The following is a 57,671-nucleotide window of genomic DNA, read 5'->3' as shown; positions in this document are numbered from 1 at the left end:
CCTGTACCCGCAAAATCGCACCTACTTGCTGCGCAACCTGCGCTCCAGCTGGCGCAACCTGCAAGGTCTGACCGCGATGCCCGAAGGGCTGCTGACCCGAAGCCTGATCAATGTCTGCACCCCGGAGGTTCAATGAGTTCGCCCGCCACTGCTGAACTGCTCGCCCGCCGCGAACGCGCACTGGGCGCCAGCTATCGATTGTTTTACGAGGAACCTTTCGCACCCGTTCGGGGTGAAGGTGTGTGGCTGTATGACAAAGACAACACGCCCTACCTGGATGCCTACAACAATGTGGCGTCCATTGGGCATTGCCACCCTGCGGTGGTTGCGGCCATTGCAGAGCAAAGCGCCCAGCTCAATACCCACACGCGCTACCTGCACCCCTCGATCGTGGACTACGCCGAAGACCTGCTGAGCGAGTTTCCCGAACCGCTCGACAACATGACCATGACCTGTACCGGCAGCGAGGCCAACGATCTGGCACTGCGCATCGCGCGCTGTCACAGCGGCGGAACAGGCATCATCGTCACCCGCTGGGCCTACCATGGCGTGACGAGCGCATTGGCCGAAGTATCACCATCACTGGCCACCGGGCTGCCCACTGCCAGCCACGTGCGCTTGGTCGATGCCCCGGATTCCTACCGCAAAACGGGCGATTTTGTCGCCAGCGTGAAAGCCGCGTTGCAGGATATGCAGGCCCAAGGAATCAAGCCCGCCGCGCTGCTGGTAGACAGCATCTTTTCCAGCGACGGCGTGTTCAGCCCGGCGAACGGCGAGTTGGCCGCCGCCGCGCAGTGCGTGCGCGATGCGGGCGGGCTGTACATCGCCGATGAAGTGCAACCGGGCTTTGGCCGTACAGGCGGGCAACGCTGGGGTTTTGCCCGTGACAACGTCATCCCGGACCTGGTCACGCTGGGTAAACCCATGGGTAACGGTCACCCGGTGGCTGCCGTGGTCGGGCGTTCGGCGCTCTTCGATCAGTTCGGTCGTCAGCAGCGTTACTTCAATACGTACGGCGGAAACCCGGTGTCCTGTCGGGCGGCCCACGCCGTGCTGCGGGTGCTGCGCGAAGAAGACCTGCAAACCAATGCCAGGCAGGTCGGCGACTACCTCAAACAAGGGCTGCAAGAACTGGCGGAGCGCCACCCGCTCATCGGCGATATACGGGGCGAAGGCCTGTTCATCGGCGTCGAGCTGGTGACTGATCGACACACCCAAACCCCAGCCACGGCCTGCGCTGCGGCCATCGTCAATGGTTTGCGTCGCCGTCAGGTATTGATCAGTGCCACGGGGCCCAAGGCCAATGTCCTGAAAATCCGCCCGCCTCTGGTGTTTGCCAAAGAACATGCCGACCTGTTGCTTGAACGCCTGGATCAAACCCTGAACGATTTGGGCTGAGCACCACGTTTAGCCAAGGCAGGCTTGGCAGTGCCTGCTTTGACACGGGCTAAAAAAGGCCGATCCGGGGGCAACCGACAACAAATTCGGACACCCAGGCACCCGGATGGTGCATGGCCCAAAGGGCTTTCATCCAAATCCCCTTGAAACAGACAGTCATCGCTCAGTGGCACAGAATCTGCTTAGTAAAAATACATGATGCATCATGTTTTGTTTTTAAACCGCAATCGGAGGGTTTGAGATGACAAGTAACAGTGCAAGCACTTTCGTCCGCTTCAAAGGGGTGGAGAAAAGTTACGACGGTCTGAAGACCGTGGTTAAGCGATTGGACTTAGATGTCTTTCGGGGCGAGTTCCTGACCCTCCTCGGTCCTTCCGGTTCCGGCAAAACCACCAGCCTGATGATGCTGGCCGGTTTCGAAACGCCGACCCAAGGCCACATATTTCTCGACGGCAATGCCATCGAAAACGTCCCGGCCCATCGTCGCGGCATCGGGATGGTGTTTCAGAACTACGCCCTGTTCCCGCACATGAGCGTGACCGAAAACATGGCGTTCCCCCTGCAAGTACGGGGCATGGGTCGCCATGAGATAGAGGCTCGCGTCAAAAAAGCCCTGGAAATGGTGCGGCTTGGCGACCTTGCTAAACGCTTCCCCGCACAGCTCTCAGGGGGTCAACAACAGAGGATTGCGCTGGCCCGAGCGTTGATTTTCGAACCCAAGCTGGTGCTGATGGATGAGCCGTTGGGAGCGCTGGACAAACAGCTGCGCGAACAGATGCAACTGGAAATTCGGCGTTTACATCGCGAACTCGGCCTGACGGTTGTGTTCGTCACGCATGACCAGGCAGAAGCCTTGACCCTGTCGGACCGCATCGCGATTTTCAACGACGGCGTCATCCAGCAAATAGACACCCCGCAAGCACTTTACGAGCGCCCGGCCAATGCCTTTGTGGCCACCTTCATGGGTGACACCAACGTCCTGCCAGGCGTGTTGACCTCGCTCAACACCCAGCAATGCCAAGTCCGGCTTGATCTGGGCGAACAAATGTTTGCCCGCGCAACACCGGGGCTCACCAGCGGCAATCGCACCTCGCTGTCCATTCGCTCCGAACGGGTGATCCTCGATGGCGACGAGCGTTATGACAGTCGCCTGCCCGGTTTTATCGAGGAATGCATCTATCTGGGCGACCACGTGCGCATACGCCTGAATGTTTCAGGCAATAACGACTTCAACGTCAAAGTACCCATCGCCCAGATGCAACCTCACTGGCGTGAAGGCCATCGCCTTCCCGTCTGTTGGCACAGCGCGGACGCTTCGGCGCTCGACGCTATGTCTGCTTGAACCCTCCCCTTCCTTGTTGATGACATCAGGATATTTGCCATGCTCAAGCGTCTATCTGCACTGATTGTTCTGGCTGCCTTCGGTAGCCACGTAAATGCGCAACCGCTGACGGTTGTGTCGTTCGGCGGCCTGAACAAGGATGCCCAGGAGAAAGCGTTCTACAAGCCCTTCACCGAAGCGGGCAACGGCCCGGTACAGGCCGGGGAATACAACGGGGAAATGGCCAAGATCCGGGCCATGGTCGAAACCGGAAACGTCAGCTGGGACGTGGTTGAAGTCGAAAGCCCTGACTTGATCCGAGGCTGCGCCGAAGGTTTATTCGAGCCTCTGGACTGGAGCAAGCTGGGCGACCCAAGCAAGTTTGTCAGCGGCGCGGTCAATGAATGCGGCGCGGGGATTTTCCTCTGGTCGACCAACCTGACGTACAACAGCGCCAAGCTCAAGACCGCGCCTAAGGGCTGGGAAGCCTTCTGGGACACCAAAACCTTCCCCGGTAAACGCGGCCTGCGCAAAAGCGCCAAGTTCACCCTGGAAATCGCCCTGCTGGCCGATGGCGTCAAACCTGCCGAGCTGTATGAAGTTTTGGGCACGCCCGAAGGTGTCGACCGCGCGTTCAAAAAACTCGACCAGATCAAACCCGATATTCAATGGTGGGAAGCCGGTGCCCAGCCGCTGCAATGGTTGGTCGCAGGCGATGTGGTCATGACGTCCGCCTACAACGGTCGAGTCTCTGCGGCACAGGCCGAAGGCCATGACTTTAAGATGGTCTGGGATCAGAGCCTGTATGACATCGACAGCTGGGCCATCGTTAAAGGCTCAACCAACAAGGCCCTTGGCGAGAAATTCATCGCCTTCGCCAACGAGCCGCAACACCAGAAAGTCTTCGCCGAAAACATCCCTTACGGCCCGACCAACAAAGAAACCCTGGCCCTGATTGACGTTAAAACGCGCGAACAACTGCCCACTGCTCCGGCCAACCTGGAGCACGCCCTTCAGGTGAACACCAGCTTCTGGATCGATCACGGCGAAGAACTCGAACAACGCTTTAACGCTTGGGCCGCGCGCTGATCGATAGCCCCACAGACTGCCCGGACCGTTTCAGCCTGTATGGCCGCCGTGTCCGGGCCCTGTTGACGAAAGGAGACTCCCTCATGTCCGAAGCGCTAGCCTTAGAATCGGCGCCGTCAGTGGTTCAGACGCAACGATTACAGCAACGACTACAGGCCAACAAACGTGCTTACACGCGACGTTCGATGCTGCTCATCCTGCCTCTGCTGGTATTGCTGGTCGCAGGTTTTATAACCCCCATCGGCTCGCTGCTGACCAAGAGCGTAGAAAACCCGGAGGTCGTCAACGCCCTGCCAAACACCTTGAAATTACTGGACAGCTGGGACGGTACAACACTGCCTCCAGAGGCTGTCTTCAGTACGTTCGGCCAAGACCTGCGCACGGCGCGTGCCCAAGGTCAGCTGTTTGCACTCAATCGTCGGCTGGGCTACGAAAGTGCCAGCTTGCGGAGCCTGCCGACCGCGGTATTGAGCCGGTTACCGGCCGACGCAAGCCCGGTTCGCGAGACCTTGATAAACGGCGTGCCAGCGCTGGGCGACATCAAGACCTGGTCAACCCTCAAGCAACTCGGCAAACCCTATACCAGTCTGTATTGGCTGGCAGCCTTCGACCTGAAGATGGACGCAGGTCAAATCCGCGCCGTAGCGCCGGATAAAGCGCTGTATGTGGATGTACTCAAACGTTCGCTGACCATAGCCGCCCTGGTGACGGTGCTCTGTGTCCTGTTGGGTTACCCACTGGCCTACTGGCTTTCGCGCCAACCCGCCCGCCGCGCCAATCTGTTGCTGATATTGGTACTGCTGCCGTTCTGGACATCGCTGATCGTACGCACGGCAAGCTGGATTGTGCTCTTGCAATCGGGCGGCCTGATCAACAACTCGCTGATTGACCTGGGCATCCTCGACAAGCCGCTGCAACTGGTCTTCAACCGGGCGGGGGTACTGATTTCGATGACCCACATTTTGCTGCCCTTTCTCATCCTGCCGCTGTATGCCGTGATGAAAGGCATCGACTCACGCTACGAGCGCGCAGCGATCTCACTGGGCGCCCACCCGTACACGGCATTTCGGCGGGTCTACCTGCCGCAGACCTATGCCGGTGTCACCGCTGGCGCGTTGCTGGTGTTCATCATGGCGATTGGTTACTACATCACCCCGGCACTGCTGGGTGGGCCGGGCGACCAAATGCTTAGCTACTTCGTCGCGTACTACACCAACACCACCATCAACTGGGGCATGGCCACCGCGCTGGGCGGCCAGTTGCTGATTATCGTGCTGTTGTTGTACTGGGTGTACGCGAGGATCTCGCGCCCTGCTAATCGCGCTGCCTGAGGAGACTGCAATGAAGCATGTCGAACCGCTTGAGATCCGTGTGCTGCGCCCGCTGTTAAGCGTCTACAGCCTGGCTCTGCTGATGTTCCTGATCATTCCCATCTTGGTCATCGTGCCGCTGTCATTCAATGCGGGCTCCTTTCTGAGCTACCCGCTGAGCGGATTTTCGTTGCGTTGGTATCGCGAGTTTTTCAGCTCCAACGACTGGATGCCAGCCCTGCTGAACAGCTTGAAAATTGCCCCGGCCGCCACCCTGCTGGCCACGGTATTGGGTACCTTGGCGTCGGTCGGACTTTCTCGGGGAGAATTTCGCGGCAAAGCGCTGGTCATGGCGATCATGATTTCACCGATGGTGGCGCCCGTGGTCATCGTGGCGGTCGGGATGTACTTCTTTTTTGCCAGCTGGGGGCTGCTTAACAGCTACCTGGGCCTGGTGATCGCCCACGCCGTGTTGGGTGTGCCTTTTGTGGTCATCACCGTCAACGCCACCCTTGAAGGCTACGACCGCAACTACACGCGCGCGGCTGCCAGCCTTGGCGCGACGCCCTGGTATGGCTTCAAACGCGTGACCCTGCCCCTCATTGCCCCCGGAGTATTGAGCGGTGCGCTGTTCGCCTTCGCCACCTCGTTTGACGAAGTCGTGGTGACGTTGTTTCTGGCCAGCCCAACGCAACGCACCCTGCCGATGCAAATGTTTGCGGGCATCAAGGAAAACCTCAACCCGACCATCGCAGCGGCGGCAACCATGATGGTGCTCTGTGCATTGCTGTTACTGCTGGCCATGGAAGTGTTGCGACGCAGAACCGAGCGCCTTCGTGGTGCCAGGACTGAATAACACACGCCTGCCAATACACCCCCTGTAGGAGCGAGCTTGCCTCGCGATCTTTTGATTTTTAAAAGATCGCGAGCAAGCTCGCTCCTACAGTCGCCTTATACGCAACCATCCCCGCCAAGCCTGATAAACAAACGATACCGACCGCATAAGCAACCGTTCGCCAAGGCTGCCAACCCGCCAAATAAAGAACCGTATGCAGCACCCGGGCCACCGTGAATAGGCAAAACAACCCAATTGCGGGGACACTCCACGTCGCCAACACACAACACAACCCGCCCAGCACAAAGAACAAGGGAATGTTCTCCAGATCATTTGCCCAGGCTTTTGCCGCGCGACAGACTTGCGGCAGCTCGTGGTGATGAACAGGACGATTGAAGTAGCGCGCATCTTCACTGTTGGTGAATGCAAGGGAGCTGATGCGATAGAACCCCTGATAGCACGAGATCGCCACCATCTTCACACACAGCACCACCACGCAAAGCGCATAAACAGACAGCATGCTGTTCATGCTTCGCGCCTTGAGCCAGAGAACCCATTGACCACGATGTACAACAGCGGGCCTATGCAGACGAAAACTGCCGTAAGCACTGCGTAAGGCAGTACCGAGATGAGCGATCTGCCTTTGGAACGCGCATCCCGGTACATCCAGAGGCAGGCCAAGGCAGCCATCAGATACAGGTCAATAACGACCTGCGCGGTATCCGGACTCGACATCAGTCCGAGGCCAAACTCAATAAGCGACTGGTCGGCCAGCAACATCGTATAACCCGTGTACACAGAGAAGCTCAGCAAGGCGGCGAGTGCTAAATAAGGTTTGGTCATGTCTTCATCCTGGAAAACTGAAGCGGGTGATCGGTACGCCACGTTAGTGGTACTTTTGGCGCGTCAGCAATGACCTCAGAGGTCATGGACTCAGCCCACCCGCACTGCCAGAGTTAACGCATGAGCACTCGACCTTTCCCTCTCGTTACCACCCCGACCAACGCTGGCCCGCTGCTGCGTCAGCTCCGTCGCCAAGCCAGGTTGAGCCAGTTGGACCTGGCCCTGATCACGGGGGTGTCCCAACGCCATTTGAGTTGCATCGAGACAGGCCGCGCCAAGCCAAGCCCCGGCACGCTGCATAACCTGCTGATGGCCCTGGAAGCCCCTCTTGAGCAATGCAACAGCGTGTTTCTGGCGTCCGGGTATGCGCCGCGCTACGAAACGACGCCACTCGCGTCTCCCGCCATGGACGCCGTGCGTGACGCTATCACCCATGTGCTGCACGCCAATAACCCGGCCCCGGCGATTGTGTTGGGCAGCGACTGGGAAGTCCTGGCCGCCAACGCCAGCACTCGCGTGCTGTTCGAGCTGCTAGGGCTGCCCGCAGATTCGGCGCAGCCCTTGAATTTGCTGGTCACGCTGTTACAGCCGGGCGGTCTGGGCGACCATTTGCTCAACGCAGAGGAAATCAGAAGCCTGGCATGGCAAAGGGCAACACGAGAAGCCTTGGACAACCCAGCCCTGGCGAATCTGCTGGCAAGCCTCGACACCCCAGCCTCCCCCGCCCTGGTCGCCAATGAGTTGCCGCCACTGGTGCTGACCCGCATCAACTCCCCGCACGGCGATTTGAATTTTATGTCGACCTTTACCACGTTCGGCATGCCGCTTGACATCACCGTCACGTCTTTGCGCATCGAGCACTTGATCCCTGCTGATGCGAATACCTGGCAGATCATGACCGAGGCTTACGAACGCTCACTGACTGATCAAGACGTTCCGCCATCAAGCCGACTTTGCGTAGCCAGCAAGATCGAACGCCGAGACGCCAGCGCCACGCAACAGACCACAAGCATTGCCAGGGACAAGCCCGCCAGCATGCCCACGTAGCCGCTATGGTCAAGCAGCACGCCAGCGGCAATCGGCACGGTCATACGCGTGATGACGAAAAGGCTGGCTTGCAACCCGTAGTCAGCCGCCTGGCGATGTTCACGCGAATAAAACATCATCAGCGCAAACACCAGGGTCGACACCGCCCCCATGGCCGTCGCGAGCAGGAACGCCGACACCACCCACCAGCCCACGCCCGCCTGCAAACCTGCCGCGGCGGTCATCGCCAGCAGGGCGAACAAGGCCCACAGCATAAACAGCGGGATGGCGCGTCCTGGTCCAATACGCCGCACCACTGCGCCACCCAGCACGCTGGCAAGTGCGCCCACTACGCCACCGCCGATGCCCGCGACCAGCGCAACGTTGGGTGCGGCCATACCCAGGTCAAGCAGCAACGGCTTGAGATAGAGCCACGCGGCACCGACGAAGGGAAAACTGCTCAGCAGCACCCAGGTCCATATGCGGGCACCGGGCTGGCGAAAGTAGCCAGACCAGTCAGCCATGACAGGCTTCACAGGCTCGATTGCCACGCTTGTCTGCGGCTCTTCTCGCAGCAGAGCCAGCGGCAACAGGGTCAGCAGTAAACCGGCCGCCATCAACAGAAAAGGCGCCTGCCACCCCCAGCGACTCTGTACCAGCAGCATCACTCCGGCGCCGACAATCGCCCCCAGAAACAGCGCCGCCGAACGGATGCTCCCGGCACGAATCTGCTGCGACGGAGCCAGTAGCTTGATCGCCAGCGCGTTCACCGGGATGTCGGCCCAGGTCGCCAACCCGGCGCAAGAAAATGCCAGCCCGAACAGGTACCAGCGATTAGCGGTAATGGCCTGCTGGCTGGCCAGTACCAACAACACGGCCAGCAGCCAGCACAGTGCCAGCGCCCAGAGCCGATAGTGGCTGCGCGCCGTACGGTAGCGCTGCACAGGCAAGGCCAGGAGAAACTTGAACACCGCTGGCAGCCCGGCCAACTGAAACAAGCCGATATCGGTGCCGGACCAGCCGTGCTCGCGCATGACCAGAGGCAAGCCCAGCATCAGGTAGATGCTGGGCACGACCAATACAAAATTCAGCCAGCCGAACAACAGTTGCAGACGCCAGGTTGCAGCTCCCGGCAATTGGCTCATGAGGCGCTCCGACGCGCTACCAGCACCGACACCGGGGTCACGGCAAAGGCCACCTCGGGGTAGTGCTCGATATGCACAAAACCGGCTTGACGCAACGCCTCGCCCAAATCACCGGCGCGGGTCACGTGACGGCTGAGCATTTGCATTGACAGGTAGTACGGCATCACCCGTTGAGCGTGCTCTGCCGCTGCCGGTATCTCGGCATGAGCACAGACCAAGACCCCACCGGGGCGCAGCGCCGCATGCATCTTGGCCAAGGTTGCGGCCATGTCCGGCACAAAATGCAGCACCGATGAACACCAGATCAGGTCATAGTCCTCACCGATCGTATCGCTGGCCACGTCACCACCCCGCACCTGAAGCCGCTGTTCCAGCCCGGCGAGCCGGATATTTTCCGCCGCCACGGCGACGGTCTGGGGAAAGTCGAACACCTCCCCCCTCAGCATCTGATTGGCCTCAGCCAGGGCGATGGCCACCAGCCCCGGCCCTCCTCCCAGATCCAGCAAGCGTCGCGCGCTTTGAAATTCTGGCACTTGAGCCATCAGGCGCAACGCGACGCCCACGGTCACTGCTCGTTGTTCCTGTGCGATCTGCACGCGCGCGGCCAGCGTCCAGTTGTCAATGTTGGTCGCGACCTTCGGTGCCTGACCGCAGGGTGTGCCGTTGCGCACCTGATCGCCCAGTTGACCGCCAAAATGCCGCAAACCCTGCAGACGAAAGCCCCAGGCATCGCCGCAATAGTGCGGCGCATCAGCGCGCAGGTACTCGCTGGCCAGCGCCGAATTGAGGTACTGGGCGGGCAGGTACTCATCGCGCACCAGCAAGCCCATACTCCATAACAATTCCAGCCAGTAGCCGGTGTTGTCCGGGTCGAGTTGCAACTGGCGGGCAACGGCTTGGGCCGTGTTCGGCGTGTGCAACAGGTTGAATAACTGCCAGTCCAGCGCAATGCGCAGGGCATCGGCGCGTACCGCCGCCAAGGTCAGGTCCCAGTACGGTTGCAACGCATGCGGCGTGGCCAGGTTGATCGCGTTCATGGTGTTCATCCCTCACATTTCGTAGCTGAGTCGCAGGCCGATTTCCCGTGGCGGGCTGTAAACCCGCGCGGTGCCGCTGAGGTAGCCGACCGCGTCATAGCGCTTGTCAGCCGCGTTTTTCACGTAGACGGATAGGCCGTAGTGGCTGAAGTCGTAACCGGCACTCAGGTCGATCAGGCCGTAGCCACCCCGGCTGTACTGGTTGGCCGAGTCCAGGTAGGTTTTGCCAATGGCGCTGACACCGCCCTGGGTGTACCAACCCGCAGGGGCGTCGTAACGCAGACTGACGTGAGCCGTGAAGTCTGGGGCGAAGGGGTTGCGATTACCCTTGTAATCATTGCTGCCTTCGCTGAAGCGCTCGAAACGGGTGCGGTTCAAACCGACTGAGCTGACCACCCGCCAGTTATCGTCGAACAGGTATTCAGCTTCTAAATCGAGCCCGGTGGAGCGAGCCGATGCGGCGTTGGTGATGTACACCAAGCCGGGCTGGATGATCTGTTGCACCTGCATGTCGCTGATGTCCATCCAGTACAGCGCCGCCGAATAACGCAAGCGCTTGTCGTCGAGCCAGCCCTTGGCGCCGACCTCGTAGGTCTTGACCTTCTCGGGGTCGTACCCGGGATAGTTGGCGGCACTGGAGAACGCATTAAAACCACCGGCACGGAAGCCTTCAGCATAACTGCCATAGAGATATGCATCAGGTTGCCATTCGTATTGCAGCGCCAGCTTGGGGGTGAAGCGTTGCCATTTAGCGCTCTGGCTGCTGCCGATGGCCGGGTCGATCTGCACCTTGTCCTGCTCGACGCGGGCACCCAGGGTCAAGGTCCAGCGATCCGTCAGCGGCGCCAGCCACTGGCCAAACAATGCCGTGGTGTTACCACCCAGCGTGACATCGGTTTGAGTCAGGCTAGCAGGCAGTTTTTGCTGGTACGACAGGTCGTGGTCATCGCGGTCGGCATAGGTACCGAGCAGCCATTGGTTATCGCCCCACTGCCCTTCCAGACGAAACTCTTGGGACAGGGTATTCATGTGGTAATTGCGCCGTAGGTGGAACAGGTCAGCCGGCATGAAGTCGGTGTCCTGCTGGACCCGGTCATAAAAGTCGTTGCGCGCCGTGATGGAGCGCAGCTTGAGCCCCGAATCAAACTCATGCAGCACATCCAGCGACAAGCTTCGGCCACTGGAATGGTTCCAGCTGGGTGTGCCCGAACGCACGTCACGATGACTCTCATTGACTGCGCCCCAGAGCGAGGCGCCATCGCGATAATCCTGACGGCTGTAGCGCAGGTTAATGTCAGTCGCCAGGCTTGGGGTCCAACGCAGCATCATCCGCGCGCTATGGCGCTCGCGGTCATCGGCTTTGCCGCCCAGGTAGCGGTTATCAATAAAGCCGTCTTGTTCAAGCCACTGACCCGAGACACCGGCGTACAAGGTATCGGGAATCAGTGCAGTGCTCGCCTCTGCGCTCAGGGTGCGCTGGTCGCGACTGCCGATGCCGGCTTCGATACGTGCATACGGTTGTGCGCCGGGCTGGCGGGTATGAATGCTCAACACCCCGGCTTCGGCGTTACGCCCGTAAAGGGTCGACTGCGGCCCGCGAAGTATCTCTATGCGCTCCACACCCAACAAGTTGTGGTCGAACCCTTGAGCCATCAGCGTGGGGACACCGTCCACCAGCATCAACATGGACGACGAGAACGCCGTAGGGCTGGAGGTCAGGCCACGCACCACCGGCAAGTTGGTGCCTGACTGGCCAAACGGCTGGAAAGTGAACCCCGGCGTGACCTGGGCCAGACGTGCCAAATCATCAATCGCCCCTTTGCGCAGATCGTCACCGCTGATCACAGACAGACTGGCCGGAACCTGCTCCTGTTCCTGCTCGATCTTATTGGCCGTGACCATGACCGGCTGCAATTCAGTCTGGGCGGCGAATGTCACCGCACTTCCCAACCAGCCACCGATACATAGGGTGTAGGCGCTGGCTTTAACGACATAGCTGTTCATCATGCTCCCCCTCATTAATCACGCCATTGCCGGGTGCTGGCGATGGCTGTTGCGTGGGAAACATGCTATTAGCTAATGAGAATACTTATCATGTAGCGACGTATTAATTGCGGATCAATACGTATGCGCGCTGGAGCCAAATCAAGGGAGGGCAGTAAACATGGCGGCCTTGCAGAAGATTTCTCAGTCTTACCGAGTGGCAACCACGCAATCGCGGCGGGTCAGTCACGATGAATCCGGCTGGATGCGCCAGCAATTGCCTGAAGCGTTGGGGGAGTGCTATTGCGAACGCCTGACCCTGGACAACGACCTGATGGTGTTGCGTTCGCGCTATCACGCCACGCGCAACCTGATCGAAGAAACCGCCAACCCGCACAATCGCCCGATGCTGGTGATCACATTCGGCATGCAGGGTGACTCCGGCTACAAAGGCGCTGACGGCTCGGCAGTGGCATTTCGCTCGGGTTACACCACCATCACCGCGTTTCAGCAGAGCCTGGGCGAACGCTATTACGAGGCAGGGGCAACAGTCTCCCAGCTGCGTGTGCTGATCGGTGAGCGCATGCTCAACACCTACCTAGGCGAACAACGTACACATCAATTACTCGGCAACGGCCACGTTCGCCAACTGGCCTTCCAGAAAACCTCGGCCGCCAGTGCCAGCCATGCCACCGCCCTGACCCGCTACCTCAATCAAGGCGTGACCGCAAAGCTGGACATGCACATTCACACCCTCAGCCTGTTGTCCGAACAGCTGAAACTGCTGAGCCCGCCAGCCAGCGATAAAAGCCTGCCCATGAGCGCAGTCGACATCGAAAAGCTCGACCGCGCCCGAGACATCATGGTCGAGCACATGGACCAGCCACTGACCATCCCCTACCTGTGCGCTGCCGTGGGGCTCAATGAGTTCAAACTGAAGGAAGGCATGCACTACCGCTTCAACTCTACCCCGCACCGCATGCTGCACGAACTGCGTATGCGCAAGGCTTACACCCTGCTGGAAAGTGGTTGCCAGGTGGCGCAGGCGGCCTATCAAGTGGGCTACAAATTCCCGAACAACTTCAGCGCGGCCTTTAGCCGTTTTTTTGGCAAGTCGCCGAAGTCGGTGTTTGGTAAACGTCGTTGAGCAATCAACAATCACAGTCTTCATCGTTCGTCAGCGATTACCAGACTGCGCGCCACTAAAGAGCCATTCCAGCACTGGATTGACGACTGGCGAATACCTCCCCCAACCACTCCACAAACACCCGTACCCGTGGCGACATATGGCGGTTATGCGGGTACAACACTGAAACCGGCATTGGTGGTGGTGGGGTGTCGATGAGCACTTCCTTTACCACCCCTTGAGCAATCAGCGTTTCCATTCGGTAATGCGGGCACTGGATCAAGCCCAGCCCGGCAATCGCTGATGCCGAATAAATCTCGGCGCCAAATACCGATAGCGCGCTGTCGATGGCAACTTCTTCACATTGACCATCGACCATGAATTCAAACGGAAATTGCTTGGCGGTGGTGCGCGAGACGTAGTTCACCGCTTTGTGGTGTTTCAGGTCTTCGAGGCTTTTCGGTTCGCCGTACTTGCGCAGGTAAGCGGGACTGGCACAGGTGATTTGTCGCAAGCTGGCAACACGTTTGCCGATCAACGTGGAGTCAACCAGGGCCCCGGCACGCAATACGCAGTCAATGCCTTCGGCAATCAGGTCGACAAAACGGTCGGACTCGCTGATAGACAGCTCTATGTCCGGGTAACGCGCCATGAACTGCGGCAAAGCAGGAATCACGAAATGTTTGGCCAGGGTGCCATGCAAGTCCACGCGCAATCGCCCTTTGGGCGCCACACTGCGAAAGGCCAACTCAGCCTCTTCCAGTTCCGCCAGCAACTGTACACAGCGCAGGTAGTAGGCCTCGCCGTCGAGTGTCGGCCGTACTTTGCGTGTGCTTCGCTCCAGTAAACGCGTGCCCAGCCAAGCCTCGAACTGGTTCAGCGTGTGGGTCAGCGTGGCCCTGGGCAAATTCAGGTCCTCGGCGGCTACAGTAAAGCTGCTGCGCTCGTAAATCCGCACGAAAACCTTCATTGCCTTGACCTGATCCACATTGCCCTCCGCACGCTAATTGTTGGTGATTATTGAACAGTCAAGGCAACTCTCGTGCATTTATCGACCAGAGTAAACATGTGAATCTAGCTTCATCCAACACCACCCCCTGCAAAGGATCCATCGCCATGACCCGCCAAACATCGAAAGTTGCCATCATCACTGGCGCCTCCCGCGGCATCGGGGCTGTCATTGCCAAGCAACTGGCCAGTGAAGGCTTTGCCGTCGCCATCAACTACGCCAACAGCGCCACTGAAGCCTCAAAGCTGGTCGTTGAGTTGCGCCAGGCAGGCCATCAAGCCATAGCGATCAAGGCGGACGTGGCCAACGCCAGTGAAGTGCGCGAGATGTTCGAAAAAACCGAAACACAACTGGGCAAGGTTGATGTGCTGATCAACAACGCCGGTATCCTCAAGGTCATGCCGCTGGCACAACACACAGACGAACTGTTCGAGCAGAACTTCAACATTCACGCCCGCGGCACCTTCAACACCCTGCGCGAGGCCGCCACTCGCATGAACGCGGGTGGACGAATCATCAACTTCTCCAGCAGCACTGTGGGCATGAATCTGCCGGGGTACGCGGTGTACATCGCCAGCAAAGCGGCCGTGGAATCGTTGACCCAAGTGTTCGCCAAAGAAATGCGCGGTCGCAATATCACCGTCAACGCCGTAGCCCCGGGCCCTGTCGCCACGGAACTGTTCTTGCACGGCAAGAGCGAAGAACAGATCCAGGCGTTCGCCAAGATGCCCCCACTGGAACGCCTAGGGCAGCCAGAAGACATTGCCCGCATCGTGAGCTTCCTGGTCGGCCCAGACTCGGCCTGGGTAAACGGGCAAATCCTGCGGGCTAACGGCGGTCTCGTTTAAGCCGGCCAGCACGCAGCGTCGCAACCCAGCTCCCGCGCGGGTATTGCCCAAGACGCGGGGCAGCCATTGATCTGGATCGGCCAGCGAATGCGTTTCGCCTCCCCCCACGATGTCAGTTCAAGGGTGCCCGAGAGGTCCGCATCGGTTTGCAGAGCGAATGCCTGGGCGCTGGCATCGCTCCGGTAGTCGAGCAACAACTGCGCAGTCCGTGCCAACGACAGCCTGGCTTGCAGCACCTTGCTTGATTGCAGGCGATCAGTGATGCCCACGATGGCGGCAGCGGCCATCAGGTAGCCCGTTGCCTGGTCCAGTGCTTGAACAGGCATTGGTACGGGCTTGTCGGCTTCAACATGCTGCATGCCCGCATCGGCAATGCCGCAACTCATCTGCACCAGACTGTCAAAACCGCGGCGCTCGCGCCATGGCCCGGTCCAGCCGTAGGCATTCAGGCTGACATCGATCAAAGCCGGGTTGAGTCGCTGCCTGACGGTTCTGCCGAGACCAAGATGCTCCAGGGCGTCGGGCCGGTATCCATGCAGGATGACATCGGCTGAAGCGATCAGCACCTTGACCCTTGCCAATACGCCTGGATCACGCAAGTCCAGTCTGGCCAAGCGTTTGCCAAGGGTGACTTCAGGCACAAGGCCTGGTTCATTCCAGTCCGGCGGGTCAATGCGCAGAACCTTTGCACCGTAGGCGGCCAGGCAACGGGTAGCGACTGGCCCGGCCAGGACCCGGGTCAGATCCAGCACGTTGATACCCGCCAGCGGGCGAGCCGGATCAACAGGCTGCGCAGGCATATTGGCCAGTTGCTTTCTGTCCATGTGAATCAACGGTTCCTGCGCGACGGCGCGCCCCTGCGGATGCTGTGACCATTCGAGTGACGAACGCATCTCTGCGGCACACCCGCCCTCCTCTACGATGGCAGTTTCGAGTTCAGCCTTATCCCAAAGCGCCACAGTCTTGGCCATGCCCGCTTTATCGCTATGGGCTCCCAGAATGCGTTCTGCCGCCAGACGGTGGTGAGGCGCATTGGTGTGCAAGCGAATCCAGCCGTCCCGGGTCTTGTAATCACCGGCAATCGGGTCCCATGCGCTGGGCACTTGCCAGCCAATCGGGCGCAATGAGCTGGCAAACCAGATAGAGGCCAGGCGCCGGTCGACATGCACGTCTTCGACGGGTTTGCCGCCGGCCTGTGCGCGTAGCCGAGCAATCGACAAGGCAACGGCAGCCATTGATGCACTGGCCAGGTCAGTCACCGGATAAACCGAGGGCAGCGCACCCTCAGTCGTCAATATGACCCGATTGCAATCATCGGCATGACCGCCAAGGGCCGCCCAAATGTTATGCAACATAGCTGGCTTGGTCATCGCACTCTCCTCAGTCACGTTGATGAGAGCGACTATAGGCGGGCTAAGACTGACGTCAATCTTGATGTAAATGCTCGCGCCTACAGCAGGCTTTGCTGCCCCAGACATCCATCACCTGATTCATGGGGCTCCCTCACAATGCAATGCGCCGAAAATCCGCCAACAGCGCAGCCAGATGCTGGAGGAAGCGCGCAGCAGCAGCGCCATCCACAACACGGTGATCCCATGACAGTGCCAAGGGCAGAATCAGCCGCGGGACAAACGCATTGCCGTCCCAAACCGGTCTGATTTGCGCTCGGGTAACGCCGAGAATCGCCACCTCTGGTGCATTGATGATCGGCGTAAAACCGGTACCTCCGATGCCACCCAGGCTTGAAACAGTAAAGGTTCCCCCGGTCATGTCGGCTGGTCCCAACTTGCCATCCCGGGCTTTTCTCGCCAATTCGGCACATTCAGTGGCGAGCTGGCCGATACCTTTTTGATCAGCGTCGCGAATGACCGGTACCACCAGCCCGTTCGGTGTGTCTGCGGCAAAACCGATATGGAAGTACTGCTTGAGGATCAGGATCGGCTCGCCGTCTTCGTTGCCCAGCGAGCTGTTGAACGACGGGAAGGCTTGCAAAGTGGCGACCGCTGCCTTGATCAGGAAGGCGAGCATCGTGTACTTGATTGCATCCTTGCCTCCTTCCTGGTTGAGTTGAACCCGAAACGCTTCAAGCTCGGTAATGTCCACTTCTTCGTGGTTGGTGACGTGCGGAATCATCACCCAGTTACGCGACAGGTTAGCGCCCGAGATTTTCTTGATTCGCGACAGCGCGACCTTCTCGATCGTGCCAAATCGGGTGAAATCAACGTCCGGCCAAGGCAGCAGGTTGAGGCCTGCGCCGTGCTCGGCACGTTGCCCAGGAGTATCAAGGCGAACCAGAGCGTTCTTGACGTAGCCCTCGATGTCTTCACGAAGGATGCGCCCGCCCTTTGCGCTGCCCTTCACCCTTGCGATGTCTATACCCAAGGTACGGGCATAACGACGAATCGAAGGGCTGGCACGCGGTTTCACATCCGATACGCTCACCTCAGGCACTGCTGGCGGCTGAAAAGCGCCTGATGGAGCGGCTGAATCCTTGGCACTTGCCACCGTCTCGGCAACCGCATCGCTCTTGACGGGCGGTTCAGCCGCAGGCACATCATCAACGGCCATTTGCAAGGTGAGGATCAAACTGCCCTTGGAAACCCGATCCCCCTCCTTGATGGCCACCGCAACCACGATGCCTGCGCCAGGGCTTGGTACATCCATCGATGCCTTGTCCGACTCCAGGGTCAGCAAAGGCTCATCGAACGCAACGCTATCCCCCGGTTTGACCAATACCTCAATCACCGGAAGGTCTTTGAAGTCCCCAATGTCCGGGACTTGAATCTCTCTGATTTCACTCATGACTTACCGACGCCAAAAAATAGAGCTGTTCCGCGTTCACGGAACGGATGGAGCGCTCATCGAGCGCTTGCGAAGAGAATCCGTCAGCACGTCCATGGCGCTGGGCGATCGCCTGCCAGGCCGTAGCGCTCGATGGCTTCGGCCAGCACCTGACGCGGCAACAGGCCGTCACGCACCAAACCGTCCAGAGCGGCCAGAACCACCTGATGACGATCAACTTCAAAGAAGCTGCGCAAGGCTGCTCGGGTGTCACTGCGCCCAAATCCGTCGGTGCCCAGCGCAATAAAACGGACGTCAACGTAGCTGGCGATGAGCTGCGGCCAGGCGCGAACATAGTCAGAAGCGGCAATGACCGGGGCATCTCCAGCAAGGGAGGCGCAGAGATGGCTGACCTGCTGCGGCTCGACAGGATTCAGGCGGTTGTGGCGCTCGACCTCCCGCGCTTCACGAGCCAGTTCGCTGAAACTGGTGACACTCCAGACCTCGCTCGATACCTGCCAGTCAGCCGCCAGCAATTGGGACGCCGCAATCACTTCTCGCAAGAGGGTCCCGCTGCCCAGCAACCGGACCGAACCCTGTGACGCGGGCGCATCGGTCACGGCATAGCGATACATGCCGCGAATGATTTGATCCTCAACGCCGGATGGCAATGAAGGCTGGGCGTAGTTCTCATTCATCACTGTGATGTAGTAAAACTCATCGACATTGCGCTCCATCATCTGGCGCATGCCATGGTCGATAATCACCGCGAGTTCGCCCGCAAACGCCGGGTCATAGGCACGGCAATTGGGCACAGTGGCGGCCATCACATGGCTGCTGCCGTCCTGATGCTGCAACCCTTCTCCACCCAAGGTGGTGCGCCCTGCCGTGGCGCCCAGCAAAAAGCCGCGTGCACGCTGGTCAGCGGCCGCCCAGATCAAGTCCCCAACGCGCTGAAAACCGAACATCGAGTAGTAGATGTAGAACGGCAACATCGGTTTGCCGTGAACGCTGTAAGACGTCGCCGCAGCGACCCAAGAAGAAAGGGCACCCGCTTCCGTAATGCCCTCCTCCAACAGCTGGCCATCACGGGCTTCGCGGTAATACAGCATGGAGCCCGCATCTTCTGGCTCGTAGAGTTGGCCCAGCGGCGAGTAAATGCCGATCTGGCGGAACAGGTTGGCCATGCCAAATGTCCGCGCTTCGTCCGCGACAATAGGCACCACCCGTGGCCCCAGTTCTTTATCTTTGAGCAAGCCCCCCAGCATCCGGACTGCGGCCATGGTGGTGGACATTTCTTTGCCGTCGGCTTCGAATGCAAAACGCGCATAGTCGGCCATCGCAGGCACCACGACGTGTTCGCTGCCTTTCTGTCGCGCAGGCATGTAGCCGCCCAACGCAGCTCTGCGCTCATGCAAATAGCGCATCTCCTGACTGTCTTCGGCCGGGCGATAGAAGCGCAATTGCGCGACGTCGTCGTCTGAAAGTGGCAACGCGAAACGATCACGAAACGCTTTGAGTGCATCGACATCCAGTTTTTTGGCCTGGTGCGAAGTCATCCGAGACTCGCCGGCACCGCCCATGCCGTAACCTTTTTTGGTTTTGGCCAGGATGACGGTCGGACGCCCTTTGTGCGCCTTGGCTGCGGCGAACGCTGCATGGAGTTTGCGTAAGTCATGGCCGCCGCGCTTCAGGGCATCAATGTCGGCATCGGACATATGCGAGACCAACGCTTTGATCTCTGGATCTTGCTGGAAAAAGTGCAGCAAGTTATAGGCACCGTCCTTGGACCCGAGCGTCTGGTATTGACCATCGACAGTCTGCGCAAAGCGTTGTAACAGCGCATGGTTGGCGTCACGCGCAAACAACATGTCCCAATCCGAGCCCCAAATGACCTTGATCACATTCCAGCCAGCCCCTGTAAACAGTGCCTCAAGCTCTTGAATGACCTGGCCATTGCCACGTACCGGCCCATCCAGGCGTTGCAAGTTGCAATTGACGATAAAGGTCAGGTTGTCGAGCTTTTCTCGCGCCGCAAGCGTGAGCCCCGCAATCGACTCAGGCTCATCCATTTCACCGTCACCGAACACGCCCCAGACATGACGGTCGCAGGTTTCGGCCAGGTTGCGGTGTTCGAGATAGCGCATGTAGCGCGCCTGATAGACCGCGCTGATAGGGCCAATGCCCATCGATCCGGTCGGGAACTGCCAAAAATCAGGCATCAGCCAAGGGTGCGGATAAGAACTCAATCCATTGCCGCCGACTTCCTGCCGATAGTTGGCCAGTTGTGCTTCAGACAGCCTTCCTTCAAGGAACGCGCGGGCGTAAACCCCGGGTGCAGAATGCGGCTGATAAAACACCAAATCGCCGCCATGATGTTCATCACGGGCGCGAAAAAAGTGATTGAAGCCCACCTCAAATATTTCGGCGGCAGACGCATAGCTTGCGATATGCCCTCCCAGCTCTCCGTAGGCCAGGTTTGCGCGCACCACCATAGCCAATGCATTCCAGCGAATGATCGACGTAATCCGTTCCTCGACAGCAAGGTCTCCTGGATAGGCTCCCTGCCGTTCAATCGAAATTGTGTTCCGATAAGCCGAGTACGGATGCACATGCGAGGTGATGCCCAGTGCTCTTGCGTGTTGCTCTAATTGTTTAAGCAGAAACTGGCCGCGCTCAGAGCCGGCATCTCGTACAACGGCCTCGAGCGACGCCAGCCACTCTTGCGTTTCATCGCGATCACTGTCCATCGGCGTAATTGATCCAGTGGCCGAACTTTCATGTAGCGCACTCATCTCTGCTTCCTTACTTATTATCATTAACGTAGCGATGAACTGGCAGGACGTACTGTTTCTTATGCAACTTCCATTACATTACTGGCTTATGACTTAGCCCCTGATTAATACAATCGGAAGTTGCGCAAAGTACTCATCCACAGCACGTTGAACAGTGGTTCAACGAGGCGTTTGTTCGAACGTTTCTCTATAGGCGTATAGGCCGGGCGTGCCGCCCGTCATGATGAACAGCACGTTGACACCGGAGCGGTAGCGCCCTTGTTGAAGATCGTCCAGCAACCCGGCGAAGGCTTTGCCGCCATACACCGGATCGACCAGCAAGCCCTCACAACGCGCCATGAGCCGAACCGCGTCCAGCATGGCTTGAGTGGGCAGCCCGTAACCTTCTCCCAATTGGCTGCCATCCACATGGATCGCGTCCGCCTGGAGCGGTGTTGAAGACCCCAGCAGTGCCAGCGTCTCTTGGGCCAATTGCAAGGTTCTGCTGGCAGAGGTTGCCTGATCGGCCAGGACCGACCAGGACTTGACGGTTGAAGCGCCACGCCCCAGCAATTCAAACCCTGCGGCCAGCCCGGCATGCGTACCGGCGCTGCCGTTGGGGACGACCACCTGAGTGAATCGCACGTCAAGCGCGACCTCTTGTTGCACGATTTCTGCTGCACAACGGGCGTAACCCAGGCTGCCAAGCGGCGTAGAGCCTCCGGTCGGTATGACCAGTACCTCACGCCCAGCCGCACGCAATTGCGTTGCTCGACGTTCGGCCATCGCCAGCGAATCAACCCCTTGGGCCAGAACGTGCAACTCGGCACCAAACAGCTGGTCCAGCAGCACGTTGCCATTGAGTTCGTAATCCACATCCTCTTTGGGCACCGACCGCGTCAGAAACAATTCGCAGGCCATACCCAGTCGAGCGCACACCGCAGCCGTCAACCGGGCATGGTTGGATTGAATGCCACCGACAGTAATGAGGGTATCAACCCCGCTTTTCAGAGCAGCCCCAACATGAAACTCGAGTTTACGCAGCTTGTTGCCACCGCCTCCGATCAGCATGTGATCATCGCGCTTGAGATAAAGGCTGATGCCTTGCGCGGACAGGCCCAAGTGTTTCTCAAGACGTTCGGCGCGCTGAATAGCGGTTGCGCCTTGCAATAGCTCGGCTCGACCGATGGCATTGAGTGCCGTGTCCAGTACGGTTTGCATGTAATGAGACCCCATCGCTAATGTTTATTCAGAATGAATATATGAATAAAGTGGCCCGCAATAAACGCACTAAAAGTTCGCACTTGTAGAACCTGAGGTTCGTAATTAATACCGATTGCATATTTCATCGTATTTGGCATTCTGCCCCCAGAACGCAACGTATCGTCCCGAACTCGTCTCAGAGGGCAGCAATACCGCGTTCCTCAGTTTTATCTGTGAGGCCAGAAGGCGTTTTTTTATGAGTAAGCTCAGGCAAATGGAAGTTTTTGTGGCCGTGGTAGAGGCAGGCAGTTTTGCCGATGCGGCGCTGCACGTGGGGATGTCGGCGGTGATGGTGGGACGGCACATTCAGAGCCTTGAAAAAGCACTGAGCACCACACTTATTCAAAGGACCACACGCCGGCAATCTGTAACGGGTGAAGGCAGGCTGTTTTATGAAGAGTCAAAAATAGCCCTTGAACAAATCCAGTACGCCTATAGCCGGGTAGAAGCATTCACCGGAACACCCAGCGGCCTGTTGCGTGTAACCGCCCCCATGACCTTCGGCGCAGCGTTGGTAGGCCCGCTCGTCACCGAGTTCATGCAGCTGTACCCAGAAATACAGATAGAGCTGATCTTGAGTAACAAGGTGGTGGACTTGTACGAAAGCGCCTTTGACCTGGGCTTCAGAATCTCTGAACTCATTGAAGTCAATCTTGTTTCAAAGCCGTTGCCGCCGTATCGGATGCTGATCTGTGCGGCGCCAACATACCTGGACAAGTGGCAAGAACCGAAAACCCCGGAAGATCTCTATAAACACCGAATTCTGACCCATACGTCCTGGAATAATCGATTTGCCTGGCCCTTGAAAAATGGCAATAAAGAGGTGCCCTGGCCCGAGCGGGCGGTCTTGAAAAGTAACGACGGCCAAGTGCTTCTTGAAGCCGCCATCTCCGGCGTCGGGATATTAATGCAACCCGATTTTCTAGTGGCGTCGGCAGTGTCAAGTGGTCAACTGGTGACGATCATGAATACCTATGTGCCCGAACCCAAGCCTGTACAAATGGTGTACCTGCGGTCAAAGAAGTCATTGCCCAAGTTGAACGCATTTGTCTCATTTGTCATGGAACGGCTTGGATCGGCCGGAGGTGACTGACAGGCTGTTCAGTCGATGTCAGTTGTAGAAGATTACGTCTGAGCTTCTACAACTAAAACGTCGCCGCGTAATCACACCGGGCGACAAAGGGAGTCTGCAAGCCCTTATCGTCGGTGATCCGGCGATGAATGGAGAGGCTGATTTCGATGGTTTTTCCCGCATCTACAATCAGTACTTCGGAACCCAGGCCCAGCCGAACGTGCCAGCGCGTACGCGAGCACAAGTCATTCGGTTAGTACCACCGGGCTGGTTGGTCGAGAGAACCGTCACCGCGATCAAGGCGAAGTAACGACGTGGTTTGTGCCGAATAAAAAGCTCCTCGCTCAACGCCTCGCACAGCTGGCCAGTGCCGACGACAAGGCGGCATCCATGCTGGAGCGCCGGGACGGTGCTTGGGTGAGCAGCACGATTTCCCGGTCGTAGGTGTTATCCCCGACAGGCGTCATCACGCAGCCATGGGCGAAATGCTCAAGGCCATTCCATCGAGGTACAAGGCTGACACCAACGCCCTGTGCCACCAGCATGGCAATGGCCTCCAAGCCGTCGAGCTCCAGCAACGAGTTCAGACCCAGGCCCCGATCCTTCAGGTATTGCTCCCCGCGCATGCCTCCCCAGGACAGCGGGTCGTAACGTATATAAGGATGAGTCAGCAGGCATTCCTCAACGCCCTGTGCAGGTTCGTCCCTGGAGAGCAGGACCAGCTCTTCCTTGAACAAGGAATGGCTTCGTACTGTTTTCGGAAGCGCAAATGAAGGTGCCACCAAGATGACTGCGTCCAGCTCATCGGCCAACAACTGTTGAAACACGTCGCTGGAAGTTCCAGGACGAATAATCGGTGTGATGCGTGGCGCCTCTTGGGTCAGCAAGCGCAACACCGGTGGCAGGGTCCCCGTGAGCACCGTGGAAATGGCCCCGATACGATAGGCGCCGGTCAGCCCTGATGCATCGGCATCCCCCGCCAGCGCGCTGACCTCTCCCAGAATTCTTTTCGCCCGTGGCAGCAATGCCAGACACGCCTCAGTGGGCGTTGCCGTATTGCCCATGCGCAATAACAAGTCCACACCCAACAGGCGCTCCAGTGCTTTGATTCGCTGGCTGACCGCTGCTGCCGTCAAGCCCTCAGCCCGCGCGGCATCAACGATAGAGCCCCGTTCAACAACGGTAACCAGGCTTTTAAGGTAGCGACTGTCCATAAAAATCTCTTTCGCACTGAGCAAAAACTATAGGTTTTAACGGGTGTGGGCGTCTGCATCATCATGGTGTTTTCTAGAAAGGAGCACCGTATGCAATCGCTATTTCACTTGGCATTTCATGTTCGCGACCTGGAGCAGGCAAAGTCATTTTACTGCGGGACGCTGCAGTGCACCGAAGGCCGGAGTACCGACACCTGGCTGGACGTCAGCCTGTACGGGCACCAACTGTCGTTGCACCTTGGCGAGCCCTTCCCCGTGACCAACACAGGCCGAGTGGGCGAGCACATGGTGCCCATGCCCCATATGGGAATCATCCTGCAGATGGAAGACTGGAAAGCCCTTGCAGATCGGCTGAAGACCCTCGACTTGCAGTTTGTGATTGAGCCTACTGTACGTTTTGCCGGAGAACCGGGTGAGCAGGCAACTATGTTCTTCGTCGACCCTTTCGGCAATCCTATCGAGGTCAAGGGCTTTGCTGACTGGGCCAGCGTCTACGCGAAATAGTGCGCAATTGTGGGAGCGGGCTTGCCCGCGAAGGTGTCGACGCGGTTTAGCTGATAAACCGCATCGCCTGCATCGCTGGCAAGCCAGGCTCCCACAGGTTTCACGCCGAACGAGCCGATTACCACACCGCAATATGGGAATCCGCTCGCGGCTCGGTTCCGCCGCACAGCACCCCGCTGACGGGGTCACGCAGGATGATCTGCCCGCGCCCGTAGTCGGTGAGGTCACTGGCGATCTGCACCTGATGGCCGCGCCGGGCCAACGCATTGGCCAGATCGCGGGAAGCGCCCTGTTCGATGCCGACGTTCATATCGCCCAGCCATTGCCAGCGTGGCGCATCCAATGCCGCCTGCGGATTCAGGCCGAAATCCACCAGGTTCATGACCATCTGCACATGACCCTGTGGCTGCATGTAGCCGCCCATTACGCCAAAGGGCCCGAGGGCTTGGCCGTCTTTAGTGAGAAAGCCCGGAATGATGGTGTGAAAGGTTTTTTTGCCGCCTGCCAGACAGTTGGCGTGGGCCGGGTCGAGGCTGAATTCCTGCCCGCGATTCTGCAAGGCGATACCGCTGTCGGGTAGCACCACACCCGAACCGAAACCGTGGTAGTTGCTCTGGATGAACGAAACCATATTGCCCTCGGCGTCCGCTGTGGCCAGGTACACCGTGCCGCTGGCGTGGGGATCTCCCGGCTTGGGCATCTGCGCCTGCTCGCCAATTTGGTCACGGCGTCGGGTGCTGTAGTCGTCGCTCAGCAGATCCGCCACGGCTACGCGCATATGCTGAGGGTCAGTGATGTAGTGCAGGCCGTCGCTGTAGGCAAGTTTCATCGCCTCAAGCTGGCGATGCCAGGTCTGCTGGCTATCTCGGTGATCGAAGCTGAAACCTTCGAGGATTTTCAGTGCCATCAGTGCCACCAGGCCCTGACCGCTGGGCGGGATTTCCCAGACGTCCACGCCGCGATAGTTGATATGAATCGGCGCCACCCACTGCGCGCGGTAATCCTTGAGATCACTGGCATGCAGATAGCCACCGCTGGCCCGAGAATGGGCATCCAGGCGCTCGGCCAGGTCGCCGCGATACAGGCTTTCGCACTCGGTGGCCGCCAGCTCTTCCAAGGTGCGGGCCTGAGCCGGATTACAGAATATTTCCCCCGCCCGTGGCGCACGTCCGTCAATCAGAAAGGTATCGAACCAGGCATCAAGCACCGAGTCGCGATATGGGCTGAATTCGTCCAGTGCTTGCTGCCATTGATAGGCAACCACCGGCGACACTGGAAAACCGTCGCGCGCCAGGCTAATGGCCGGTTGCAGCAGGTCGGCAAAGGGCAACTTGCCGAAGCGTTTGGACAGTTCCGCCCAGGCCGATGGGCAGCCGGGCACCGTGACCGGGGTCCAACCGTACAACGGCATCTGGTCATGCCCTGCCGCCTTGACCGCCTCGATACTCAAGGCCGCCGGCGCATGGCCATTGCCGTTAAGCCCATGCAACTGACCTTTGCACCACACCAAGGCAAAGGCATCGCCCCCCAGGCCGCAGCCGGTAGGTTCTACCACGGTAAGGGCTGCCGCCGTAGCAATGGCGGCGTCGATGGCATTGCCGCCTTTTTGCATCATTTCGATACCCGCCTGGGCGGCCAGGGGCTGCGATGCCGCGACCATGCCACGACGGGCAAACACGCTCTGGCGTTGCGACGGATAGGGGTACTCGTGAGCAGAGAATTTCAACATGGCAAAGGCTCTTCGATTCATTGACCGGATTTAACGCGATTCCACTCTCGGGTCATCAGGCGCTGGATGGGTTCTGGCAGGTCGGCGGAGACGAAGGTATGGCTGATCACATCGTCACCTGGGTAGATGCCCGGATTGCCGCTGACCTTGGCATCCATTAATGGCGTTGCATCCTTGTTCGGGTTGGCGTAGCCCACATAGTCGCTGATCGGCGCGATCACCTCAGGGCGCAACAGGTAGTTGATCAAGGCATGGGCATTGGCCACGTTGCTGGCATCCTTGGGGATTGCCAGCATATCGAACCACAGGTTCACGCCTTCTTTAGGGATCAGGTAGCGGATGTCGATCGGTTTTCCGGCTTCCTTGGCACGGGTTTGCGCCTGCATCACATCGCCGGAATAACCAATGGCCACGCAGATATCACCATTGGCCAGGTCGGCAGTGTATTTCGACGAGTTGAAGTAGGTCACTGACGGACGCAGTGCCATCAAACGAGCCGAGGCTTGCTTGTAGTCGTCGGGCTTGACGCTATTGGGGTCCAGGCCAAGGTAGAGCATGACCTGAGGAATGATCTTCACGGGGGCATCTAGAAACGCCACGCCGCAACTTTTGAGCTTGGCCAGATTGCCGGGCTCAAACACCATCGACCAGGAATCCAGCACCGCGTCCTTGCCCAGCACGGCACGTACTTTTTCTTCGTTGTAACCGATGCCCACGGTGCCCCACATATACGGCACGGCGTAGCGGTTGCCGGGGTCGGCCGCTTCCAGGCGTTGCATCAGACGCGGATCGAGGTGTTTCCAGTTATCCAGCAAGGCACGTTGCAGCGGCTGGTAGGCGCCAGCGCGAATCTGCTTGGACAAAAACTGGCTGGACGGCACCACCACGTCGTACCCCGAATGCCCGGAAAGCAGCTTGGCTTCGAGCATCTCGTTGGTGTCGAAGATGTCGTACTGGACCTTGACCCCGCTGTCTTTTTCGAAGTTTTTCAAGGTGTCGGGCCCGATGTAATCGGACCAGTTATAGACCTTTACCACCGGCTCGGCGGCCAGGGTCATGGGCACAACAGCGGCGCAACACAGGGCTGCAAACAAGCTCGATAAACGCATGGTGAGTTTCCTATGAAGGGTCATAACACACGACTGAGAAAGGCCCGGGTACGGGGATGGCTGGGGTGGCTGAAGATCTGTTCCGGCGGCCCTTGTTCGATGAGTTCCCCCTGATCGAGCACCACCACGCGGTCAGCCACTTCACGGGCAAAGCCCATTTCATGGGTTACCACCACCATGGTCATGCCTTCCTCAGCCAGCTCTTTCATCACTTGCAGCACCTCGCCCACGGTTTCCGGGTCCAGGGCACTGGTGGGTTCGTCGAACAGCATGGCCTGGGGTTTCATGGCCAGCGCCCGAGCAATCGCCACCCGCTGCTGCTGTCCACCCGACAGCATCGACGGGTAGTGACCGGCCTTGTCGGCCAGGCCAACCCGCGCCAACAAGGCACGGGCCTGTTCCAGGGCCGCAGCACGGGGCACGCCAAGCACATGGATAGGCGCCTCGATGATGTTTTCCAGGGCCGTCATATGCGGGAACAGGTTGAAACGCTGGAACACCATGCCGATGTCCCGGCGCTGACGCGCGATATTGCGCTCCGAATCCCGCACCAGGCTGCCGTCGGCGCGCTCGCGATACCCCATCGCCTGACCGTTGACGCGGATGCGTCCGCCCTGAATATCCTCCAGCAAGTTGATACAACGGATAAAGGTGGTCTTGCCGGAGCCCGAGGCACCAATCAGCACCACCACTTCGCCGCGACGGACTTGCAGGGAAATACCCTTGAGAATCTGCAACTGGCCGAACGACTTGTGCACGTCCAGCGCCTCGATGATCAGCTCTTCACTTTTGTGCGCCATGGTTATCGTCCCCTCAGCAGTTTCAGGGTACTGCGGCCAAACATTCGGCTGGAGGCCGGTGGCGATGACGAGGGTCGGTCCGACTGGCCAAAGCGCGTTTCCAGCCAACGCTGGAAGAAGCCCCACAAGGTGGTGAGCATCAGGAAGTAAATCGCGACCACCAGATACAGTTCGAACACGCGGAACGTCGCCGAGGTGACCATTTGGGTACTGAGCAGCAACTCCTGCACACCAATCACGCTGACCAAGGTGGTGTTCTTGAGCATCACGTTGAATTCGTTACCCAGCGGCGGCACGATCACCCGGAACGCCTGGGGCAGCACGATGCGGCGCATCAACTTGGCGAAGCCCATGCCCAGTGAGCGCCCGGCTTCATATTGGCCCTTATCGACCGCACCGATACCGGCGCGGATGATCTCGGACATGTACGCCCCTTCATTCAGGCCCAGGGCGATGATTGCTGCCTGGATATTGCCGGGAATGACCATGCCGAAGAGGTCAATATCCTCGAAACGGAAAATTCCGCCTGCCGCCAGCGCGGTGTACAGAAACACGATCTGCACCAGCAACGGCGTACCGCGCATCACCCACACATAAAAGCGCACCGGCAAATGCAGCAGCGGGTTTTTCGATAAGCGCAACAGCGCCGCCGCCAAGCCCAGCACGCAACCAATCGCCATCGCCAGCACGGCAATCAAGCACGTCAGCCAGAGCCCGGTGAGGTACACCCCGCTGGGCTGCAGCAGGTAGTGCCAAAACACATCCCAATTGAAATTCATCGCTGCAAAGCCTCAGTCGAGAGTGTCGCTGCTGACATGCCATTTGTTCAGCAACTGCACATAGCTGCCATCACTGCGCATATCGCTGATAACTTGCTGCACGGCGCCCGTCAGTTGCGGATCATCCTTGCGCATGCCCAAGCCAGTCAGGATGCGACTGAACGCCGGTACGCCTTCCTCGAACAGGTCCGGTGCCATTGCCGCGTAGTAACCGGCGGTTTCCACGGTGGTGCCATACGCATCGACCTGATTGATGCGCAGGGCCTGGAAGGCATCGGTGTCGGTGTTGTAGACCACCAGTTTCATCGGTGGCTTGCCTGCCTTGGTCAAGCTTTCGTTCTGGGTATCGAGCAGCGTCTTGATGGTGGAACCGTTGAGCACTGCCACCTTGTGCCCGGACAGGTCATCCAGTGACTTGATGCCTTTTGGATTGCCCTTGGGCACGACCACCGACTGGCTGGAATACATGTAATTGACGATGTCGATGACCTGGCGCCGTTCGGGCTTGTCGAACAGTTGATCGACAATCATGTCGCACTGCTGGGCGAGCAACGCCGGCACCAACCCGGAGAACGGAATGACCCGCCATTGCACCTGTTTGTCGCCCAGGCGCTTGGCAATTTCCAAGCCCAGATCGACGGTGAGCCCGCGTGGCTTCTGAGCTTCGTCAAAGGACACAAGGGGCGGCGAGTCCATCCCCGAGCAGTAGGTGAGTTTTTCGACCTTCTGCAGGCGCTCCGGCACCTGGGGCGCGGCGCTAGCCCATTGACTACAGAGACCGAGGGAGAAAGCCACCAGCAAGGCACGGCGTTTATGCATGACCAAATACTCCAGTTCGTTGAAAAACGGGGCAGGACTCAACGTCAAAACACGACAGCTTTTTTATTTTTCGGATTGCAGGAATTGGATCAGCTCGGGCACCGTGCCTTCGATGTGCTCGCGCACCACGGCCTCGGCGCGAGCCGCATCGCCGGCGCGAATCGCGTCAAGGATCACCGCGTGTTCCTCACGGGCGCTGAGGAGTTTTTCGCCGTGTTGCAACCACAGCCGCATGGGGGCCTCGACCAAGGAATACAGCGCCGAAATCTGCTTCATCAAACGCGCCCGGCCGCTGAGGCTGCATAGAAACTCATGGAAGGCACGGTGACGGCTGACCCACTCGGCGCTGTCGTCGCGGTAGTCGTCCATTTCGTCCAGCAAGCGCTCCAGAGCAGCCAACTGACGTTCGCCGATACGGCCGACCGCGACGCGCACCGCTAGGCCTTCGAGGGCGCTGCGCATTTCAAACACTTCGTACAACTCATCGATATCCAGGCCGCTGACGATAGCGCCACGGTTGGGGCGCAGCGTCACCAGGCCTTGAGCGTCAAGGCGGCGAAAGGCCTCGCGCACCGGCATACGGCTCATTCCCAGCTCAGTGGCGATGTCCTCCGCTATCAAGCGATCGCCCTTTCGGTAGCGGCCGTTGCAAATCGCGTTGAGCAGAAAGTTGTACGCCTCCTCCTCAGCGGTCTGGGGCTGGCGTTCAACGTAAGCAGGGGCAAATTGCATCAGCAGTACCTTTTGTATTTTTGTATCCAATTATCCACAAATACAAAAAAGCAGAATACGTGCCAACTGAACGGCTGTGAGCCAAGTGATTGATTTCAAGCAAGTCGCTATAGGGCTGACGTGGTGCAGAGCAATGCGATCAAACCAACGTGCTACTAAACAGCACACAAGACGCGCCATTAAGGGGCAGACCTTGTGCGCAGTAACAGTCAGGTATCGCGCGTGACAACTGACGGCCTTCTGCCGTCGCGCCGCCTGCCCACTTGGCCTAAATCCCGCCTCCTGAGCCTTCTCCACGTCGCTGCTGACTACGCAGATGACTCTTTTGAAACCCGCTGGCCAAACGCCTCCTCGGATAATCAGTCATCCCTGAATAACCCCGAGGCCTTCCCCCATGACGAGCCCATCCACCGCCCAAGTAAGCCCGCAAACCTTGCGAAAAGTGATCATCGCCGCTGGCATCGGCAATTTCGTGGAATGGTTCGACTTCGCCGTTTACGGCTTCCTCGCCACCACCATTGCCCAGCAATTCTTTCCCAGCGGCGACGCCAGCGCCGCGCTGCTCAAAACCTTCGCCGTGTTCGCCGTCGCCTTCGCCTTCCGCCCTTTGGGAGGGATCTTTTTCGGCATGCTCGGCGACCGAATCGGTCGCAAGCGCACCCTGGCCATGACGATCCTGCTGATGGCCGCGGCCACAACCTTGATCGGCCTGCTCCCCACCTACGCCGCAATCGGAGTCGCAGCACCGATTCTTTTAACGCTGATCCGTTGCGCCCAGGGCTTCTCCGCCGGGGGCGAATACGCCGGAGCCTGTGCCTATCTGATGGAACACGCGCCCAGCGACAAACGCGCCTGGTACGGCAGCTTCGTTCCAGTGTCGACGTTTTCTGCCTTCGCTGCGGCCGCCGTGGTGGCCTACGCACTTGAAGCCTCGTTATCTGCCGAAGCGATGGGCAGTTGGGGCTGGCGCCTGCCGTTCCTGATTGCGGCACCTTTGGGCCTGGTGGGGCTTTACCTGCGCTGGAAGCTGGATGAGACGCCAGCCTTCCAGGCAGCGAAGCAAGAACACGCGGTCGCCCACTCCCCGCTCAAGGAAACCCTGCGCAACCATGCTGCGGCAATCTGTTGCCTGGGCGCTTTCGTGTCGCTCACGGCGCTGTCGTTTTATATGTTCACCACCTACTTCGCGACCTACCTGCAAGTGGCGGGCGGGCTGAGCCGTGCCGCGGCATTGCTGGTGTCGCTGATTGCATTGATATTTGCAGCGGCGATCTGCCCGCTGGCGGGGCTCTATTCGGATCGAGTCGGACGTCGCGCCACAGTGATGACAGCATGCGTATTGTTGATGGTCGTGGTGTACCCGTCGTTTCTGATGGCCAGTTCCGGCTCGTTCGCAGCCTCTATCATCGGGGTGATGCTATTGGCCGTTGGCGCCGTGCTGTGTGGCGTGGTCACGGCGGCGCTGCTCTCGGAAGTCTTTCCGACCCGCACGCGGTATACCGCCTCGGCGATCACTTACAACATGGCCTACACCCTCTTCGGCGGCACCGCGCCGCTGATGGCAACCTGGTTGATCAGCACCACGGGCAGCAATCTTTCACCTGCGTTCTATCTGATCGCAGTGGCGTTAATGGCGTTGGCGGGAGGGATGGCGTTGCCGGAAACGTCGAGAATATCCCTGCATGACGCAGGCACTCAGACAAGGACCAGCGCGCGAAAAGTCAATAACTACTAGCACACCCTACCTCCCGTATCTTTAAATTTCTCGGGCTTCATTGCGCGAAAGAACATCTTTCGGTAGTCCGACGGAGAGGTCCCAAGCTGTGCGCTGAACTGCTGCCTCAGGGACAAGGGCGTGCCAAAACCCGCTTCATCAGCAATGCACTCAATGGATAAATCCGTGGTTTCCAACAGTTGCTGCGCTCTGGCAACCCGTTGCGCGTTTAACCACCTTGAAACTGTAATCCCCGCAGCTTCCTTGAAGCGGCGGGTGAAGGTGCGTCTGCTCATTTTTGCCACGTCAGCAAGCGTGTCGAGTGACAACTCCAGGTGAAGGTTGGCTTGAGCCCACTCCAGCACCTCAGACAACCGAGTATCAGAAGCCAACTGTGGCACGGGCTTATCGACATACTGCGCCTGCCCACCTTGCCTGAGGGGTGGAGTGACCAGCCACTTGGCCGTGCGATTTGCTACATCGGCACCTTGGCCCTGACGAATCAGGTGCAAACAACAATCGATCGCCGCCACCGTACCGGCCGACGTCATGATGTTACCGGCACTTACATAGAGCACTTCAGGGCGGAAATGAGCCCTTGGAAAGCGCCGGGAGAACACATCACGAGCGATCCAGTGAGTCGTTGCCTCGCGTCCGTCGAGCAAGCCTGCATCCCCCAGCACAAAAGCCCCCAAACACAATCCAACGATCAGTTTTCCTTGAACGTCAGACTGTTGCAACACCTTGACCAGTTGCTCGGACGCAGGCTGTAAAGGGTCACTCCAGGCCGGAATAATGATGATGTCCGAGCGCTGCATCAATTCGAGCCCGTGACTCACCTCGATATTCACGCCATGGTCGCTGCGCACCATGCCCGGCACTTCAGCGCAGTAACTGACCTCGTAATAAGGCTCGTCGCACGACGACCCCGCACTCCCCAGCACGATGCCCGCAATAGACAGATGAAAAAGACTGACACCGTTGTAAGCAAGTACAGCCACCGAAATAGCACTCATGACAGCCTGACGCCTGGGTAATCATTAATGGCCTGATAGTAACGCTTTATGTCACTCAGGCCACTGTTGCGCATCTCCTTACCCGACAACAATGGCGTATCGCAGATGAATGATTGCTACACGTCACTTGATGTTCCATGCCAACTAGTCGGAGAACTTCTATGAAATCTGGTCTTATCGTCGTTGACTTGCAAAACGAGTACCTGCCTACCGGCAAGCTGCCACTGAGCGGGATCGAAGTCGCCGTTGCCAATGCGGCTCGGGTAATCGCTCATGCGCGTAACAGGAATATCCCGGTTTTCCATATCCGTCACGAGTCCACCGACGATGATGCCCCGATTTTTGTAAAAGGCTCGGACGGTGTCGAGATTATTCCTGCTGTAGCCCCAGCAGGCGACGAACCCGTGATTGTAAAAAACCACATCAACTCATTCCGCGACACTGATCTCAAACAACAACTGGACGCTCACGGAGTTGATGAAGTGATCGTGATAGGTGCAATGAGCCATATGTGCATCGACGCCGTGGTACGTGCAGCCGCAGATATGGGTTACCCCGTTACCGTGCTGCAAGATGCTTGCGCCACGCTCGACTTGACCTTTGCGGGTGTCACCGTGCCGGCGACACATGTGCACGCCGCAATGATGGCCGCGTTTGAATTTGGCTATGCCAACGTCAAGCGGGTGGACGACTACCTGTAAATGCCTGCAATTGATCTGCGCGCGCTCACTTTATGTGCGACTGACGGAGCGTCCATCAAACGCTAGTTTGATGGACTTCAGCTCAGGCAAGCCCCTAATGGATCTACTGGCTATACATAGCTGGTAATTCAGCTGTTCTGACCGCCATCAACATTGAGCGTTGCGCCCGTGATGTAGGCCGCATCCGGCCCGACCAGAAACGCCACAACACCCGCAATCTCCTCAGGTTGACCGTACCGCCCCAACGCCGTCATCTGACTGACCATCGCCGCCATATCGCTGGTCTCAGGGTTCAGTTCAGTGTTGATGGGGCCAGGTTGAACGGTGTTGACGGTAATGTTGCGCCCTCCCAGATCTCGAGCCCAGGCTCGGCTATAAGCAGCGACAGCGGCTTTGCTGGCCGCATAGTCGCCAATGCCAGGAAACGGAGCGCGGCTAGCGAACATGGTACCTATCGAAACAATGCGACCACCGTCCGAGAGCAATGGCACAGCAGCGCGCACGGCTGCCACGACACCGCCAATGTTGACGGCTTGCTGACGATCGAGCTCGGCGACATCTGCCTGCGGATCACCAATGACACCTGTCACAAATACGCCTGCGCTGTTCACCAGAATGTCCAATCGCCCGAAGTGTTCGTGTGCTCTCTTAACAAACGCAGCAACGGCATGTCCGTCTGCTTGATCGGCGGCCACAACCAATACCTTCACGCCCAACGCTTCTATCTCGCTCGCCACGGCCTTTGCCCGGTCAGGGGACTTGGCGTAACTGAAGGCAATATCTGCCCCCTCGGCCGCAAGACGTTTTGCAATGGCGGCACCGATACCGCGAGATGCGCCGGTGACTAACGCGACTTTACCTTTCAAAAACTGGGTCATGGGACGTCCTCTAAAAGTCTATGGATCTTCGGGGTTGCGGGTCGCAAGCCAGAGCAATCACAGTAAGTCTTGCTCCAGAAGTTATAAACGGACAAAACAAACATTCAAAATCCCCAAATAAGTGATAATCGCGCAACGCCCATTGCCCCGAGTCGCTCATGGATTATTTTCTGGCCGTAAAAGCGTTCAATCGCATCGTGGAGACGGGAAGTTTCGTCAAGGCCGCTGCGCAACTGGACCTACACCCCAACGTTGTGACGAAATTGGTTCAGGGGCTGGAGTCGCACCTGCATGTCAGGCTGCTCAACCGAACGACCCGCCGGGTGACGCTTACGAGTGAAGGCGATGTTTACTATGCGCGAATGAGCCATGTGCTCGATCAATGGCTGGAGGTCGAGTCAGAAATGGCTGTCACCCATGCCAATCCCAAAGGCCGGATTCGGGTAGATATGGGCACGACCATTGCCACACATTTGGTCATACCAGCGCTTTCAGCGTTTCATGCCCGTTACCCAAACATCCAGATAGACATTGGTGCCAGTGATCGCACCGCAGATCTTGTGAGCGAAAACATTGACTGCGTTATTCGAGGTGGCGACCTTCGAGACTCATCCCTCATTGCTCGACGTTTGGGCAGCGTAGACTTCGTCACCTGTGCAACTCCCGCCTATCTCGCAGTTCGCGAATCTCTGTGCCATCCCTCGCAGTTGGAAAACAGCCACCCCATAGTCAGGTACGTATTTCCTTCCTCAGGCAAACACAACCGCATCGAATTTGTGCGCGGTGATGAACAGATCGTGATTGACGGCAGCTACCTCGTGGCAGTCAACGACAGCAATGGGTATCTGGCAGCAGGGCTGGCAAGCCTGGGGGTTATTCATACCTTGCGCTTCATGGTCCAGCCCCATATAGATTCCGGCGCGCTGATACCCGTGCTAGAGGACTGGTCGGCGCGCGCTAATACTCTCTCTGTGGTGTACATGCCCAATCGGCATTTGAGCGTGCGAGTACGCGCATTTGTCGATTGGCTAGTCGCGTATTTTGCGGCGCATCCACATGTGCTCGCTTGAAAGTGGCTGAATGAATGGCGAGAGCAAACACCGCGCACCTCTCGCTCAATCGGCGTGCTTAGTAACCGACACCCCGTACACCGCCCGACGCTCGAATAGACTCACCGGTTACCCAGTGCGAGTCCTCGCAAGCCAGGAAAACAGCCAGCGCAGCGATATCCTCAGGTTCGCCAAAACGACCCAACGGCGTTCCCGCCACCAGCTTCTCGCCAAACTCACCCGCAAAGTTACCCTGCGTACCGGGCGTATTGGTGTGACCTGGCAAGATAGAGTTGACCCTGATGCCACGGGCACCTAACTCCCGCGCCAGTGCGAAGGTCAACGTGTCGACGGCGCCCTTGGTTGCTGAATACACGCTGGACGCTAGATAGGGGTCCGTGCTGAGGATGGAGCTGATATTGATGATGCTACCCTTTGCCCCAAAGAGCTTGGCGGCCTCTCGCACTGCCAGCAAATAGCCCAGTACGTTGAGGTTGAACTGTTTGTGAAAGGCCTCCTCAGTGAGGTCCTCAATCATCTGAAACACCGCAACACCCGCGTTGTTGACGAGAATATCTAACGTTCCATGCTCGGCTTTTATGGTATCGAACAGACGTACAACGTCGGCGCCGACGCTCATGTCAGCCTTTAGCGCATAAGCGCTGCCTCCAAGCCCCGTGATGTGTGCCACCACCGCTTCAGCCTCAATCTGGCTGGACGCGTAATTAACGATGACTGTCGCGCCCTGTGCGGCGAGTGCCTTGGCGATTCCAGCGCCAATGCCTTTGGATGCACCTGTCACTACTGCGATTTTTCCTTCAAGTTTCATGATCAATATTCTCTGGATAAGGGTTCTACAAAAGCCGCGGCGCCCGACTCATCAGCGGGAGGCAACGAACTGCTTGCCAAAGTATTCCCCCCATGCAGGTCGCAGCGTTTGCCGGTTTTTCGCACATCCTTGCCTATTCTTCTCACATGGCTTGCACTGCCCAAATAACAGGGTCATCGTCTTGCCCATGAACAGAGCAATGACAGAACTGCGCAGCATCGTGATGCGCGCACAAAACAAGTGGACTGATACCGGATTGCCTCGCGTGGCAATGGTCCGAGCGCAGGCATGCGCCGATCAGGTCTATCAGCCCATGCTGCACTTGGTGCTTCAGGGCCAGAAGACGCTGTCGATAGGTGATGAGGTCTCTCGATACAATGCGGGCAGCTATTTTTTAGTGCCGGTAGATGTACCAGCAACAGGTCAGATTCACGGAAACGCCGCTGATGAGCCCTATCTCGCAGTGAGTCTGCGCCTGGACCCAACGGTGATCTCTACGTTGTTGATGGAGGACGAAAAAAACACAAAACCCCCAACCGGATCGTGCTTTAACCCCGTGCCAGCACCGGCAGAGATGATCGACGCCTGGTTACGCATGATGCGGCTGATGGATTACCCACGAGAAGCTACTGTGTTGGGCCCGATGATCGAGCGTGAGATCCTGTTTCGCGCTTTGCAGGGACCTCTGGGCGGGATGCTGCGTGACGTTGCGCGCCCGGATGGCCGGATGGCGCAAATTCGGCGGACGACCCAGTGGATCCGCGAACACTACACAGAGCCGTTTCGCGTGGAACCACTGGCAGTGATGGCGGATATGAGCGTGGCGGCGTTCTACCGGCACTTTAAATCGGTGACGGCCATGACCCCTATTCAATACCAGAAGCGTCTGCGCCTGCTAAGAGCACGCTGGTTGCTGCTGTTCGACACGCGGGATGCCACGTCCATTGCGTACACCGTCGGCTATGAAAGCGCCTCGCAATTCAGCCGTGAATACGCCCGCCTCTTTGGTCTGCCACCCGCACGCGACGCAGCAAGATTCAAGACCCCCACTGCTTCGAGTGCCCCGTACATAGCAGACGTTTTGACGGCCACCGGCTGACGACCTTTCATAGCGAAGTCGGTATTGCCCTAAACGCCGGACAATACCGCAGGGTCACCGCTGCGCCAGACGTTATCAACTGTCACCCGTTTAATACGCCAAATCCCGCCGTCCCTGACCAACTCGACGTCGTAGCGATTTTTCATCAGGTAATGATGTGATTGATCGTTCTGCGAAACGTGTTGCGCTTCCACCAGCGCATCAAGCCGGGCGGTGTCACCGCTAACGCTGACACGAGGATTACTCACAGAATGCGTGGTATCGATGTACTTGAGCGAGTCGGACAAGGCAGAAACGATAAGATCTCGCCCCTCAAGTACCGGGTATTCAAAACCCGCTTTTGCCGCAGCAAGCCTGAAATCAGAGACAGCATCATCGGTGAATGCAGAAGCAAGAAGCTCTCTATCTTTTAAATCGATGCCTGCGGCAAAGCGATAGAGCGTCTCGGTCACAGCAAACTTGTCAGCCATTTCATTAGGGTCAGTAGAGGACATGATTAGCGCCTGAGTGGGAATGAGCTGCAATGGTATATTTTGTATACCAGATATCAATTACGCACTTTGAAGTCACCAGGTATCTCGGAGGAAACCCCCATGCAAGAAACCAATGACCGGGCCCTGGCACAGATCGGTGCCGAGACAGAACCAAGGGTCGATTGCTCAAGCCGCTTTTTGCTGGACCAGATAGCAGATAAGTGGTCTGTGCTAATCCTCGCAGCCCTTTGTCGGCAGCCTCTGCGTTTTAACGAACTCAAACGCCAACTGGACGGTATCACTCAAAAAGCGTTAACCCAGGCCCTGCGTCGGCTTGAACGCAACGGCATCCTTGGCCGTCGCGTGATTCCATCCTCACAAATAGCCGTCGAGTACAGCATCACGCCATTGGGCCGAACACTGGAAGGTCCCTTCAATGCTCTGTACACCTGGACAATCAGTCACGTGGATGAAGTCATCCAGGCGCAATCGGCTTTCGATAAGCGAGAAGGTGATGTCTCGTAGAACCTAAAAATCACTGATCATCGTCCCGGCAATAGTAGTGGCGAATTCGACGCCGAATACGCTGACAGGTGTTGCAAACCCAGCCTGTCGTTCACCGCCCAACACCCTTCGTGCCGCCTCTATCGCCGCAAGCGGAGTGAACGTATAGCCGTTGACCGTCTCTATCACTGAACGCACCAGAAGGCCGTCAGCACTGACAATTTCTGCAACGGCTCGGGCCTGGTGCGCTGCACGTTCCTGCTCAGTTGGGCCATCGGGTAACAGCGATAAATCACCTTCAGGAAAAGCATCACCGGAGATATGCACGAACATCGCAATATTCGGTATGCGCGTCGAATGCCACGCCGTAACGAGATCACCGAACGACAGAGGCGCGCATAAAACCGGGCCGTCTCCGAAATCAAACTGGCGTGGTTGCGCGCCTGGAGTCGAGACCAACTCCCCGTCTATTCGCGCCAGCACACCTGCGCCGATGATCTCGCTGACACTCATCGCCGACCCCCGCGACATAGACCCTGGCACCTGAAGCGCGATGCTCAAGGCAACAGGGTTGGCAACGCGTTGGGCGACGTGCGCCGCCAAGCTGTCGGTGGGGACGACGTCCCAACCAACACCCGGCAACAGCATCACGCCTGACGCAGCCGCGTCTAGACCCAAGCGCTCAGCTAGTCGATAGACATTAATCTCAGCGGTGATGTCCAGGTAATCGACTTTGGCTTCTATACAGGCCGCCATCAAGGCAGGCGCTGTGTGAGCAAACGGGCCCGCGAAGTTCAGCAATACACTGATGCCAGACAACGATTGGGCAGCACCGGAGCTGGCTTCGAACACGCGATAGGGCACACCCAGTTGCTCAGCGAGCTCGATCAGATGCTGGCGATTGCGACCGGCTATTTCGAAAGGCAAGCCAAGTGCGCTAGCTTGTTGCGCAGCCATACGGCCGGTATAGCCCGTAGCGCCATAGATCAGAAGTGTGCTCATTGGGCATGCTGCCAGTTTTTGTAGACGAACTCTAAACTGTACCCGTCAGGGTCCAGCACATTGGCGGCGTAGTAATTGGGGTCGTAGTGCAAACGAGCGCCCGGCGGACCGTTATCGATAGCGCCCTGGGCCATCGCGGCGGCATAGGCTGCCTCAACGTCAGCCTTGCTTTGAGCGACAAACCCCACGTGTACGGCTTGCCCCTCCACTACGCCCTCACGCAACCAGAAAAACATCCGGCCATTGGCGCCAAAACCCTTCAGATCCGGATGTCCAGGTGGACCGTCCTTGCCGTCATAGTCCAACCGCGCGGTGATGCCCAGCGGCTCAAGAGCTGCCTCGTAGAAACGGATAGAGCGTGCAATGTTGCTGACCGACAGAAAAATATGATCCAGCATAGTGATTTCCTCAGTTGTTCAGATGATGTAGCCGCCAGCAACCTCAATGTTTTGTGCATTGATCCAGGCGCCCTCTTGCGACAGCAACATGCTAATGACCCGTGCTACGTCTTCGGGCTCGCCCACTCGGCCCAACGCCGTCTGCCCAGCTAGCAGGGCTTCGAACTCATCATTGAGCCCTCCCCCCAACTCAGTACGAATCGCCCCCGGTGAAACCGCATTGGCCCTGATGCGGCGCCTTCCAAACTCCTTGGCCATGTAACGCGTGAGCACTTCCAGACCACCTTTGAAGGCGGCATAAGGCGCAACCCCGGCAGTCGCCACACGCGTAGTGGCGCTGGTGAGGTTAACGATGCTCGCGTTCTCTTCAAGCAATGGCAGCAAGGCCTGAGTCAGAAAAAATGGCCCTTTGAGGTGGACGTTGAAAAGGCCATCGAACTGCGCTTCGCTGACTGACTCCAGTGGGCTGAACAGACCGTACCCGGCGTTGTTGACCAAGCCCGAGAGCGAGCTTGTGCCCCAGGTGCCTTGAAGGACAGTGACGACAGTCTTGCGAAATGCCTCGAAGCTGGCGACGTTTGCAACGTCGAGTTTGAGCGCTACGGCTTTGCCACCTGCTTGCTCAATGCGCTGTACAACGCCTTCCGCGGCATCGGGATGAGTGTTGTAAGTGAGGATGACCCCCATGCCACGCCGAGCAGCATGCTCTGCTGCACTGGCGCCTATGCCACGACTCCCACCGGTAATGACGATCACACTCATGACTAAGCTCCACTGCTGGTTGAATGAGCCTCCACAGTAAGGAGCCCCGCCATCACGAGCACAACCGTTCCTACTCTAAACCTGCCTGTTTCTGCTTTTTACTTGCGCTGGGCGCCATAGCCGCGTCAGCATGCCCACCATGAACAGCCAACTGAATGAACTCCGGGCCCTCGCCTCAAAAGCCGAAAACCGCCGCACAGAGACAGGCATTCCGCGCGTCGCCATGGTTCAGGGCAAAATCCCTGAGCACATGCTCGCTGCGGTCTACGAACCGATGATCAACCTGATCCTGCAGGGCAGCAAAACCATGACCGTGGGCGATCGCACGTTGAGGTATGACCCGGCGACCTATTTCGTTATGTCCATTGAGCTTCCGGCAGTGGGTTCAGTGCACCCTGCCCCCACAGGCGAGCCCTACCTGGCGGTCAGCCTGACGCTTGATCCGATCGTGTTATCCACGCTGTTAGCCGATCTGCCCAAACCTGTTAGTCGTCACGATCATCAGCCGGGCTTTTCAGTGGCGGCCACCACCCCCGAGTTGATGGACGCCTGGGTGCGGATGTTGCGATTGATCGGCAAACCTGACGACATCACGGCCTTGGCCTCCGTTTACGAGCGTGAAATTCTGTTCCGCGTATTGCAAGGGCCACACGGCTGGATGCTAAGGGCAATTGCAGTGCCAGACACCGCGATGGCCAGAGTCAATCAAGCCATCCAGTGGATTCGTCGGGATTTTGCCATGCCTATCAGGGTGGAAAACCTCGCTCAGAACGCTGCGATGAGCGTCTCAGCCTTTCACCGTCACTTCAAAGCGGTCACAACATTGAGCCCCTTGCAATATCAAAAGCGTGTTCGCTTGCTCCAAGCGCGGATGCTGATGGTCGCCAATGCCAAAAGTGTCACGGCGGCGGCTTTCGAAGTGGGGTATGAAAGTGCAACGCAATTCAGTCGCGACTATGCGCGCGTTTTTGGATTACCCCCCGCCAAAGACACGGGGAGAATACTGGCGGCGATGACACGCTAACCCTTCCCTGCATCAAGAAGCCCGATAATCCCCCTGAAATAAGCCTGAGTGCCTGCTCAATGATCAGCAAACAGACTCAACACCTGAGCATCAAGCAAACGCTCCGCCTCCATATCAAACGGCAGTACCCATAACCTTAGGCCATCGCCAAAATCGAATGGGGGCAGAGCGTGTTGAAACTCCGCGCGGCGCGGATAGATCAAGACCAACTCGCCGCGCCCTTGCAGGTATTTCTGACCATAAGCAAACAACTGGTAGAAATCACTTTGGCTTAATCCGTATTTCTTTTCGCGGTCAACTGAACTTAGGCGCTTCCATTTTGTGTCTAGCACCCAACTTTGCCCGCCCTTGCGCACCAGTAAGTCCGGTTCAAGGCGAAACATTCGCCCATCTTGGTGCTCACATAAATATTCACTGGCCGCTTGAGCGGTAAGCTTTGCCTCTGGGGGCAATGAGCGGCGTAGCCAGCCTTCGACATAGCGTTCGAACAGCTTTTCCATCGGGAACAACAGGCTAATCCCCCGCCACTCACCCGCTACCGCAATTGGCATCTGCTGGTTAAGAATTAACTCGCACCACGGTTTGATCGGCTGGTAATGGGCCATCGACCGATCAGTCCGCCAGGCCCGAAAATCATCACGCACCGATGGGCTAGCGGGCACCTCGTGCAACACACCACGGAGTTCATGGCTCAATCGCCAGTTAGCGGGGTCTTGGGTGGTTTGACACACACGTTCAAGGGCCAACTTGAGCAATCGATTTTCCGCTCGATCGGCGACAAAGATGTCATGGCGCACGTGAAAGAAATGCTTGCGCGCCGGCGGCTGACGCATCTGCGCGACCACGTTAAGTTGACCCCGCAGATAGCGCTGCTCTTCTTCGACCCGCTGATAATCAAAACGCATACCGCGTTTAATTAGATGATCTAACGCTGCGAGAAATTGTCCTATCACCCATTCGGACAAGGGCGCGTCGTAAACCTCTAGCGCTGTCGGGCTCACTTCGCGAGGTTTCAAGTTGAGTGATCGCTGGATCAGCCGTCGCAGCAACGCTCGGCTTTGGACCTCACAGTCGCCACTGTCAAAGTGCTTAGGCAAAATTTCCAAACGCGTACCGCAAGGTGTTTCCAGCACCCCAACATAGCTATCAAGTTTGAGCCAGCGACGCCCTTCCACTTGAACCAAAGTCGCGCCTGCTCGACTAAACGACGCACTTTGTTGGCATAGCCAGTCAAACGCACTGGCAGACACTTGAGCTCGGTCGAGTGAAGGCTCAACAGCATCCACCGTAAGCCGCGCATACTCGCGTACCGTGATTAACGTGCTCACTCGTGACTGGCCTCAATGGCCTTCATCACCTTGCGCCCCAGCGTGCGAGTGTTGTATTCAGAGCCTTCACTCGTGGTCAAGGACACTCCTAACTGGCCCGCGACATCCCGCAACGAGGGCATTGCCGTCGCTAAACAAGCGCCATCGTGCAAGACCTCAATGGTGCCGCTGCTCAATTGTCGAATCGTCAGTGCACCAAACTGCACCTGCTGCGCAATATTCGGCTTGGCAAAAGTAACGTGATGATCAATAACGCCTAGATAGGCTTCTAAACGCTCAAATGCCTCGCTATTAATACTCCACGGTAGGTTATGTGCCGTAAGGTTAACCTCAGCACCAAATAAAGACTCTGCAACTTGGGTTGCTTGGCTCAAAAAACAGTACTGCGGGGCTTTGCGGTGATCGTTCATGACCCACTGAATGTGCAACCAATCGTCAAAGAAGTATTCCTGCAGCAATGGCAGTACTTGATGACGAACAATCGAGGCAAGCCGCTCAAGGCGGCAGTCATCGATCAACGGCATAAAGTAGGCATGGCCTAGACAATGGTCGCGATCCAACAACACCTCAATGCGTTGATTCATGACCCGCAACAGTTGACCAATATTGACCCCGTCCACATTCACATGGTCCAGCAGTTCGGGCCGTGGAGGCATTTCTTGGAAGGTGAATCGTCGACGCAGAGCGATATCCAGGCCGGCCAGCGAACGGTCTGTCGTGTTCATGGTGCCAATCAAGAACACATTAGAGGGCACGCTGAACGAGCGTTTCGAGTAGGGCAGCACAATCGACAGCGCTTCAGCAGCACCGGCCCGCTTGGAAGGTTCGATCAAGGTGATCAGTTCACCAAAAATCCTCGAGATATTCCCACGGTTAATTTCGTCGATGATCAGGACGCGGGCATTGGAAGACTCATGACCAGGGAGTGACGCCTCTCCCGGTGTCACGCGATTCACCACATGCTCGACCAAAGCCGCCAAGAGAGTGTTATGGCCGTTGACTAAAAAAGGCTCTAGCTGGGTGTCCGCGACTCGTTCAAATACCCGTTTTTCACGAATATCGGCCATCGTTATACGTTGCGCACGCACATAGTCGGCAAGCGTGTTCACCACGCTCATGCCTATGGGCAAAACGTCATCATTGGGCTTTCGCAGTTCAACGACATCCGCCGACGCGTTGATCACCTCATAGCCTGAACCGAAGCGGTCCCCTGGTTTAAAAGGTCGAGCCTGAACGCCAAGCCCTGAATTAGATACTTCCGCGTCCAATAAACCCTTCAGTTTGCCCCCATCAACTGACCCCTCACGCAGCTGATAAATAGTCGCCTGACTAAAGGTCTTGTTCATTAACAAGTCACACGGCAATGACGGTGAGTAAACCCTGAGCCAATTGACCTGACGACACTGCCCGTAGGCCTCATCGGCATCGGCCCGCTTGATGGGTTGATAATCGCTGGTGAACTCACCGATGGCGCGAAATTTGTGATTGCCATCGCTCACCACAACCAAATCGCCCGGTTTAACTTTCAGTAGAAATGTCGCGACTGCCGTGATGTTGTAGGCATCGGGGGCCAGCGTGTAACCGGCTTCAATAAAGCGCTGATGGATGGCCTGTCGGCTTTCACAACCGGTGAAGTCCACTTGATCGCCGTACCCTAGCAACGCATAGCCATTGCTTATGCACTCATCGTAGATATAGGCATCATCGCCCAATGTATTGCCTAGCGACATTTTCCAAATGCGACGACCGCTGATATCAATCGGTGCCTGCGCCTGCTGAGTCACCTTTGCGGCGGCCACATCACAGAGGCTTTTAAACACACCATCGACCACTTCGTAACGCAATTGACCGTCCGTTCCGGTTTCAGCTCGCAAACCTTCAACAAAGTCTTCGTAACTGAAACTTTGATGAAAAGTAACAAAACGGATCAGGCCATTCTGGACCAGTGCATCAAAACGTACTTTCAGCGCAATTCGATTATCAAGATGAGTCGATAGCCACTGAGGATCAAGAACTTCTAGAGCCGCTTCGATGGTTGCATAGGTTTTTCCGGTTCCAGGCGGACCGAACAGGATCTGATTCAGAGGCGGTGTTACAGCCGAGCGCTCTATTGTGTTCCCTCCCCCTTGAGCTAAAAAAGTTTGATACCCCAGCCACTGTTTCAGTCCGTTGTGCACATTACTGCTATTAGTGTCACCCATAGCGGCATGAGTGCCTTGCGGCCCATAATCCACATACAGTTGGCGTAACTCAGGAAGATCGGTGATCTGCAAAACATCCTTGCCAGAGTGCCGGGTCACCAGGTTCACACCCGTCAAATAATTATTGGCTGTGTTGACAGCTTTACCTGACTTGATCATCCAGTCCTTGAAGTTTTTACCGACTACTGCACTCACAGCCTGTACTCCAAAATAGATTTTTCGACCTTAATCGGTACTTTTCAAAATAGTGTCCAAATAGCTGACACTCACCGCCAGATCGACCCACGCAGCATCTGGAAAAGATGATCAACTATCACCCCGGCAGGGACATCCGTGGGTGCACTACGACCCGCAGAGTCTAGCGATCTAAGCTGATATTTTGATCTGCCAGGCATACATGGAGCGGTAAAGGATAGCAATTGGCACAGAACCAGCTTCTCGATCAATGATCCTCTTTTTTTGAAATCACCTGACCTGGAAAGGCTCTCGAATAATTTATGCATGAAGTAGGACAGGTGCGATAACTCTCCCTCAGCCAAGACCAACTGCTGGCTTGCGATCACTTCAACATGGCACTGGAAACGGCGTTCGGGATCAACAGTTGGCTGTGGCTGCCAACCAAAAAAGTTCTTACTAACCTCTTCAAACACATCGACTTGGATGTCATTAATGACGAAATCAAAGTAGTTAACATCGAACCTATCAATATTAGACACTGGGCTCCGATGCATCAGGAGTGACGGAGAAACAGGCTCTTCGTTTGAATTGTCGTGCAGGTGCACATTAATGGAAAAACCGATGCATTCCAGATTATTCAAGGCGTACAAAACAGCCTCGAACAACTGTTTACGATAATCCCTGTTGGACAGGCCTTGCTGGCCAAAAAAAGGGCCTTCGATTTCTTTTATGTCGTCCAGAACTTTCTGCAAAGACGCAGAGGTTGTGCAGTACCAAGTGCGCAGGCTTTCAGAGATCTTCGATACAGGCACAGCCGATTCTGCAAGGGCCGAACCTTGCTTAAGTGCATTGAGTTCAGCCTTCAATTGATCAACCTGATTTTCAGCCTCCTTGAGCGCAGTCTGAAGCTGTCTGTCACGAGCTTTTAAACTCTTGGCCAAGTCACGTGCAACGGCCAGGTTACTGAGTCTGGTTTGACCGGGAACTGCTCTATCAAAACGAGCGACAGGAACACGGATATTCTGTCCCAGCAATTGATCGCACCAACTGGCGAACGTCATGTCTTGCGCCAATTTCACTGGCACGCGGCCCTTGATGGCTTGATCCAGCGCCTCTTCCTCGAAGGTAGATAAATCGGCCATTACCCCGTATCTGTTGAAAACACTTATTTCTGCCGCCCGGACCTTCTTCTCTAAACCCAACGTCTACACTCCATGACACACGTCCTTGGCACGATAAAGTCACCGGCCTAATCCGCGAAAGCATGGCAGCAGACAAGGCGAAGTGCCAGCATGGCAGAGTTTCAGCAGTGTTGTCCGCTAGAGCGACGACGGAGTGAAGAGGCTGCTGCCTGTCGTTTTTGAGCCTTTTGTGCAACGGACCGATGACCTCGATGGCCTTACCGACCCTGCCAACAACCGGCAGGCGCTCGTCCATCGTCCCCCTGAAGGGTGCACTTCAACATCTCGTACAGGCGCAGCGCGACAGGATGGGAGGTGTCGGACAGCACGTAGACGTGATGTTCAGCAGTCCCAAAAACGTCCATCTCCTCCACGCATTCCAGCGATGCATCTGCACGCTCCGTCCCCCTCGACAATGCCCACTGCCAAGCCACTCTTCATGCACGCCAGCACCGCAGGCCAGTTCGCGCTTTCCAGCAGGATCCGGTACGGGATGCCTTGTGCCTTCAAGGCCTGCAGGGCCGCCTCCCGATACGGGCAGCCCTTCAAGGGCAGGACCAACGGCAACGGTCTGCTCGGGTCGAGGCTGAACCCGGGCGCTGCCGCCCAACGCGGGCGCGTCGAACGAAGCCATTCCCCATGCTCCAGCGCGTTTTGACTGACTACCACTGCCACGTCCAATTGCTGTCGCGAGAACAGGTCGATGAGTTCCGCGCTGGGTTGCCCCAGCAGATGACGACCTGTCGGGGTTAGTTCAACGGACTGACTGCTGCGCAAGCCATATCCACCGAAGTAAAAACACCCGAGTTAACGGGTGGAGTAACACGACATGGGACACACCGACCGCCTCCCCTCTTTCAAATGCGGCATCGGCCAATCACGTACGAAGACCTGCACTACACAGGGAGCGGAGCATGCCTGAAAGCGCGTTGTACCTGATTCTGCTGCAGGTCATCTTCGTGATGTCCTGGAGCTCAGGATTCATCGGCGCCCGCCTGGGCACCGAGGAAGCCGGAGCAATCAACCTGCTGTTCTGGCGCTTTGCCCTGGTGACCACCTGCCTGCTGCCGATGGTGTGCCGTCGACTGGGGGCACTGTCCTGGTCGCAGCTTCGCTACAACGGCATCATCGGCATCCTGTCCCAGTTCGCTTATCTGGTCAGTGTCTACATCGCCATTCGCGGCGGTCTACCCGCCGGGATCGCTGCCATCATCTGTGCACTGCAACCGCTGATTACTGCCGCAATGTCGGTACGGGGTAATCATGAGCGCAGCGGTCTGAAAGAGTGGATCGGCTTGATCCTAGGATTTGCCGGTGTCGGCATCGTCATCTCGGGCGAGTACGCCCTGTCCGACAAGCAGATCAGCCCCGGTCTGTACGCCTTGCCGCTGATTGCGGCGATCACGCTCTCCATCGCCACCCTCTATCAACGACAGCAGTCCGTTTTGGCCTCCGATCACAGCAAGGACGGTCTGTTGATGCCGCTGTTTTTACAGTCGGCGACTACGCTGGTACTGCTGGCTGCGGCCGGTCTGTCGTTGGGTTCGATAGACGTTCCGGCCACACCGCAGGTCTGGATCGCCGTCGCGTGGCTGACACTGTTCTCGACCTTCATTGCCTACCTCAGCCTATGGAGCCTGCTGAAGTGGATGTCTGCCACCCGAGTGTCCGCGCTGGTCTATCTGGAGCCGCCGGTCACCTTGTTCTGGGCCGCGTCGATGTTCGGCGATGTGATCCACTGGACAACGTATCTGGGTATCGCGGTGGTCGCAGTTGGCATCGCAATCACTCGCCATCAACGTCGACGCCACCTGACCTGCACCTGAGCAGGAGCCTGTCCCGGCCAGGCTACACAGCAGACTGGGTGCACGCCCTCTGGCAGGCTTGCCAGTAGTAGTCAGGCAGCATGGATGGCAGCTTACCCGCCATATCTACCCACCGATAATCGGTGTGTTCCTCGCTCAAACGCAGTCTAGGCAGGGCCGTTGCGCACTCGCAGCTGAAGAACACCAGTAACACCCGCTTACCGGGAATGATTTCGCAAGACTGGCTGCCCACGTAGGCAGGCGCCGTAACCGTCAAACCACACTCCTCCTGTACCTCACGGAGCAGCGCAGCTTCCAGACTCTCACCGGGCTCAGGTCGACCGCCCGGCAACTCCCATTCATTACGAGGATTTTTGACGAACAGTACGCCAATGGAGCTATGCAAAATGGCTTTAACGCTGATTGGTTCCATGCTGGCAGGCCTCGGGGGTAGAGGAAGCTAATTGCAGGGTATTGCCATTTAGCTCTCACGTGGAGGGTCATGCAATGCCGTACTCCAACTGTTTATCGAAGCCAAGTATTTGAGTTTCCACTATGTCTTTAAAAATCGGCAATGAGGTGACTTCAGTGGTGGCAGAGTCATGGGGCCCGGCAATGCCAACTCGCTCAGTTGCACTGAATCCCGAATAGTTTTCATCCACCGCGATCTATCGGTAAACGGATCATTCGAATACGCTCCATCGGCAAACACTTTTACATCTCAAAGATGGTGTGTAATTTTATATTGCTCTTTCTGCAAGCGTATACCGCCAGGCACAAGATACTGAGGTCGATAAAAAGTTTGTACAACCCTGTTAGCATCCTGCTCCATATGACTTAGGATGCGTTCTTTTGTCTCGCCCCCCATACTCATAAAGTCAGCTGCAGCACTCAATACAAGTCCTTGCTTAATATCGCCACCCATAAATATAGAGCCCGCAACGATTGCCCCCACATCAACACCTAATCTACGCTGCATACCAGAACCAAAAGACTCAAGATCCTCTTTACTGGCAATAAAACCAAGCCTATCCTCTGAAACCCTTCTATCACCAGGATTGAGTCAGTCATGGGTTTACATAAGCGCATAATCTTGATCCTGACTCACCGCTTCAAAATCTGCTTGGTAGCGATAATTCCCAAACGAGCTTGACGTCTTTACTTCGCCACCTTTCATATTTAACGAAAAAAAGCAAAAGCGTCAGTACCTAACACTGCACTATCTTGAGACATCGTATGGGATTCATTAAATGCCATTCTACTTCTCATAGGCTGCTGCCGAGCTTGAAAGTTAGCACTCCCATCCGAGACAATAAAGTCAGTCTCTGAAAAGTGCTCAACCGAGTTTCGCGGGTGTAAGCATTGCCAGCCCCTGCATCGTGCTTGAGTTGAGTCAGGCTGCCGCCGCTGTCGTAGCCATAGGTCTGGCTGTAAGTGCGCCAACAACTCTCATCTATCGCGCCAAAGATCTCCAGCCTTGGCAGGCTCGGGCCGATGCTCTGACTGGCGCTTTCACGACCGCAGGCCGTCCTGCGGGGAGTAATACGCCGTGGTAGTGACGTCATTGCCTGCCTGCTCAATTTCTACGTGGCCATTAGTGTTGTAGGTTGTGCTTTTGAGTAGCGCGACGCCGTCAAGCCAGGACGTAAAGGGCTGGCCCGCAATATCAAACTCAAAACGCTGCACATGTTCAAGCGCATCGATTTGCTCGAAATGACGCCTTGCACAAGAAATATCCCGCCCTTGTAAAGCGAATTTCACGATCTTTTAAATGATCAAAATATCACGAGACAAGCTCGCGCCAAGGTTCATAACGCTTAAGCGCTCCCCGAGATAAGTTATGAAAATTGAGACGTTAATGTGAACTGCCCCTTACTCAAGCGCATACCACTAGGAATCAGGAGTTGAGGGCGATAAAAAGCTTGTACGACACTGTTGCTGTTACGGTCTTTAGTCACGAGTTCTGAAATTTTTTGTTTTGTGTCAACTCCCATGGCGTGAAGGTCCCAAACCACAGTCATTGCGAGCCCTTCTTTAATGTCCTTGCCCATGTAAATTGATCCGATAGTCGCCTCCCCCTCATCTGAGTTGAAGTTGCTCTGCAAACCATCATTGAAAACAGCATGATCACTTTCTACTAAGAATTCTGTACTTGACTTTGAACTTATGGGTCGTTTGAGCGGGAAAAGAATATCATGCGTTTGCAGAAGAGCATAGTCTTGATAACTGTTCAGCGTTTCATAACTGGCTGTATAGCGCAATTTTCCAAATCGGCTTTTTGTTTTAGACTTCCCTCCGTGCTCGCCCAGTGAGAAAAAAGCAAATCGGTCTGTTGCAAGATCAGCTAGATCTATTGAGGCTGTATTTTTTGTGTTGAATGATATATTTCTCCTCTCAAGTTGCTGGCGAGAAAGAAAATGAACATTGCCTTCTGCATCAGTAAAGTCAGAATCAGAAAAATGCGTTATTTCATAGTCTGCAGTGCTCGCGTGTAGAAGAAAATCAGTCTCTAGGGTGTCAGGTTCGAATTTTTCAAAGTTACTCGCTAAGCGCTTGAGATTTCGCTCAGATTGCCTGGCAACAATATCAACAGCTTCATCAATATCCCCTGGAGTTTCGAGCGCGCTATCTCGAAATTGCGCTCCACTTGTTAACATATGAAAATATGCTTTTTTAACCTTGTCACTAGGGGCCAATCCTTTCGCATCCGCCAGCGTCACAGGGTTGTTTCTAACCATTCTAAAAAGATTAAGTCCATCAATAGCTCCGGCGGGGTCGGCACTCAGCCAGCGGCACACCCAAGATTGGTAATACCGATAACCGTAATAATAAAGGCCGGTTGCATCACGTTCCTTGCCTGAGTACCTCACTGTTTTGTAGTCGGCTTCAATCAGGCTCGATGCAGCCCATATTGCGGTGCCGCCAAATGGGTAGTATTCCTCGTAACTCAGAACCTCGCCGTTAGCATCCACCTCTAGACCACTGCTGCCAATCAGATTGTCATAGCTGTAACGCACCTGATTGTCGCTGATATCTGTTGGGCGTCCTGTTTCCCAATGGAGTACACGAACTTGAGCCCGGCCACTTTCGCCGACCAGCACTGTATGCAGATCTTCAGGCACTCTTTCACCTTGATAGGTTGTGCTTAACTCCAGTCCTGGCAAATACGTCACTCTTAGAGTCTGCACATCTTTACTCGTGTGTTGCACATTCACTTTACGAAGGCGCATGCCATCGCTGCCATATCGATAATACTCTTGGCTCGATGCACTCTCGTCACCGACTTGCAGCAATTCTCCGCGCACTGTCCACGCCAGTTGTTGTCCCGGCTGAAGCTGTAATTGATGCCCACCGGCATCGAACAGGGCGTCCACCTCGTCCGGCTCCTGCGTTAACGTGTGCAGCACTGCCCGGTTGGTGCGGGATGAAACCGTGATATCAGTGGTGTAGCTGTTATCGGTCGCCGGTGCACTGTGACGAACGCGTGTCAAGTTGCCCCCACGGTCATAACTATAGACGCGAGTGTAGAGCGTGTAAGTGCTGTTATCAGGCGGAATGGGGACTAGTGGGGGTAGATGTCTGCTGTTTTGCTGCCTACTGTTGGCCATTTCCCGGCCCTGGCTCTCAACAAGCTGATACGCACTGTCGTAGACAAAAAGATTCTGCGCGGACACTTGTTGATTACGCCAGAAACGAGTGGCTTCAGCCTCGTTGCGCACACTCAGGACATTACCCACCGGGTCATATTCATAACGCAGGTTTTGCAGCACCCGAGCGCCGGAGGGATGCCCTGTCGGGCGTTCGGTTTTAATCCCGACAAGACGCTGGGTTGATACTTCGTAGGTGTAAGCCGTGAGAACCCCGTTGCCGTGCTTCTCACTGGTTTTCTGTCCACCCGCGGAGTACTCCACTGCGCTGACAATCACCTGTTCTGCGGCATTTTTCAGGATCAGCCAACTGCCTTTCAGTTGCCCGGCAATGTCAAAAGCCAAGCGCTGTTGATTGCCTTTGGCATCGGTTTGAATCACCGCAACACCGCTGGCATCCGTACTGCCGTGGCTGGTAAATACCTCGGGGGCCAGGCACTCTTGCCAATCGGCTGGGCCAGTTCCCTGCCAGTTGGCCTCAAGGTCCTCCCACAGAAACTGGCGGCAAACAGACAACGGCGTACCCGTCAAACCCAGGCTGTCCAAACGGTTGAGTCCAGCGGTGTCATAGTGCTCGACGCATTGACCGACAAGGTTGAGAGCTTGCTCTGCCGCACTGTTGCCCGCCCAGACAAAGCGCTCCGTAATCCGTGCCTCTGCACTCCCAACCTGATCGGAAATGCTCAGTAAACGGCCAGGCGAGTTCTGGTCCTCGTACTCCCAATTACGGGTCACGCCGGTGGCGCTAATACTTATACGCGGGCGACCAGCACTGTCATTTAGCGTCACACTGCTGCCAGCATCAATACTGTCGGTTCGCAGCTCTGTGCCTGTCAGAGAAAACCAGTTACTCAGGTTCGGTTCAAGGGTGCTATCTGCCTGCTGAAGCTCAAACACGCGTGGGTCTATGCTTTGAGACAATTGACCCAGAGGGTTAAATCGTTGACGAGTAATCCTCTCCCCGGTGACAGAGAGTGAGTCTGGATGACGACAGTAGCTAATACTGCGTACCAATAACCCACGGCTATCAATGACTGAAAGCTGCGGCGTTTTGGCGTGTACCTCAGAATCAAAATTGCTCATAGGTGGATAGCTCAAATGGATCACTGTCGTACGCATAGATACCGCTGACCAGTGGCGTTATTGGCGGTACCCTGGCGCAACATCAGGCCACGGTCGCTCAGAAAACCTTGGGCCAAAATTTCACAGGGCGGAGCCAGGTCCAGTCGAAAAAAATCAACTCTTCTGCTCTCACTTTCCCCAACAGCACCTTCCTCTGCCACAGAGGGCTGAGCTAACGAAGGGAAATTTAAGACGTTACTTGAACGTTCCTGAATAGGTGTTTCAAATTCATTTTTATCATTGCTAATGACCTGGCTGGTAGAACGAAGCATTCGGCCATCTGTATCGATATAACTGACCGGGTTATTCCTGACCATGCAAAACAAATTAAAGCCATCAACATCCCCCGCCGGGTCCGGATTAATCCAGCGCTGCAACCACGGTGTGTAATAACGGAATCCGTAGTCATACAACCCGGTCGCATCCCGCTCTTTACCCGAGTAACGGATAACTTTGTATTCGGCTTCAATTGCACTTTTCGCTGCCCACCTGGCCGTACCATCCTCCCCGTGCAACAAACGCACGCCATTGCGCCCCGCTTGAGCTATCACCACGTGCAATCGCTCGCCTGTCGTGCGGCAGCGGATCTCAAGCCCCGGCAGATAACGCACTTCACTGATGTGCTCGCCACCACGGGTTTTGGCGCGACGCACTTTGCGCGCACGCTGCCCGCCGCCGTCATAGACGCAGGTCTCACTGTCATCGTCCTGGCCATCTGGCGCGTCGCGCTGCACTTGGGTGACTAGCTGCAGCTGATTGCGACTGTCCCATTGCATAAGTTCACCCGGTACCAACGCTTGTTGATTGCCGTTGGTATCAAAGCCCTTGGCAAACTCTATCGGTGAATCGTCCTTGAACAGGCTGCGGTTGCTGCGTGCGTCGACCACCATTTCGCGAAAAGCGCATCGATTTGCTCGATGACCGTGCCTCGCTCAGCGGCTGCCCGGCAGCGTCATGACACGCAAGCCGCCAGCCGGCATCCACACTCTCTGTCAGCAACACTTGGCGCGGGATTCGCTCTGCGATAGCCTCATCAACATCCCGCCGCTGGTAGGCAATGCTGCGCACAGACAAACCACGCGGTTCAATGACAGCGAGTGAAGGCGTGTGCTGATGCAAGCCGCTCTTGAGTGCAGTCACTTGATACGACCTCGTAGCTGTGCCAACAAAGCAGCCTTCAAGGGTGCTTGCGGAACCTCCTGGTCCAGGTCGTTTTCATCTTCGCTGATGGTGTACCAGGTCAGATAGGTCTGGCGGCGCCACCCGCCTCTGGCGGTAAAGATATCGGTCGGGCGCCCCAGAGAGTCGTAAAATTGCTGATCGCTGTAACCGAACTCACGAAAGGATTCATCGTTGATATAGCGATGTTTATCCGCGAAGTAAGGCTGATACACACGAACCGCCAGGCCTTTGTTGTTGTATTCCACCCGTTCACTGACCCGCCACCGTGATACGTCCTGTAGTTGGATCGGTTTTCCGTTTTCGATGATCAGGTTGCCTTCATCGTCGACCGCATAGGCATAACCATCCTCGACTTTCTGTTTGCTCTGCAAGGTGCGGCCAAAGCCGTCGAAACACGCCAGGCTGATGCGGATTTGTTGAGCGGCGTCTCCAGGGTAACGATCCGCCACCAGGACGGCGCTGTGCACCGGTTCACGCGATGCCTCTTGAGTGAGAAGGTGCCACTCAGGGTTATCCGAGATACGGGCCCTGGCGCACAAATGCCCGGAAGGCATAACGTCGCCAGACGCCACATGTTCACTCATCCATGCCTTGTTACTGCGCAAGGTTTCAGGCACTCGGCCCATCCAGCTGAACGCGTCGTAGACACTGGCCGATGCAGCGTTTTTAATCGCATCCCTGGGGCTTTCGATGGCCGCGCCCGGGTCTTTGATGCTGGTTTCAAAGGTGCTGATCGGGTCAAAACCGATCGCTTCCCCGAGTTCAGTCCCGTAGAAGCTGCTCGCCCGCAGTTGTCCGAAGGCGTCAAACAGGACCTCTTGGGTGTTCTGGTTAGGGTCAACGATGCGCCACGGCTGCAGGGTTCGATAATCATACGTGGCCACGGTGCTACAGCCATCTGGCGTGGTGACACTGAGCGGCGCCAGGAAGTATGGGTCATACGTGACGGTTGTCAGGCCGTGACTGAGGGTGGGACGAAATTCAAGAATGTTGTAAAACTGGGCCGCAGTGCCGTAAGTCGCGAACCCTCGTCTGACAGACCAGAGTGCCTCTCCATCGCTGGGCAAGAAAAGCGGCATGTGCACATAACCCAGCTCATCAAGACGCTCATAGAGTTTGTCGCGATCGGGATATTTACGGTCATAAGCCCCCAATGCGGTTTCGTCCAGCTCAGCCGTTTCCGTGAATGCGACCAAAGCAGCCAACGTGGCATCGCCATCCTCGCAATCGGTGTAACGCTGGACAGCCTGCCCCGTCAGCACACGTTCAGGGCGGGGCCTGAGAGGGCCGTCAGCAGCATCCAATAGCGCTTCATAACGCAAGGTTTCGGGGGACAGTTCGCTTGGGGGAAGCACCAGAGCATTACTGCGTGACAGATAGGGCAAGTCCAGACGCCAGGCGTCACGAGTCGTCAGATGGATTGCCTGGGCCCGGCTTTCGTTCACGTAATAAAACTGCTGGGCATCATCGTGAGCGGCCTGCCACCACCGCTGTTGATGTTCATCGTCAAATGGAGGCAAGTCTCCATGCGTTTTGCGCCGCGCATAGTCGATCACCACAGCTTGGGTCGAGCTGCCAAAAGCATCCCAGCGCAGGCCTATGTTGTGTTGACAGAGTGGGTCAAAAACCTTGGCTTTGTTGGTAGCGCTGTCGTACTGGTAGCTGATTGACTCAAGCGGCAACGCCAGCATCGAAGCATAGGGCTGGCGGTGCTCAAGATCCTGCGGTATTAACTCACGGACCAGATATCGATTGTGTTGCACCGAATACAGTACGTCTTGACCATCGGCATCCTCCAGACCAAAGACTTCTACACGCAGAGGGGAACCACTGAGGGTGCGCGCCACTTCGCGCAATTGGGCCTCAGCAGGAACCTCTATGAGATCGTCATGATGCTGAATTTCTCCATCGTCGAGGGTTTCAGCTCTGTAACGGCTTAGCAGGGTCGGACCTGACGGCCGAGCGTCAGCGTCTCGCAAGTCATAACCTTCTGGCGCAAGCTCGGGGTAACGACCTGTGTGGAACCAGGTTTTGGTCCGTGTCGGGGCGGTATACCCCAATGGGGCCACCTCGTTGTCGACGGCTTCGGTGTCCGTTTGTATCAGCAGACCAAAACCGCGGACTTCACGCTCCAAGCCGTCATAGAAGCCTTGACGATACTGGAAGTGCTGCGTCAAGCGATTACCGGTGATTTCATCAAGTTGTGTTTGCTGAGTGACCACGTGCATGGGAAATGGCAGGTAAGAAACGGCAGGCTTTTCAGCAGCCAGAAGTGCTTGTTTTTCGTCCAGCCACTCTTGGGCCGAACTGCGATAACTGACAGTGCCAACCGCCCCCATGTTGTTGTTGGTTTCAGCGAGCATGTACGGCTTGGCCTGCACAAAGTCGCAACGCCAATGGCGTGGTGACATGTGCGGTGATGTAAAAATCAGGCTTGAACATCCCAGCCCTTGCAGGTCTGCGGTACTGACCTGGCACGTATTGTCGTAACGCACGCCCTCGGGCCAGGGCAGGCTTTGCTTGTCAGCAAAACCATTGCCGCACTGATTCATATAGATGTCGATGGTTTGCGAGGTCAGGTAAAGAATATCGGCCGCGCCACTGCCATCCAGATCGGCCAGCAAAATACGCGAAGTGTCAAAGTCTGCGTATTGCGCAAACTGCGGGCAAGGCAGCAAGAAGCTTTTGCCAAAATGGCCTCGGCCCAGATTCGGCCAGCAGCGCACTTCATTGTGGCGAATACGCACCAAATGTTGTTGGCCGGTGCCCAGCAGGTCGCTGAACGCGACCACTTCGGTCCGGCTGTCGCTGAGCAATGGCAGATTGTCGTCTGGCAATGGGTGGACCACGTCCAGTGCAGCGCTAAAACCTGCTTCGCGGCGATTGGCATACAGGCGCACGCTGCGTGTACCTATCAGTGCCAGATCTGACAACCCGGCACCGATCAAATCGGCCATTTGCCCTTGCGGGTGGAAGAACTCTTGAGGGAACGCCGCGAACGTTGCAAAGCGTGACCAGGTGCGATCCGGGTTA

At 56.9% G+C, this 57,671-nt stretch carries 49 protein-coding genes and 3 pseudogenes (2 of these 52 running past the window's edge); 18 read left to right on the top strand and 34 right to left on the bottom strand.

Annotation, left to right across the window (positions count from 1 at the left end):
• The 6 genes from RHM56_RS10955 to RHM56_RS10930 form a co-directional block, all read left to right on the top strand.
• A protein-coding gene (locus RHM56_RS10955) for a phosphotransferase (RefSeq protein WP_322241190.1) crosses the window boundary here: on the top strand, positions 1–136 show its end. The gene continues 929 nt to the left of window position 1, outside the view; 136 of the gene's 1,065 nt are visible here — the last part of the coding sequence; the start codon falls outside the window, past its left edge; the stop codon is at positions 134–136.
• A complete protein-coding gene (locus RHM56_RS10950) occupies positions 133–1,398 on the top strand; it encodes an aspartate aminotransferase family protein (RefSeq protein ID WP_322241188.1) in 1,266 nt (421 codons plus the stop codon). The genes RHM56_RS10955 and RHM56_RS10950 overlap by 4 nt, the downstream gene beginning before the upstream one ends.
• Positions 1,399–1,624: 226 nt before the next feature.
• On the top strand, positions 1,625–2,740 hold the full coding sequence (locus RHM56_RS10945; RefSeq protein ID WP_416194913.1) for an ABC transporter ATP-binding protein: 1,116 nt from the start codon (positions 1,625–1,627) through the stop codon (positions 2,738–2,740).
• A gap of 39 nt (positions 2,741–2,779) precedes the next feature.
• Positions 2,780–3,808, top strand: a complete 1,029-nt coding sequence (locus RHM56_RS10940) for an ABC transporter substrate-binding protein (protein WP_322241185.1) — start codon at positions 2,780–2,782, stop codon at positions 3,806–3,808.
• 83 nt (positions 3,809–3,891) lie between these two features.
• A complete protein-coding gene (locus RHM56_RS10935; RefSeq protein ID WP_322241184.1) occupies positions 3,892–5,139 on the top strand; it encodes an ABC transporter permease in 1,248 nt (415 codons plus the stop codon).
• Between the two features lie 10 nt (positions 5,140–5,149).
• Entirely contained in the window at positions 5,150–5,974 is an 825-nt protein-coding gene (locus tag RHM56_RS10930; RefSeq protein ID WP_322241182.1) for an ABC transporter permease, read from the top strand.
• Between the two features lie 58 nt (positions 5,975–6,032).
• Here the strand turns inward: RHM56_RS10930 and RHM56_RS10925 are convergent, their stop codons facing one another.
• Positions 6,033–6,482 (bottom strand): MAPEG family protein, encoded by a 450-nt coding sequence (locus tag RHM56_RS10925; RefSeq protein WP_322241180.1) that lies wholly within the window; start codon positions 6,480–6,482, stop codon positions 6,033–6,035.
• Positions 6,479–6,796, bottom strand: coding sequence for a DUF2834 domain-containing protein (locus RHM56_RS10920; RefSeq protein ID WP_322241179.1), 318 nt, complete (start codon positions 6,794–6,796; stop codon positions 6,479–6,481). The genes RHM56_RS10925 and RHM56_RS10920 overlap by 4 nt, the downstream gene beginning before the upstream one ends.
• 120 nt (positions 6,797–6,916) lie before the next feature.
• Here RHM56_RS10920 and RHM56_RS10915 point away from each other — a divergent pair, with 120 nt between their 5' ends.
• Complete coding sequence (locus tag RHM56_RS10915) at positions 6,917–7,843, top strand: helix-turn-helix domain-containing protein (protein ID WP_322241177.1); 927 nt, start codon at positions 6,917–6,919, stop codon at positions 7,841–7,843.
• Here the strand turns inward: RHM56_RS10915 and RHM56_RS10910 are convergent.
• The 3 genes and pseudogenes from RHM56_RS10910 to RHM56_RS10900 form a co-directional block, all read right to left on the bottom strand.
• Positions 7,741–8,967: pseudogene (locus tag RHM56_RS10910) on the bottom strand (MFS transporter); the annotation flags it as partial. The gene RHM56_RS10915 and the pseudogene RHM56_RS10910 sit on opposite strands and share 103 nt — an antisense overlap.
• The gene (locus RHM56_RS10905; protein ID WP_322241175.1) at positions 8,964–10,004 is read right to left on the bottom strand and encodes a methyltransferase; all 1,041 of its coding nucleotides are present in this window, start codon (positions 10,002–10,004) and stop codon (positions 8,964–8,966) included. The gene RHM56_RS10905 and the pseudogene RHM56_RS10910, both read right to left, overlap by 4 nt.
• A gap of 12 nt (positions 10,005–10,016) precedes the next feature.
• Positions 10,017–12,008 (bottom strand): TonB-dependent receptor, encoded by a 1,992-nt coding sequence (locus RHM56_RS10900; protein ID WP_322241749.1) that lies wholly within the window; start codon positions 12,006–12,008, stop codon positions 10,017–10,019.
• Between the two features lie 160 nt (positions 12,009–12,168).
• Between RHM56_RS10900 and RHM56_RS10895 the strand changes: the two genes are divergently transcribed.
• The gene (locus tag RHM56_RS10895; protein ID WP_322241173.1) at positions 12,169–13,134 is read left to right on the top strand and encodes an AraC family transcriptional regulator; all 966 of its coding nucleotides are present in this window, start codon (positions 12,169–12,171) and stop codon (positions 13,132–13,134) included.
• A gap of 55 nt (positions 13,135–13,189) precedes the next feature.
• Here the strand turns inward: RHM56_RS10895 and RHM56_RS10890 are convergent, their stop codons facing one another.
• Positions 13,190–14,101: a LysR family transcriptional regulator gene (locus RHM56_RS10890; RefSeq protein WP_322241171.1), complete on the bottom strand. Its 912-nt coding sequence runs from the start codon at positions 14,099–14,101 to the stop codon at positions 13,190–13,192.
• A 128-nt stretch (positions 14,102–14,229) separates the two neighbouring features.
• Here RHM56_RS10890 and RHM56_RS10885 point away from each other — a divergent pair, with 128 nt between their 5' ends.
• The gene (locus RHM56_RS10885) at positions 14,230–14,970 is read left to right on the top strand and encodes an SDR family oxidoreductase (RefSeq protein ID WP_322241170.1); all 741 of its coding nucleotides are present in this window, start codon (positions 14,230–14,232) and stop codon (positions 14,968–14,970) included.
• Here the strand turns inward: RHM56_RS10885 and RHM56_RS10880 are convergent.
• From RHM56_RS10880 to RHM56_RS10865, 4 genes are all read right to left on the bottom strand, one after another.
• The gene (locus RHM56_RS10880) at positions 14,967–16,340 is read right to left on the bottom strand and encodes a CoA transferase (protein ID WP_322241168.1); all 1,374 of its coding nucleotides are present in this window, start codon (positions 16,338–16,340) and stop codon (positions 14,967–14,969) included. The genes RHM56_RS10885 and RHM56_RS10880 overlap by 4 nt on opposite strands.
• 133 nt (positions 16,341–16,473) lie before the next feature.
• Positions 16,474–17,772, bottom strand: a complete 1,299-nt coding sequence (gene aceF, locus RHM56_RS10875) for a dihydrolipoyllysine-residue acetyltransferase (RefSeq protein WP_322241166.1) — start codon at positions 17,770–17,772, stop codon at positions 16,474–16,476.
• Between the two features lie 83 nt (positions 17,773–17,855).
• A complete protein-coding gene (gene mdeB / locus RHM56_RS10870; RefSeq protein WP_322241164.1) occupies positions 17,856–20,546 on the bottom strand; it encodes an alpha-ketoglutarate dehydrogenase in 2,691 nt (896 codons plus the stop codon).
• Positions 20,547–20,705: 159 nt separating this feature from the next.
• Complete coding sequence (locus RHM56_RS10865) at positions 20,706–21,746, bottom strand: D-cysteine desulfhydrase family protein (protein WP_322241162.1); 1,041 nt, start codon at positions 21,744–21,746, stop codon at positions 20,706–20,708.
• A gap of 238 nt (positions 21,747–21,984) precedes the next feature.
• Between RHM56_RS10865 and RHM56_RS10860 the strand changes: the two genes are divergently transcribed.
• Complete coding sequence (locus tag RHM56_RS10860) at positions 21,985–22,881, top strand: LysR family transcriptional regulator (RefSeq protein WP_322241161.1); 897 nt, start codon at positions 21,985–21,987, stop codon at positions 22,879–22,881.
• A gap of 323 nt (positions 22,882–23,204) precedes the next feature.
• Here RHM56_RS10860 and RHM56_RS10855 read toward each other — a convergent pair whose 3' ends face one another.
• Positions 23,205–24,074 carry a LysR family transcriptional regulator gene (locus RHM56_RS10855; RefSeq protein WP_322241160.1) on the bottom strand — a complete coding sequence of 290 codons (870 nt, stop codon included), beginning with the start codon at positions 24,072–24,074 and terminating at the stop codon, positions 23,205–23,207.
• A gap of 90 nt (positions 24,075–24,164) precedes the next feature.
• Here RHM56_RS10855 and RHM56_RS10850 point away from each other — a divergent pair, with 90 nt between their 5' ends.
• A complete protein-coding gene (locus RHM56_RS10850) occupies positions 24,165–24,578 on the top strand; it encodes a VOC family protein (RefSeq protein ID WP_322241159.1) in 414 nt (137 codons plus the stop codon).
• A 118-nt stretch (positions 24,579–24,696) separates the two neighbouring features.
• Here RHM56_RS10850 and RHM56_RS10845 read toward each other — a convergent pair whose 3' ends face one another.
• The 6 genes from RHM56_RS10845 to RHM56_RS10820 all read right to left on the bottom strand — a co-directional run bounded on the left by RHM56_RS10845 (position 24,697) and on the right by RHM56_RS10820 (position 30,546).
• Positions 24,697–26,307, bottom strand: a complete 1,611-nt coding sequence (locus tag RHM56_RS10845; RefSeq protein WP_322241158.1) for a gamma-glutamyltransferase family protein — start codon at positions 26,305–26,307, stop codon at positions 24,697–24,699.
• Positions 26,308–26,324: 17 nt separating this feature from the next.
• Positions 26,325–27,416, bottom strand: coding sequence for a polyamine ABC transporter substrate-binding protein (locus RHM56_RS10840; protein ID WP_322241157.1), 1,092 nt, complete (start codon positions 27,414–27,416; stop codon positions 26,325–26,327).
• Positions 27,417–27,436: 20 nt separating this feature from the next.
• Positions 27,437–28,216: an amino acid ABC transporter ATP-binding protein gene (locus RHM56_RS10835; RefSeq protein WP_322241156.1), complete on the bottom strand. Its 780-nt coding sequence runs from the start codon at positions 28,214–28,216 to the stop codon at positions 27,437–27,439.
• Positions 28,217–28,218: 2 nt separating this feature from the next.
• Entirely contained in the window at positions 28,219–28,995 is a 777-nt protein-coding gene (locus RHM56_RS10830) for an amino acid ABC transporter permease (RefSeq protein WP_322241155.1), read from the bottom strand.
• Between the two features lie 12 nt (positions 28,996–29,007).
• Positions 29,008–29,814 (bottom strand): ABC transporter substrate-binding protein, encoded by an 807-nt coding sequence (locus tag RHM56_RS10825; RefSeq protein ID WP_322241153.1) that lies wholly within the window; start codon positions 29,812–29,814, stop codon positions 29,008–29,010.
• A gap of 63 nt (positions 29,815–29,877) precedes the next feature.
• Positions 29,878–30,546 carry a GntR family transcriptional regulator gene (locus RHM56_RS10820; RefSeq protein WP_322241152.1) on the bottom strand — a complete coding sequence of 223 codons (669 nt, stop codon included), beginning with the start codon at positions 30,544–30,546 and terminating at the stop codon, positions 29,878–29,880.
• A 394-nt stretch (positions 30,547–30,940) separates the two neighbouring features.
• On the opposite strand from RHM56_RS10820, the gene RHM56_RS10815 reads away from it, so the two are divergent.
• Positions 30,941–32,281 carry an MFS transporter gene (locus RHM56_RS10815; protein WP_322241151.1) on the top strand — a complete coding sequence of 447 codons (1,341 nt, stop codon included), beginning with the start codon at positions 30,941–30,943 and terminating at the stop codon, positions 32,279–32,281.
• On the opposite strand, the gene RHM56_RS10810 is transcribed toward RHM56_RS10815, so the two are convergent.
• On the bottom strand, positions 32,278–33,276 hold the full coding sequence (locus RHM56_RS10810; protein ID WP_322241150.1) for a GlxA family transcriptional regulator: 999 nt from the start codon (positions 33,274–33,276) through the stop codon (positions 32,278–32,280). The genes RHM56_RS10815 and RHM56_RS10810 overlap by 4 nt on opposite strands.
• A 161-nt stretch (positions 33,277–33,437) precedes the next feature.
• Between RHM56_RS10810 and RHM56_RS10805 the strand changes: the two genes are divergently transcribed.
• Positions 33,438–33,977 carry a cysteine hydrolase family protein gene (locus RHM56_RS10805; protein ID WP_322241149.1) on the top strand — a complete coding sequence of 180 codons (540 nt, stop codon included), beginning with the start codon at positions 33,438–33,440 and terminating at the stop codon, positions 33,975–33,977.
• 128 nt (positions 33,978–34,105) lie between these two features.
• On the opposite strand, the gene RHM56_RS10800 is transcribed toward RHM56_RS10805, so the two are convergent.
• A complete protein-coding gene (locus RHM56_RS10800) occupies positions 34,106–34,855 on the bottom strand; it encodes an SDR family NAD(P)-dependent oxidoreductase (RefSeq protein ID WP_322241148.1) in 750 nt (249 codons plus the stop codon).
• A gap of 158 nt (positions 34,856–35,013) precedes the next feature.
• Here RHM56_RS10800 and RHM56_RS10795 point away from each other — a divergent pair, with 158 nt between their 5' ends.
• Positions 35,014–35,925, top strand: a complete 912-nt coding sequence (locus RHM56_RS10795) for a LysR family transcriptional regulator (protein WP_322241147.1) — start codon at positions 35,014–35,016, stop codon at positions 35,923–35,925.
• A gap of 58 nt (positions 35,926–35,983) precedes the next feature.
• Here RHM56_RS10795 and RHM56_RS10790 read toward each other — a convergent pair whose 3' ends face one another.
• Positions 35,984–36,733: an SDR family oxidoreductase gene (locus RHM56_RS10790; RefSeq protein ID WP_322241146.1), complete on the bottom strand. Its 750-nt coding sequence runs from the start codon at positions 36,731–36,733 to the stop codon at positions 35,984–35,986.
• A 199-nt stretch (positions 36,734–36,932) separates the two neighbouring features.
• Here RHM56_RS10790 and RHM56_RS10785 point away from each other — a divergent pair, with 199 nt between their 5' ends.
• Entirely contained in the window at positions 36,933–37,832 is a 900-nt protein-coding gene (locus RHM56_RS10785) for an AraC family transcriptional regulator (protein WP_322241145.1), read from the top strand.
• 29 nt (positions 37,833–37,861) lie between these two features.
• Here RHM56_RS10785 and RHM56_RS10780 read toward each other — a convergent pair whose 3' ends face one another.
• Positions 37,862–38,326 carry a nuclear transport factor 2 family protein gene (locus RHM56_RS10780; RefSeq protein WP_322241144.1) on the bottom strand — a complete coding sequence of 155 codons (465 nt, stop codon included), beginning with the start codon at positions 38,324–38,326 and terminating at the stop codon, positions 37,862–37,864.
• A 99-nt stretch (positions 38,327–38,425) separates the two neighbouring features.
• On the opposite strand from RHM56_RS10780, the gene RHM56_RS10775 reads away from it, so the two are divergent.
• A complete protein-coding gene (locus RHM56_RS10775) occupies positions 38,426–38,830 on the top strand; it encodes a helix-turn-helix domain-containing protein (RefSeq protein WP_322241143.1) in 405 nt (134 codons plus the stop codon).
• A gap of 3 nt (positions 38,831–38,833) precedes the next feature.
• Here the strand turns inward: RHM56_RS10775 and RHM56_RS10770 are convergent, their stop codons facing one another.
• The 3 genes from RHM56_RS10770 to RHM56_RS10760 are packed head-to-tail and all read right to left on the bottom strand — an operon-like array spanning position 38,834 to position 40,971.
• Positions 38,834–39,811, bottom strand: coding sequence for a saccharopine dehydrogenase family protein (locus RHM56_RS10770; RefSeq protein ID WP_322241142.1), 978 nt, complete (start codon positions 39,809–39,811; stop codon positions 38,834–38,836).
• On the bottom strand, positions 39,808–40,209 hold the full coding sequence (locus tag RHM56_RS10765) for a VOC family protein (protein WP_322241141.1): 402 nt from the start codon (positions 40,207–40,209) through the stop codon (positions 39,808–39,810). The genes RHM56_RS10770 and RHM56_RS10765 overlap by 4 nt, the downstream gene beginning before the upstream one ends.
• 18 nt (positions 40,210–40,227) lie before the next feature.
• A complete protein-coding gene (locus RHM56_RS10760) occupies positions 40,228–40,971 on the bottom strand; it encodes an SDR family NAD(P)-dependent oxidoreductase (protein WP_322241140.1) in 744 nt (247 codons plus the stop codon).
• A 139-nt stretch (positions 40,972–41,110) separates the two neighbouring features.
• Between RHM56_RS10760 and RHM56_RS10755 the strand changes: the two genes are divergently transcribed.
• On the top strand, positions 41,111–41,995 hold the full coding sequence (locus RHM56_RS10755; protein ID WP_322241139.1) for an AraC family transcriptional regulator: 885 nt from the start codon (positions 41,111–41,113) through the stop codon (positions 41,993–41,995).
• 56 nt (positions 41,996–42,051) lie between these two features.
• On the opposite strand, the gene RHM56_RS10750 is transcribed toward RHM56_RS10755, so the two are convergent.
• From RHM56_RS10750 to RHM56_RS10735, 4 genes and pseudogenes are all read right to left on the bottom strand, one after another.
• The gene (locus RHM56_RS10750; protein ID WP_322241138.1) at positions 42,052–43,323 is read right to left on the bottom strand and encodes an McrC family protein; all 1,272 of its coding nucleotides are present in this window, start codon (positions 43,321–43,323) and stop codon (positions 42,052–42,054) included.
• Between the two features lie 248 nt (positions 43,324–43,571).
• Positions 43,572–45,683 (bottom strand): annotated as a pseudogene (locus RHM56_RS10745) (AAA family ATPase); the annotation flags it as partial.
• A 107-nt stretch (positions 45,684–45,790) separates the two neighbouring features.
• Positions 45,791–46,843: a hypothetical protein gene (locus RHM56_RS10740; protein ID WP_322241136.1), complete on the bottom strand. Its 1,053-nt coding sequence runs from the start codon at positions 46,841–46,843 to the stop codon at positions 45,791–45,793.
• Positions 46,844–47,224: 381 nt separating this feature from the next.
• Positions 47,225–47,551, bottom strand: coding sequence for a LysR substrate-binding domain-containing protein (locus tag RHM56_RS10735; RefSeq protein ID WP_322241748.1), 327 nt, complete (start codon positions 47,549–47,551; stop codon positions 47,225–47,227).
• 245 nt (positions 47,552–47,796) lie between these two features.
• Here RHM56_RS10735 and RHM56_RS10730 point away from each other — a divergent pair, with 245 nt between their 5' ends.
• Entirely contained in the window at positions 47,797–48,708 is a 912-nt protein-coding gene (locus tag RHM56_RS10730; protein ID WP_322241135.1) for a DMT family transporter, read from the top strand.
• A gap of 22 nt (positions 48,709–48,730) precedes the next feature.
• On the opposite strand, the gene RHM56_RS10725 is transcribed toward RHM56_RS10730, so the two are convergent.
• The 6 genes and pseudogenes from RHM56_RS10725 to RHM56_RS10700 form a co-directional block, all read right to left on the bottom strand.
• Entirely contained in the window at positions 48,731–49,120 is a 390-nt protein-coding gene (locus RHM56_RS10725; RefSeq protein ID WP_322241134.1) for an NUDIX hydrolase, read from the bottom strand.
• Positions 49,121–49,408: 288 nt separating this feature from the next.
• Complete coding sequence (locus tag RHM56_RS10720) at positions 49,409–49,666, bottom strand: hypothetical protein (protein ID WP_322241133.1); 258 nt, start codon at positions 49,664–49,666, stop codon at positions 49,409–49,411.
• Between the two features lie 533 nt (positions 49,667–50,199).
• Positions 50,200–50,448 (bottom strand): hypothetical protein, encoded by a 249-nt coding sequence (locus RHM56_RS10715; RefSeq protein WP_322241132.1) that lies wholly within the window; start codon positions 50,446–50,448, stop codon positions 50,200–50,202.
• A gap of 77 nt (positions 50,449–50,525) precedes the next feature.
• Positions 50,526–53,417, bottom strand: coding sequence for an RHS repeat-associated core domain-containing protein (locus RHM56_RS10710; RefSeq protein ID WP_322241131.1), 2,892 nt, complete (start codon positions 53,415–53,417; stop codon positions 50,526–50,528).
• A 308-nt stretch (positions 53,418–53,725) separates the two neighbouring features.
• Positions 53,726–54,352 (bottom strand): annotated as a pseudogene (locus RHM56_RS10705) (RHS repeat-associated core domain-containing protein); the annotation flags it as partial.
• 240 nt (positions 54,353–54,592) lie between these two features.
• Positions 54,593–57,671: the 3' portion of a SpvB/TcaC N-terminal domain-containing protein gene (locus RHM56_RS10700; RefSeq protein WP_322241130.1), read on the bottom strand. 1,433 nt of this gene lie beyond the right edge of the window; only the last 3,079 of its 4,512 coding nucleotides appear in the window; its start codon lies beyond the right edge, outside the window; it ends in the stop codon at positions 54,593–54,595.

This window comes from Pseudomonas sp. CCC3.1, from assembly GCF_034347405.1.
GTDB lineage: Bacteria > Pseudomonadota > Gammaproteobacteria > Pseudomonadales > Pseudomonadaceae > Aquipseudomonas.
Note: the sequence above shows the minus strand (reverse complement) of the source record. Positions and strands in the feature narration are given on the sequence as shown.

Coding starts and splice junctions, on each gene's coding strand:
- RHM56_RS10950 (WP_322241188.1), top strand. CDS start 133: ATGAGTTCGCCCGCCACTGCTGAACTGCTCGCCCGCCGCGAACGCGCA.
- RHM56_RS10940 (WP_322241185.1), top strand. CDS start 2,780: ATGCTCAAGCGTCTATCTGCACTGATTGTTCTGGCTGCCTTCGGTAGC.
- RHM56_RS10935 (WP_322241184.1), top strand. CDS start 3,892: ATGTCCGAAGCGCTAGCCTTAGAATCGGCGCCGTCAGTGGTTCAGACG.
- RHM56_RS10930 (WP_322241182.1), top strand. CDS start 5,150: ATGAAGCATGTCGAACCGCTTGAGATCCGTGTGCTGCGCCCGCTGTTA.
- RHM56_RS10925 (WP_322241180.1), bottom strand. CDS start 6,482: ATGAACAGCATGCTGTCTGTTTATGCGCTTTGCGTGGTGGTGCTGTGT.
- RHM56_RS10920 (WP_322241179.1), bottom strand. CDS start 6,796: ATGACCAAACCTTATTTAGCACTCGCCGCCTTGCTGAGCTTCTCTGTG.
- RHM56_RS10915 (WP_322241177.1), top strand. CDS start 6,917: ATGAGCACTCGACCTTTCCCTCTCGTTACCACCCCGACCAACGCTGGC.
- RHM56_RS10905 (WP_322241175.1), bottom strand. CDS start 10,004: ATGAACGCGATCAACCTGGCCACGCCGCATGCGTTGCAACCGTACTGG.
- RHM56_RS10900 (WP_322241749.1), bottom strand. CDS start 12,008: ATGAACAGCTATGTCGTTAAAGCCAGCGCCTACACCCTATGTATCGGT.
- RHM56_RS10895 (WP_322241173.1), top strand. CDS start 12,169: ATGGCGGCCTTGCAGAAGATTTCTCAGTCTTACCGAGTGGCAACCACG.
- RHM56_RS10885 (WP_322241170.1), top strand. CDS start 14,230: ATGACCCGCCAAACATCGAAAGTTGCCATCATCACTGGCGCCTCCCGC.
- RHM56_RS10880 (WP_322241168.1), bottom strand. CDS start 16,340: ATGACCAAGCCAGCTATGTTGCATAACATTTGGGCGGCCCTTGGCGGT.
- aceF (WP_322241166.1), bottom strand. CDS start 17,772: ATGAGTGAAATCAGAGAGATTCAAGTCCCGGACATTGGGGACTTCAAA.
- mdeB (WP_322241164.1), bottom strand. CDS start 20,546: ATGAGTGCGCTACATGAAAGTTCGGCCACTGGATCAATTACGCCGATG.
- RHM56_RS10865 (WP_322241162.1), bottom strand. CDS start 21,746: ATGCAAACCGTACTGGACACGGCACTCAATGCCATCGGTCGAGCCGAG.
- RHM56_RS10860 (WP_322241161.1), top strand. CDS start 21,985: ATGAGTAAGCTCAGGCAAATGGAAGTTTTTGTGGCCGTGGTAGAGGCA.
- RHM56_RS10855 (WP_322241160.1), bottom strand. CDS start 24,074: ATGGACAGTCGCTACCTTAAAAGCCTGGTTACCGTTGTTGAACGGGGC.
- RHM56_RS10850 (WP_322241159.1), top strand. CDS start 24,165: ATGCAATCGCTATTTCACTTGGCATTTCATGTTCGCGACCTGGAGCAG.
- RHM56_RS10845 (WP_322241158.1), bottom strand. CDS start 26,307: ATGTTGAAATTCTCTGCTCACGAGTACCCCTATCCGTCGCAACGCCAG.
- RHM56_RS10840 (WP_322241157.1), bottom strand. CDS start 27,416: ATGCGTTTATCGAGCTTGTTTGCAGCCCTGTGTTGCGCCGCTGTTGTG.
- RHM56_RS10835 (WP_322241156.1), bottom strand. CDS start 28,216: ATGGCGCACAAAAGTGAAGAGCTGATCATCGAGGCGCTGGACGTGCAC.
- RHM56_RS10830 (WP_322241155.1), bottom strand. CDS start 28,995: ATGAATTTCAATTGGGATGTGTTTTGGCACTACCTGCTGCAGCCCAGC.
- RHM56_RS10825 (WP_322241153.1), bottom strand. CDS start 29,814: ATGCATAAACGCCGTGCCTTGCTGGTGGCTTTCTCCCTCGGTCTCTGT.
- RHM56_RS10820 (WP_322241152.1), bottom strand. CDS start 30,546: ATGCAATTTGCCCCTGCTTACGTTGAACGCCAGCCCCAGACCGCTGAG.
- RHM56_RS10815 (WP_322241151.1), top strand. CDS start 30,941: ATGACGAGCCCATCCACCGCCCAAGTAAGCCCGCAAACCTTGCGAAAA.
- RHM56_RS10810 (WP_322241150.1), bottom strand. CDS start 33,276: ATGAGTGCTATTTCGGTGGCTGTACTTGCTTACAACGGTGTCAGTCTT.
- RHM56_RS10805 (WP_322241149.1), top strand. CDS start 33,438: ATGAAATCTGGTCTTATCGTCGTTGACTTGCAAAACGAGTACCTGCCT.
- RHM56_RS10800 (WP_322241148.1), bottom strand. CDS start 34,855: ATGACCCAGTTTTTGAAAGGTAAAGTCGCGTTAGTCACCGGCGCATCT.
- RHM56_RS10795 (WP_322241147.1), top strand. CDS start 35,014: ATGGATTATTTTCTGGCCGTAAAAGCGTTCAATCGCATCGTGGAGACG.
- RHM56_RS10790 (WP_322241146.1), bottom strand. CDS start 36,733: ATGAAACTTGAAGGAAAAATCGCAGTAGTGACAGGTGCATCCAAAGGC.
- RHM56_RS10785 (WP_322241145.1), top strand. CDS start 36,933: ATGACAGAACTGCGCAGCATCGTGATGCGCGCACAAAACAAGTGGACT.
- RHM56_RS10780 (WP_322241144.1), bottom strand. CDS start 38,326: ATGTCCTCTACTGACCCTAATGAAATGGCTGACAAGTTTGCTGTGACC.
- RHM56_RS10775 (WP_322241143.1), top strand. CDS start 38,426: ATGCAAGAAACCAATGACCGGGCCCTGGCACAGATCGGTGCCGAGACA.
- RHM56_RS10770 (WP_322241142.1), bottom strand. CDS start 39,811: ATGAGCACACTTCTGATCTATGGCGCTACGGGCTATACCGGCCGTATG.
- RHM56_RS10765 (WP_322241141.1), bottom strand. CDS start 40,209: ATGCTGGATCATATTTTTCTGTCGGTCAGCAACATTGCACGCTCTATC.
- RHM56_RS10760 (WP_322241140.1), bottom strand. CDS start 40,971: ATGAGTGTGATCGTCATTACCGGTGGGAGTCGTGGCATAGGCGCCAGT.
- RHM56_RS10755 (WP_322241139.1), top strand. CDS start 41,111: ATGAACAGCCAACTGAATGAACTCCGGGCCCTCGCCTCAAAAGCCGAA.
- RHM56_RS10740 (WP_322241136.1), bottom strand. CDS start 46,843: ATGGCCGATTTATCTACCTTCGAGGAAGAGGCGCTGGATCAAGCCATC.
- RHM56_RS10730 (WP_322241135.1), top strand. CDS start 47,797: ATGCCTGAAAGCGCGTTGTACCTGATTCTGCTGCAGGTCATCTTCGTG.
- RHM56_RS10725 (WP_322241134.1), bottom strand. CDS start 49,120: ATGGAACCAATCAGCGTTAAAGCCATTTTGCATAGCTCCATTGGCGTA.
- RHM56_RS10720 (WP_322241133.1), bottom strand. CDS start 49,666: ATGCAGCGTAGATTAGGTGTTGATGTGGGGGCAATCGTTGCGGGCTCT.
- RHM56_RS10710 (WP_322241131.1), bottom strand. CDS start 53,417: ATGAGCAATTTTGATTCTGAGGTACACGCCAAAACGCCGCAGCTTTCA.